The following is a 54,821-nucleotide window of genomic DNA, read 5'->3' as shown; positions in this document are numbered from 1 at the left end:
TGGCACGCGACCTGGCCAGCAGCTTCAACCACCGCTACGGCGAGCACTTCACCCTGCCCGAGGCGGTCATCGACGAACAGGTGGCCACGCTGCCGGGGCTCGACGGGCGCAAGATGAGCAAGAGCTACGACAACGTCATCCCGCTCTTTGCACCGCGCGAGCAGCTACGCCGCCTGATCATGGGCATCGTCACCGACGCCAAGGCACCTGGCGAGCCCAAAGATACCGAGGGCAGCGCGGTGTTTCAGCTCTACCAGGCGTTTGCCACGCCGCAGGAAAGCGCCGAGCTGGCACGCGACTTTGCCGCCGGCATTGCCTGGAGCGACGCCAAGCAACGGCTGTTCGAGCGCATCGACCGCGAAATCGCCCCCATGCGCGCCACCTACGACGCGCTCATGGCCGCGCCCGAGCGTGTGGAGGCGATTTTGCGTGCGGGCGCGGCCAAGGCGCGTGCGGTGGCCACACCGTTGACCGCGCGCTTGCGCCATGCGGTGGGTTTGCGCCCGCTGGACGACCTGGCCGCCAGTGCGCAGCCCGCCCCCGCTGCCGAGCGGACGGCGCCGCCGCTCTTGAAGCAATACCGCGAAAGCGACGGGCGTTTTTACTTCAAGCTCACCGACGCCAAGGGCCATGTGCTGCTGCAAAGCCGCGGGTTCGATGCGCCCAAGGCCGCCGGCCAGGCGGTGGCACGCCTCAAGGCCGAAGGCTGGGCCGCCTGCGCCGACTTGCATCCGCTGCTGCAAGCGCAGGCCACGCCCGAGCAGATCGAGGCTGCGCTGGCCACCTTGCGCGAGGCGTGAGCGCCGGCGACCACGCGCAAGCCTGCTACAATGGCAGGCTTGTCGACCGCGGAGAGATGGCAGAGTGGTCGAATGCGCCGGACTCGAAATCCGGTATACGGGTCTTCCCCGTATCGAGGGTTCGAATCCCTCTCTCTCCGCCACCCTTACGTGCCCGCTCGCACGATGCACAACCAGCCCGAGCGGTACGGCACGCAGTGGGGGGGGCGCTCATCGGGCGCGGGTTTGCTGCGCACCAGCACCCAGCCATCGGGGTGACGCGCCAGCCACTGCGCGGCCTGCTCCGGCGCCAGCAGCTCGGGCGTACGCGGCAGGCGCCCGTAGAAGCTCAGCACCCCATGAAAGCGCCCGTCGGTCCAGGCCACCGGGTGCCCGGCGCGCATGGCCTCGCCAACCTGTTCGGCAAGCGCGCGCAGCTGAAACGACGGCCCCATGGCATGCGCAACCGCGACGTGCAACAGCACCAGGCCGATACCCCCCGCGGCAAGGCGCTGCACCCAGCGTGCGGCATCGCGCGCCGGCCACGCCATGACCAACGCCCACACCACCAACGCCGCCCCCACCGCTTGCAGCGCCGGGCCCGCCCAGGGATAGGCCTGCACCACCTGCGGGCGTCCCACCCACACCGCCAGCGCCGCCCCCACCACGAGGGCTGGCAGCGCCGCCAGCACGCGCCACCCCCACGCGGGGGCGACGCGCAGGTCCGCCGTCGCCAGGCGCGCCGCCAACCAGACGGCCCCCAGGGGAACCCAGCCCATCAGGTAGTGGCCGCGCTTGCCGGCCGCCAGCGACAACACGAGCAACAGCAGCGCAAACGTGCCCCACACCAGCCCCGTGCCGGCATCCCCCTGCACCGACCCACGGCGGCGCAGCAGGGCCAGCGCCACCGCCCAGGCCGGCCACAGCATCCACAGCAGCTGGGGCGCGTACCACCAAAAGGGCGACGCGTGATCGGCGTCGTCGGAGAGCCGATCGACAGCCTGCGCCCCGAGCACCGCGCGCCACACCGCCTCGCCCGCGTGCGCGCTGGCCCATGCCAGCCAACCGGCATAGACCGCCAGGCCGAGCACCGCCGTCAGCGCCACCACCACAGCGGCCTTCCACAGCGGCGGCTGCTGCCAGCCCACCCAGCGCGGCCCCCACAGCGGCGCCCACACCGCCGCCGCCCCTACGGTGAGCAGCACCATCGGGCCTTTGGTGAAGACACCGGCCACGAAGGCCAGGGCGAGCAGCGCCGCCCCACGCCCCCAGCGCCGCGCCGCAAGGTCCAACAGCCCATGCACACCCACCACACACCACAGCGCGTTGGGGATGTCGAAGTACCACGCCGGTGCAAACAGCAACCAGATCAGCACCAGCCCAAACGTGGCCGGCACCCAGCGCGCCACGGCAGGCGTGTGCGGCCACAGGCGCTGCGCCAGCCGGGCGCTGGCGGCGATCGTCGCCAGCCCCATGATCGCGACGATGGCACGCGGCACCCAATCGGCCACCCCGACGACGGCCCAGACGGCCAGCGTCAACCAAAACAGCAGGGGCGGCTTTTGCGCATAAAAACCGCCGTCGAGCGTGGGATAGAGCCAGTGCTGATCGCGCCACATCTCCCAGGCGACGGCGGCGTAGCGCGTCTCGTCGATGGGCAGCAATTGCCGGCCCCACACCGCCACGGCCAGGACCACGCCCCACAGCAGCCACCACACCCGCGGTTCGGGCGCAGCCGTGGCCGCAGCCAGGGGCCTGGATGAGCCGAACATGGGGCGGTGCAGCGAAGACGGTGGGTGGTGCCGCTTGTCTGACTCGAACAGACGACCTACCGCTTACAAGGCGGGTGCTCTACCAACTGAGCTAAAGCGGCGCGATGCGCATTAGGGTGCGACGCACGCTATGGCGTCACACGCTGCGGCGCGGTCCACACGAGACCGCCCCGCAATGCGGTGATTGTAGCCCGAGCGCGTCACTTGACCCGCGTCAGCGCCGGACGCTTGCCCCCCGGGGGCGGCCGATCGTGGCCGCCTTCGTCCGCAGGCGCACCACCGTCTGGCGCGGGGGCGGGTGCGGTCGGGACCTTCGGCGTGGCGCCATCGCCCTCGGCCGCCACGACCTGAAAGCGCGGCGGGCCCCCCGCGGGCTCGGCGGGGCCGCTGGCCGGTTCGGGGGCCGGAAAGGCCATGCCCTGGCCGTTTTCCCGCGCGTAAATGGCGATCACGTGTTCCACCGGAATCACCACCTCGCGCGGCACGCCGCCAAAGCGTGCCTTGAAGGCAATCACATCGTTGCCCAGGCGCAGCCCGCTGGTGGCATCGAAGCTGATGTTGAGCACGATCTGGCCATCGCGCACATACTCGCGCGGCACCTGCACGCGCTCATCGACCGCGACCACCACATAGGGTGTCAGGCCGTTGTCGGTGCACCACTCGTGCAGCGCGCGCACCAGATAGGGCCGCGTCGAAGGCAAATCGGCGTCCATCACTTGCGCATGACCTTTTCCGACGGGGTCAGCGCCTCGATGAACGCCGGGCGCGAAAAGATGCGCTCGGCATACTTCAGCAACGGCGCGGCGTTCTTGTTGAGCTCGATGCCGTAGTGGTCCAGGCGCCACAGCAGCGGGGCAATCGCCACGTCCAGCATCGAAAAGTTTTCGCCCAGCATGTATTTGTTCTTCAGGAACACGGGCGCGAGCTGCGTGAGCCGATCGCGGATGTGCGCCTTGGCCTTTTCGATCTGCTTGTCGGTCGGCTTCGGGGTGCGCTGCTCCAACACCGAGACGTGGGCAAAGAGCTCCTTCTCGAAATTGAGCAGAAACAGCCGCACGCGCGCGCGGTCCACCGGATCGCCCGGCATGAGCTGCGGGTGCGGAAAGCGCTCGTCGATGTATTCGTTGATGATGTTGGACTCGTACAGGATCAGGTCGCGCTCGACCAGGATCGGCACTTGCCCATAGGGGTTCATGACCGCGATGTCTTCGGGCTTGTTGTAGAGATCGACATCGCGGATCTCGAAGTCCATGCCCTTTTCGAACAACACGAAGCGGCAGCGGTGCGAATACGGACAGGTGGTGCCCGAGTACAAAACCATCATGGCATTTCGCTCCTCGACAAAGCAAAACAGTGGATGGCCGCCGGCTGGCTGGCTCACCCACTGTGCAGACCGGTTTCAACCGGTCAGACCGACGTTATTTGACGTCTTTCCAGTACGCGGCGTTGAGACGCCAGGCGATCACGGTGAACACGCCCAGGAAGACCAGCACCCACACACCGAGGCGGATGCGATCGTTCTTGGCCGGCTCGCCCATCCACTCCAAAAACGCCACCAGCTCGGCGACGGTGCGGTCGTATTCGGCCTCGGAGAGTTTGCCGGGCTTGACGACCTCCCACCCGCGGAACACCTCGGCCTCGTGGCCGTGGCTGACGACTTTTTCAAAGATGGGCTTGCGCTCGCCCTGCAGCTCCCACAACGGGTGCGGCATGCCGATGTTGTGGAAGGCAACGTTGTTCCAGCCGGTGGGCCGGTTGGGATCGCGGTAGTAGCCGCGCAGCAGGGTGTAGAGGTAGTCGGTGCCGCTGTAGCTCATTTGCGCCGCGCGCGAACGCGCTACCAGCGACAGATCCGGCGGCTGGGCGCCAAACCACGCCTTGGCCTGCTTGGGGTCGATCGCCGCGATCATCTGGTTGCCCACCTTGTCGGTGGTGAACATCAGGTTCTCGCGGATTTGCTTTTCCGTCAGACCGATTTCGGTCAGGCGGTTGTAGCGCACGAACGAGGCCGAGTGGCAGCTCAGGCAGTAGTTGACGAAGATCTTGGCGCCGTTTTGCAGCGCCGCCGTGTCGTTGGTCAGGTGCGGCGCCTTGTCCATGGGGAAGCTGGTGCCGGCCGCGTGCAGCGTACCCACCGCCCCGAACATCGCACCGAGGGCCACCAGACCCGTGGCAATCCATCGCTTCATGGGATTCGACTCCTGGAGATTTAGTGGGCCTGGAAGTTGACGCGGGCGGGCACGGGCTTGAACTCGCCCAGACGGCTCCACCACGGCATCAGCAGGAAGAAGCCGAAGTAAAACAGCGTGCCCACCTGCGAGACGCGCTCACCCACCGGCGACGGCGGCAGCACACCCAGGTAACCCAGGATCAAGAAGTTGATCACGAACAGACCGTAGAGGTACTTGTTCCAGGCCGGACGGTAGCGGATCGACTTGACCGGGCTGTTGTCCAGCCAGGGCAGGAAGAACAGGATGATCACGGCGCCGCCCATGACGACCACGCCCCAGAACTTGGCGTCGATGCTGAGCATGAGCGCCGCCAGCACCAGCGCGCCCACGAGCCAGCCGGCTTTGGCCACCGCACCGCCCGAGGACTTGAGCGCCGCCAGCACCGCGCCCAGGAGCACGACCGCGACCAGCACGTACATCATCTCGGTCGTGGTGGCACGCAGCATCGAATAAAACGGCGTGAAGTACCACACCGGCGCGATGTGCGGCGGCGTCACCATCGGGTCGGCCGGGATGAAGTTGTTGTATTCGAGGAAGTAGCCACCCAGCTCGGGCGCGAAGAAGACGATGGCCGAAAACACCATCAGGAACACCGACACGCCCAGAATGTCGTGCACGGTGTAGTAGGGGTGGAACGGAATGCCGTCGAGCGGCTTGCCGCTGGCGTCTTTGGTGGCCTTGATCTCGATGCCATCGGGGTTGTTGGAGCCCACTTCGTGCAGCGCGATGATGTGCGCCACCACCAGCCCCAGCAGCACCAGCGGCACCGCGATCACGTGGAAGCTGAAGAAGCGGTTGAGCGTCGCGTCGCTGACCACGTAGTCCCCGCGGATGAGGATCGCCAGATCCGGGCCAATGAACGGAATGGCCGAGAACAGGTTGACGATCACCTGCGCGCCCCAGTACGACATCTGGCCCCAGGGCAGCAGGTAGCCCATGAAGGCCTCGGCCATCAGACACAGGAAGATCGCCACACCAAAAATCCACACCAGCTCGCGCGGTTTGCGGTACGAGCCGTAGATCAGGCCGCGGTACATGTGCAGGTACACCACGACGAAGAACGCCGAGGCGCCGGTGGAGTGCATGTAGCGGATCAGCCAGCCCCACGGCACGTCACGCATGATGTACTCGACCGAGGCAAACGCCACCGGCACACCGGCGGTATTGAGCGACGCGTCGGGCTTGTAGTGCATCACCAGGAAGATGCCGGTGACGATCTGGATCACCAGCACCAGCAGGGCCAGCGAGCCGAAGAAGTACCAGAAGTTGAAATTCTTCGGCGCGTAGTACTCGGACAAATGCTCTTTGTAGAGCTTGCTCAGCGGAAAGCGGTTGTCGATCCAGGTCAGGAGCTGCTCGCCGCGGGACGCGTTGGGGGGGGCTTCCTTGAATTCGGCCATGGTGGTTCCCTAGTGCGTAAATTCGGTACGGGGGCGCTGCTTCAGGCCTTGGGCGGATCCTCGCCGATCAGCACCACGGTCTCGGACACGTAGTGGTGCGGCGGAATTTCCAAATTGTCCGGCGCCGGCTTGTTCTTGAACACGCGGCCAGCCATGTCGAAGGTCGAACCGTGGCAGGGGCACAGGAAGCCGCCCTGCCAGTCGTCGGGCAGCGACGGCTGCGGCCCGGGCTGGAGCTTGTCCACCGGCGAGCACCCCAGGTGCGTGCAGATACCCACCGCCACCAAATACTCGGGCTTGATCGAGCGGTGCCGGTTCTTGGCGTACGCCGGGGTCGGATAGGCCTTGCGGTCCGAGTTTGGGTCGGCCAGCTGAGCTTCGACCTTCTCGAGCGAGGCCAGTTGCTCGGGCGTGCGGCGCATGACCCACACCGGCTTGCCGCGCCACTCCACCACCACTTTTTCGCCGGGTTGCAGCTTGGAGACGTCCACCTCGACCGACGCCCCGGCCGCCTTGGCACGCTCGGAGGGCGCAAACGAACTGACGAAGGGGACTGCCACGGCGGCGGCACCCGCGCCACCCACGGCGCACGAGGTGATGAGCCAGGTCCGGCGGTCTTGGTCTACGGTGGCTTCGCTCATGGGGGAGGACTTTCAGAATGGTGCTGGCGAAACGGCACACCCCACCCGACGCATCGCAACGGATGGCGCGGCCGCACGAAAACCATTTGCCATTGTAATGGATCGCGCTCCGGACAAACCCGCAAGGCGCGCGCGGACGCTGCTCAGGCCACCGGCTGCCGCAGGGCCGCCCAGGCGGCCTGCACCGCCGCCATCAGGCTGGACGGATCGGCGCGTCCCTGCCCCGCCAAATCGAACGCCGTGCCATGGTCGGGGCTGGTGCGCACAAAGGGCAGCCCCAGCGTGGTGTTGACGCCATGCGCCAACCCCAGGTATTTGACCGGGATCAACCCCTGGTCGTGGTACATCGCGATCACGACGTCGAATTCGCCGGCGCGGGCGCGCATGAACACCGTATCCGGCGGGTGGGGGCCGCTGACGTCCCAGCCGGCAGCGCGCGCACGCGCGACGGCCGGGGCGATCGCGTCGATCTCCTCACGCCCGAACAGCCCGCCTTCCCCGGCGTGCGGGTTGAGGCCGGCCACGGCGATGCGACAGCTTGGCCAGCCCAGCAGCCCGGTGAAATGCTCGTGGGTGATGCGCAGCGTCTCCCACACCGCGGACGCGGTCACGGCCTCGATGGCCGCCCGCAGGGACACATGGATGCTCACCAACACGGTGCGCAGCTCGGCGTTGGACAGCATCATGCGCACGGGAAGCTGCGCCGGCGTCAGCCCCCGATGGCGTGCCGCCAGCGCCTGCAACAGCTCGGTATGTCCCGGCACGTCGATGCCGGCGGCGGCGAGCGCGCCCTTGTGCAAGGGCGCGGTGACCAGCCCCGCGACTTCCCCGGCGAGCGCGGCCTGCGCCGCGATGGTCACCGCCTCGGCCGCGGCGCGCCCGGCCGCGGCACTGACCTGACCGAACGCCGGCAGGCTCGGCAGCGTGAGCGCCGGCCACAGCGGCAGGCAGCGCGGCGGCACCTGGCGCGCCTCGGCCGGCCCATCCAGCACCGCGATGGGCAGCCCACCACCGGTGACGCGCACCGCGCGGCGCATCACGGCCACATCGCCCACCACCACACAGCGCGACGACCACGTGGGCCGGCGCCGAAACACCTCGGCCACGATTTCCGGGCCGATGCCGGCGGCATCGCCCATGGTGATGGCCAGCGGGGCGACGGGGTCGGCGGTCGGCGGTGCGGGTGTGTCCATCAGGCCGGGTTGTCGATGTCGATGAAGCGGTGCTCGATGCCCAGCCGCGCGGCCAGGTACGCGCCGACGGCCGGGGCGCCGTAGCGCTCAGTGGCGTGGTGGCCACAGGCGAGAAAGGCCACACCCGTCTCCCGCGCCAGATGCGCCTGCGGCTCGGAGATTTCACCGGTGAGGAACGCATCGGCCCCGGCGGCGATGGCCGCTTCGAAATAGCCCTGTGCGCCGCCGCTGCACCAGGCCACGCGGCGGATGACACGGCCATCGCCCGGCACGCAGGTCACGGCGCGCCCGAGTGCCGCCTGCGCGCGCGCGGCCAACGCGCTGGCATCGGTGGCGTCGCACCGCCCCAGAAAGCCCAGCTGTTGATCGCCGAAGCGCGACCAGGCATCCCCCTCGGGCACAAAGCCCAGCCGATGCCCGAGTTGGGCGTTGTTGCCCAGGTCGGCATGCGCGTCCAGCGGCAGGTGGTAGGCGTACAGGTTGATGTCGTGTGCGAGCAGGCGCTGCAGCCGCGCCTTCATCCAACCCGTGACCGTGCCGCGCTGGCCGCGCCAGAACAGGCCGTGGTGCACCAGGATGGCGTCGGCACCCGCCCCGATGGCGGCCTCGATGAGCGCCAAGCTCGCCGTCACGCCGCTGACCAGGCGCCGGATGGTTGCGCGGCCCTCGACCTGCAGACCGTTGGGGCCGTAATCCTGAAAACGCGCCGGCTCGAGCAGGTCGTCCAGGGTCGCCAGCACGGCCTCGCGCGTCGCCTCGCGGGCCGCGCCCGGCGCGCCGTGGCCATGGTCAGATAAGGACGGTGCGGTCATGCGCGCATTGTCGCACCGCCGGCGGGGGTCCTCAGGGCTTGCGCGCGGCGCGCTCGGACTCGGCGATCTTGCGCGCGAAAAAGCGCTGGAACCACACCGCCATGACGATGATGAAAAGGATGACGCCCGCGCTCATGAGGCCGTAATCGGTCGAAAAAAGGTCCACAATCGCTTTCATGCTCCGCTCCTGCGATGGGTCAATCGCTGCCCTATTGAAGCCGCGGACGGCGCACGACACCTTGACCCACATCAACCCTGCTGCGTGCAGGGGCATACCGGCGAGGGGGCCGGTGGAAGAAAGATACGCCGACGATGAAACGCCTCTGGCTGCTGTTTTCCCAAACCGTCACGGTGCTGCTGGCGGTGTGGTTCGTCATCGCCACGCTCAAGCCCCATTGGTTGGCCCAGCGGCCGTGGGTGTCGAGCGTGGTGCCGGTGTTTCAGGTCGAGCCCGACACGCGCTCGCCGGCCATCGTCGGCGCGAGCCTGAGCGCCGCGGCGCGCGCGGCCGCGCCTGCGGTGGTCAGCATCAGCACCAGCAAGGCGGTGCGCAACCCCCATGCGCAGGAGCCCTGGTTTCGCTTTTTCTTTGGCGATCGGCCCGAGTTTCAGCCCCAGGCCGGGTTGGGGTCGGGGGTCATCGTCAGCCCCGCGGGCTACATCCTGACCAACAACCATGTGGTCGAAGGCGCCGACGAGATCCTGGTGCAGCTCAGCGACGGGCGCCAGGCACCGGCGCAGGTGATCGGCACCGACCCGGACACCGACCTGGCGGTGCTGCGCGTGGCCTTGACCGATTTGCCCGTCATCGTCCTGGGCCGCTCCGAGTCGCTGGAGGTCGGCGACCGTGTGCTGGCCATCGGCAACCCGTTTGGCGTGGGTCAAACGGTGACCGCGGGCATCGTCAGCGCCCTGGGGCGCAACCAGCTCGGCATCAACACGTTTGAAAATTTCATTCAGACCGACGCCGCCATCAACCCGGGCAACTCCGGCGGGGCGCTGGTGGACGCGGAGGGGCATCTGGTGGGCATCAACACCGCCATCTACTCGCGCTCGGGCGGCTCGATGGGGATTGGCTTTGCCATCCCCGTGGCCACGGCGCGCGAGGTCATGGAGGCCATCGTGCGCGACGGCGCCGTCACGCGCGGCTGGATCGGCGTGGAGCCGCAGGAGCTCACGCCGGAGCTGGCCGAGCACTTCGACATGCCCCGTGCCCAGGGGGTGGTGGTGACCGGGGTGTTGCAAGGCGGACCGGCGGCGCAAGCCGGCATCCGGCCCGGCGACATCATCGTGCGCGTGGGGGACACCCCCGTTCAGAGCGTGGCCGGGCTGCTGTCAGCCGTGGCCGCGCTGACGCCGGGCGTCGCGGCCGAGGTTACCGTCTTGCGCCGTGAAGGCACGCGCACCCTCACGGTGGTCCCGGCACGCCGCCCCGCGGCGGGTTCGTAAGCTCAGGGGCTGCGCCCGTCCTGGTCGGTGGCGTCGCCGTCTGCAGGTGCGGCGCCACGGGCAAACCAACGCGCCCCCAGGATGCCCAACTCGTACAGCAGGGTCATCGGGATGGCCAGGGCGAGCTGCGAGATCACATCCGGCGGCGTGACGATGGCGGCGATGATGAACGCCACGACGATGAAGTAGCCGCGAAACGCCTTGAGCTGCTCCACCGTGATCATCTGAAAGCGCACCAGCAGCATCACCACCACCGGCACCTGGAATGCCAGACCAAAGGCGAGGTAGAGCGACAGGATCGCCTCCACATACGAGGCAATGTCCGGCGTGGCATTGACGCTGGCCGGCGTGAAGCCCTGGATGAAGGCAAACATCTTGTCCAGCACGAAAAACTGCACGAACGCGATGCCCAGGTAGGCCAGCACGCTGCCAATGATGATCAGCGGCAGCGCAAAGCGCTTTTCGTGGCTGTACAGGCCCGGCGCCACGAAGGCCCAGATCTGGTAGATCACCCATGGCAACGCCATGAGCAAGCCGGCCATCATGAGCACCTTGAGCGGCACGAAAAACGGCGTGAACACCCCGACCGCGATGAGCTTGACGTCCGGCGGCATGTGGGCGCGGATCGGCACGGCGATCCAGTCGATCAGGCCGCTGGGGCCCGGCCAGATGGCCAGCAGCACCATGCACACGCCCACGCCGGCCAGGGCGTAGAGGATGCGGTCGCGCAGCTCCATCAGGTGCGCGACAAAGGGCTGCTCGGTGCCGGCGAGTTCGTCGGCGGGCTCTCGGGGGTCGGCCATGGATCAGCGCGTCAGGGTTTTGGGGCGGTAGCGCGCCACGCGCGCCGCACCGGACAGGGCCCGCGTGCGCACACCGGCGCGGGCCTTGTACCACTGCGGCACGGCCTGGCGCTTGAGGCGAAAGTTCTTCTTGGGACGCCGGTACTGCGGGTACACCGGGGTCCCGATCGAGGACAGGTCCGGCGCCGAGGGCGCCGACGCGGTCGCGCCGTCCAGGCCGGCGGTGACCTCGGACCATTCGCGCTCGAACTCGGCGGCCGTGCTGCTGACCTGCGACTCGACGTCGCGTGCGGTGCGCTCGACCGACTCCTTCATGCGCTTGAGCTCCTCGAGCTCGATGGTGCGGTTGACCTCGGCCTTGACCTCGGACACGTAGCGCTGCGCCCGCCCCAGCAAAGCGCCGACGGTGCGCGCCACGCGTGGCAGCTTTTCCGGGCCGATGACGACCAGCGCCACGACCCCGATGAGGGCCAGCTTCGAAATGCCGAGATCGATCATGCCGGACGGGCTGCGCTCACGACTTGGTCTTGGCGTCGACGTCGATGGTGGTCTTCTCGGCGGTCTTGTCCGCGCTCACCTGCGGCGCGGGCGCGCCGTTGCTGTCGGACGTCGTGCCTTGCGCCATGCCATCTTTGAACCCCTTGACCGCCGCGCCCAAGTCCGAACCCAGGTTCTTGAGCTTCTTGGTGCCAAAGACCAGCACCACGATCAGCAGCACGACCAACCAGTGCCAAATGGAAAAACTGCCCATGTTTGACTCCAACGACGGGGCAGCCGGCCCCGATACCATGGTGGGATTCTACGCAGCGCGCCGGGTTCACCCACGGCGCACCGTTGGTGCGGATTGTGCCCCAAACGCCCGCGACCGCGCAGGCCCTACCCCTTGCGCCAGGGGCGCGGTCCGCCGATGACGTGCACGTGCAGGTGGTGCACCTCCTGCCCGCCGTGCTCGCCCGTGTTGCACACGATGCGAAACCCCCCTTGCGGATACGGCAGGCAGCCCTGCTCCAGCGCCAGGCGTGGCGCCAGCACCATCAGCCGCCCCATGAGCCGCTCGTGCTCGGGCGTCAGTTGCGCCATCGAGGGGATATGCACCTTGGGCACGATCAGAAAATGCACGGGCGCCCAGGGCTGGATGTCGTGGAAGGCGTAGAGCTCGTCATCCTCGTACACCTTGCGGCTGGGAATCTGGCCCGCGATGATCTTGCAAAAGATGCAGTTGGGATCGTGTGACATGGTGCAGTGACGGACAGGATTACACCGGCAGCGGCCGGCGGTCGTTCCAGTACAAAAACCCCTTGACCAGCCGGTACAGCGTCCAGACAAACGCCGCGCCCAGCACGATCAAGCCGACGCCAAACACCAGCGTCAGGCCGCCCAGCACCGCCCACAGCAGCCCCCACCAAAAGGTGCGAATCTGCCAGGTGAAATGGCTCTCGTAGAGCGTGCCGGCGACGTCTTCGCGCTTGACGTAGTTGATGATGATGGCCACCAGCGCCGTGATGCCGACGAACCACGACAGGGCGTAGAGCAGGTAGATCACGAAGGTGAGCTGGCGCAGGCTGGCCAGGCGCTGCGGGTCCACGTCCGCGCGTGGCGCCACGCGCGTGGGCGTGACGTCGATCGGCTCGTCGCGGGGGTCGGTCATGGCGATGACTCCGGTGCGGTTGACGCACGGTTGGCCTCGGCCGCCTCGCGCGCGCGCGCCTTGCGCAGGGCTTTTTCTTCCAGGCCGGACAGGCCTTCACGGCGCGCCAGTTCGGCCACCACGTCTTGCGGGCCCAGCCCAAAGTGCGCCAGCGCGATCAGGCTGTGAAACCACAGGTCGGCCACCTCGCCCACGAACGCCTGTGCGCTGCCCGCACCGTGCTGCAAATCCTTGGCGGCCATGATGGCCTCACCGGCTTCCTCGGCGATTTTTTTGAGGAAGGCATCGGGCCCCTTGTGCAGCAGGCGCGCCACGTAACTGCGCTCCGGGTCGCCGCCGGCGGCCGGTTTGCGGCTGTCGATGACGGCGGCCAGGCGCAGCAGCGTGTCGAGTGGCGTGGCGGTGTCGGTCATGGCGTCAGCGGTAGATGGTCTCGGGGGCCTTGAGGACGGGGTCGACGGCCTGCCACTGGCCACGCTGCGTGTCCAGGCGCTGATAAAAGCAGCTGTGGCGCCCGGTGTGGCAGGCGATGCCGGGTTCGTGGCCCAACTGCGTGACCTTGAGCAGCACCACGTCGTCGTCGCAGTCGAGCCGGATTTCGTGCACCTGCTGCACATGGCCGGACTCCTCGCCCTTGACCCACAGGCGACCGCGCGAGCGGCTGTAGTAGACCGCGCGGCCCAGTTCGGCGGTTTTTTGCAGCGCTTCGCGGTTCATCCAGGCGAACATGAGCACGTCGCCGGTGCGCTGCTCCTGCGCGATCACGGGCACCAGCCCCTGCGCGTCCCACTTGATGCGATCGAGCCAGTCGGTCATGCCGTTGACCTCCGCACCGGAATGCCCGCCCGCGCCAGGTGTTCCTTGGCCTGGGCGATCGTGTAGGCGCCGTAGTGGAAGATGCTGGCCGCCAGCACCGCATCGGCGCCGCCGAGGCGAATGCCATCCACCAGATGGTCCAGGGTGCCCACGCCGCCGGAGGCGATCACCGGCACCGGCACGGCGTCGCTGACCGCGCGCGTGAGCTCGAGGTCGAAGCCGGCCTGCGTGCCGTCGCGGTCCATGCTGGTCAGCAGGATCTCGCCCGCGCCGTAGGCGGCCATCTGGCGCGCCCAGGCCACGGCGTCCAGCCCGACGTTCTTGCGGCCGCCGTGTGAATAGACGTCCCACCCCGGCCCGATCGGCTGGCCGTCAGGGCCCGGGCGCTGGGCGTCCTCGGCGCTGCGGCGCTTGGCGTCGATGGCCACGACGATGCACTGCGAGCCGTACTTGCCCGCGGCATCGCGCACCACCTGCGGGTTGGCAATGGCCGCGGAGTTGAAGCTAACCTTGTCCGCGCCGGCGTTGAGCAGCCGGCGCACGTCCTCCACGGTGCGCACGCCGCCGCCCACGGTCAGCGGAATGAACACCTGGCTGGCCACCGCCTCGATGATCGGCAGAATCAGGTCCCGCCCGTCGCTGGTGGCGGTGATGTCGAGGAAGGTCAGCTCATCGGCCCCCTGTTCGTTGTAACGCGCGGCGATTTCCACCGGGTCGCCGGCGTCGCGCAGGGCGACGAAGTTGACGCCCTTGACGACGCGCCCGCCGGTCACGTCCAGACACGGGATGATGCGCTTGGCCAGCATGGTCAGGCGCCCAGGCCGTCGACCAGCCGCACCGCGGCGGCAAAGTCGAGGTCACCGCTGTAGATCGCGCGTCCGCAGATGACGCCTTCGACGCCTTCGGACTCGACCGCGCACAGACGCCGGATGTCCTCCAGCCCCGACAGCCCCCCCGAGGCGATCACCGGGATCGACAGCGCCTGCGCCAGGCGCACGGTGGCCTCGACGTTGATGCCGGTCAGCATGCCGTCACGCCCGATGTCGGTGTAGATGACGGCCTCGACGCCATAGTCCTCGAACTTGCGCGCCAGGTCCACCACCTCGTGGCCGGTGAGCTTGCTCCAACCGTCGGTGGCCACCTTGCCGTCCTTGGCGTCGAGACCGACGATGATGTGCCCACCAAAGGCGGTGCAGGCATCCTGCAAAAAGCCCGGGTTTTTGACCGCGGCGGTGCCGATGATGACGTAGCGCAGTCCCGCGTCGAGGTAGCGCTCGATGGTGTCGAGGTCGCGGATGCCGCCGCCGAGCTGGACGTCGATGTCATCCCCCACTTCGCGCAGGATGCTGCGGATGGCGGCCTCGTTTTTGGGCTTGCCGGCAAACGCGCCGTTGAGGTCCACCAGGTGCAGACGCTGGGCGCCCTGCTCGACCCAGTGGCGCGCCATGGCGGCCGGGTCGTCGCTGAACACGGTGGACTGGTCCATATCGCCTTGTTTCAGGCGCACGCACTGGCCGTCTTTGAGGTCGATGGCGGGAATCAGCAGCATGGCTCGTCAGGGCTTCAAGGGTTCCAGTGCAAAAAGTTGCGGTACAGCGCCAACCCTTGGTCGGCGCTCTTTTCGGGGTGAAACTGGGTGGCAAACAGGTTGTCGCGCGCAATCGCGCTGGCAAAGCGCACGCCATAGTCGGTCACCGCCGCCACGTGCGCGGGGTCCGCAGGATGGGCGTGGTAGCTGTGCACGAAGTAAAAATAGCTGCCGTCCGGGATGCCCGCCCACAGCGGGTGCGGCGCCGCGTGCTCCGCCGCGCCGTGCTCGAAGCCGTACCAGACGCGGTTCCAGCCCATTTGCGGCACTTTGTAGCGGCTGCCGTCGGGCTGTTGCTGCCCCTCGAGGCGAAAGCGCACCACCCGCCCGCCGATCAGGCCCAGCCCTGGGGTGTCGCCCTCCTCTGAATGGTCGAGCAGCATTTGCATGCCGACGCACACGCCAAAGAGCGGCTTGTTCGCAGCCGCGTGCAGCACCGCCGCACGCAGACCGCTGCGCTCCAACTCGGCCATGCAATCGGGCATGGCGCCCTGCCCTGGCAAGACGACGCGGTGCGCATCGCGCACGACCTGCGGGTTGTCCGTGACGACGACATCGACATGGTCGGTGGCCAGCGCCGCGTGCATGACCGCCTGCGCCACCGAGCGCAGGTTGCCCATGCCGTAATCGACGACCGCGACCGTCTCGCGTGGCAGCAGGGTGTTCATCGTAGCCGGGAACGCAGTGCAGAAAACGCCAGCCTCACAGGCTGCCCTTGGTCGAGGGCACGGCGTCGCCCAACCGCGGATCGCGCTCCACCGCGGCACGCAGCGCGCGCGCAAAAGCCTTGAAGATCGTCTCGCATTGGTGGTGGGCGTTGTGGCCCTTGAGGTTGTCGATGTGCAGCGTCACCCCGGCGTGGTTGACGAAGCCTTGAAAAAATTCGTGCACCAACTGGGTGTCGAACTGCCCAATCATACCAGCGGTAAAGCGCACGTCCAGGTGCAGCCCCGGGCGGCCGGAAAAATCCACCACCACGCGCGACAAGGCCTCGTCCAGCGGCACGTAGGCGTGACCGTAGCGGCGGATGCCGCGCTTGTCGCCCACCGCGCGCGCCACCGCCTGCCCGAGAGTGATGCCAACATCTTCCACCGTGTGGTGGCCGTCGATGTGCAAGTCGCCGCGGCATTCGATCTCGAGGTCGATCAACCCGTGGCGGGCGATCTGGTCGAGCATGTGGTCGAAGAAGCCGATGCCGGTGTCGAGCCGGGCGCGGCCGGTGCCGTCGAGGTCCACGCGCACGCGGATCTGGGTCTCGGCCGTCACGCGCTGGACGTCCGCGGTGCGGGCAGCGGCGCTGGGAGCAGGCAAGGTGGTCATAGCGAAGGCGGCAGCGCCGCAAGCAGCGCGTCGTTTTCGGCCGGGGTGCCCACGGTCAGGCGCAGGCAATGGGCCAGCATCGGGTGCATTGTAGAAACATTCTTGATCAACACCCCGCGCGCACGCAAGCCGGTGAATGCCTTCGTGGCGTCGGGCACACGCACCAGGATCATGTTGGCCTGGCTGGGATAGGGCTGCACCCCGGGCAGCGCCGCCAGCGCCGCCAGCAGCCGCTCGCGCTCGGCGCGAATCGCCGCCGCCTGCTCGGCAAAGACATCGGCGTGCTCCAGCGCAAACAGCGCGCACTCGGCGTTGAGGCTGCTGACGTTGTACGGCGGGCGCACCTTGTCGAGCTCGTGCACGAGCGGCTGCGCCCCGACCAGGTAGCCGAGCCGCACGCCAGCGAGACCAAATTTGGACAGCGTGCGCATGACGAGCACGTGCCCGTGCGCCGCCGGCTCTGCCCGCCATTCGTCGAGCCAGGTGTGGCTGGCAAAAGGCTGGTAGGCCTCGTCCACCACGACCAGGCCGCCCACCGCTGCCACCGCGTCGATGACACGGCGCATGGCCGCTGGCTGCCACAGGTTGGCGGTGGGGTTGTTGGGATAGGCCAGGTAGGTGATGGCCGGACGCTCGCGCGCGATGGCCTCGACCATGGCGTCGGCGTCGAGCTCGAAATCGGCGCGCAGCGGCACGCCCACGAAGCGCAGCCCCTGCAGCCGTGCCGACATCTCGTACATGACGAAGCCGGGCAGCGGCGCCAGGATCGTGGCGCCGGGCTGGTCGCAGGCCATGGCCAGCAGGCTGATGAGCTCGTCCGACCCGTTGCCCAGCATCAGCGCCGCGCCCGCGGGCAACCCGATGTGCGCCGCCAGCGCGCGCTTGAGATCCTCGATGCGCGGCCCGGGGTAGCGGTTGATGGCCACGGCCCCCAACCGTTCCCCCAGCGCCTGCTGCAGCGCTGCGGGCAGGCGGTAAGGGTTTTCCATCGCGTCCAGCTTGATCAGGCCGGTCGCGTCCTGGATGGCGTAGGCGTGCATGCCCTGCACATCGCGCCGGATGCGCTGCAGCGCCGCGTCCAGGCGGTCGCTCATGCCCCACCCTCCGCCCGCAGGCGCAGCTCGGCTGCGCGCGCGTGCGCGGTCAGGCCTTCGCCGTGCGCCAGCACCGACGCGATGCGGCCCAGCGTCTGCGCCCCCTCGGCGCTGACCTCGATCAGGCTGGAGCGCTTTTGAAAGTCGTACACGCCCAACGGGCTGGAAAAGCGCGCCGTGCCGCTGGTGGGCAGCACGTGGTTGGGGCCGGCGCAGTAGTCGCCCAAGCTTTCGCTGGTGTAGGCCCCCAGGAAGATGGCCCCGGCGTGGCGCAGCAGCGGCTCCCAGCGCCGCAGCTCGCGGCTGGCGACTTCCAGGTGCTCGGGCGCGATGCGGTTGCTGATCGCGCACGCCTCGGCCATGTCGCGGGTGCGGATCAACGCGCCGCGGTCGTTGAGGCTTTTGGCGATGATCGCGCGCCGCGGCATGGTGGGCAGCAGCCGATCGATGGCGGCTTGCACCGCGTCCAGGTAAGCGGCATCGGGGCAGAGCAAGATCGACTGCGCCAGCTCGTCGTGCTCGGCCTGGCTGAACAGGTCCATCGCCACCCAATCGGGGGGGGTGGTGCCGTCGGCCAGCACCAGGATTTCGCTGGGCCCGGCGATCATGTCGATGCCCACGGTACCAAACACATGTTTTTTGGCGCTTGCGACATACGCGTTGCCCGGCCCGGTGATTTTGTCCACCCGGGGGATGGTCGCGGTGCCATACGCCAGCGCGGCCACGGCCTGCGCGCCGCCCACCGCAAACGCGCGGCTGACCCCGGCCACGTGCGCCGCGGCCAACACCAGCGGGTTGCGCTCGCCACGCGGCGTGGGCACCACCATGACAATCTCGGGCACGCCCGCCACGTGTGCGGGGATGGCGTTCATCAGCACGCTGGACGGGTAGGCCGCCTTGCCCCCCGGCACATAGATGCCGACGCGGTCCAGCGGCGTGACCTTCTGCCCAAGCAGCGTGCCGTCGGCGTCGCGCATCTGCCACGAGCGGCCGCAGGCGTCGAGCTGCGCCTGGTGGTAGCGGCGGATGCGGGCGGCAGCTTCCTGCAACGCATCGCGCTGGTGGGCCGGGATGGCCTCGAACGCGGCGCGCAGCGCATCGGCGCCGATTGCCAGCTCGGCCACGCTGGTCACAGACAGGCCATCGAAACGCCGCGTGTAGTCCAGCACCGCCGCGTCGCCACGCGCGCGCACGTCGGCCAGGATCTCGGCCACGCGCGCCTCGATGGCGGCGTCGGTCGCAGCCGACCACTGCAGGCGCTGGGTCAGCTGCGCGTCGAAGTCGGGCGCGGCGCTGTCGAGCCGCAGGGGGCGGGCAAGCAAGGTGTCAGCGGCAGTCATGCCCCGATTGTCGCAGCAGTTGGCGTCGCCGGCGTCCCCACCGCGCGCGCAAAGGCCTCCAGCAGGGGGCGAATGCGCGCGCGCTTGAGCTTGAGCGACGTGGGCCGCACCACCAGTTGCGAGGAGATGTCCATGATGCGCTCCACCTCGACCAGGCGGTTGGCCTTGAGCGTATTGCCGGTGGAGACCAAATCGACGATGGCGTCGGCCAGCCCGGTCAGCGGCGCCAGCTCCATGCTGCCGTAGAGCTTGATCAGGTCCACGTGCACGCCCTTGCTGGCGAAAAACTCGCGCGCAATGGCCACGTACTTGGTGGCCACGCGCAGGCGCGCGCCCTGCCGCACCGCACGCGCGTAGTCGAAGTCGGCCGGCACCGCAACGCTCATGCGGCAGCGCGCAATCCCCAGGTCCAGCGGCCGGTACAGCCCCACCGTGGCCGCATCGCCACGCGCCGCCTCGTGCTCGATCAGCGTGTCCTTGCCGCACACCCCCAGGTCGGCGCCGCCGTGCTCGACATAGGTCGGCACATCGGTGGCGCGCACCAGCACCACGCGCACATCCGGCTGGTTGGTGGGCAGGATGAGCTTGCGCGAGGTTTCGGGGTTTTCCAGCACCTCGATGCCGGCGGCGCGCAGCAGTGGCAGCGTTTCGTCGAAGATGCGCCCTTTGGACAGGGCCAGGGTGACGGTCTCGGCAGTCATGCCATCCTCTCGATATCGGCCCCCAAGGCCTGCAGCTTGCGTTCCATCTGGTCGTAGCCACGGTCGAGGTGGTAGATGCGATCGACCACCGTCTCACCCTCGGCCACCAGACCGGCAATGACCAGGCTGGCCGACGCCCGCAAATCGGTGGCCATGACGGTCGCACCCGAGAGCCGGCTGCCCCCCTCGACGAAGGCGGTGCGCCCGTCGATGCGGATCTGCGCGCCCAACCGCACCAGCTCCTGCACGTGCATGAAGCGGTTTTCGAAAATGGTCTCGGTCACGGCGCTGGGGCCCTGCGCCACCGCATTGAGGGCCATGAACTGCGCCTGCATGTCGGTGGGGAAACCCGGGTATTCGGTGGTGCGAAAACTTTGCGCTTTGAGCGCCGCCGCGCCCGGCGAGCGCACCCGGATGCCCGCGGCCTCGGCCTGCACCGTCACACCGGCGTCGGTGAGCTTGTCGATGACGGCGTCCAGATGCTGCGCGCGCCCGCCGCGCAGCCACGCCTCGCCACCGGTGGCGGCCACGGCGCACAAAAAGGTGCCGGCCTCGATGCGGTCGGCCACCACGTCGTGCTCGGCGCCATGCAGCGCGGGCACGCCCTGGATGTGGATGCGGCTGGTGCCGTGCCCCTCGATGCGCGCGCCCATGCGGATGAGCAGCTCGGCCAGATCGACCACCTCGGGCTCTTGGGCGGCGTTTTCGAGCACCGTCTCGCCCTCGGCCAAGGTGGCGGCCATCATCAGGTTCTCGGTGCCGGTGACGGTGACCATGTCGGTGGTGATGCGCGTACCGCGCAAGCGCGTGCGCCCCGCGGGCAGACGCGCCACGATGTCGCCATGCTCCACGGCCATGTCGGCCCCCATGGCCTGCAGGCCCTTGAGGTGCTGATCGACCGGCCGCGAGCCGATCGCGCAGCCGCCCGGCAACGACACGCGCGCACGCCCGCAGCGCGCCAGCAGCGGCCCGAGCACCAGGATCGAGGCGCGCATGGTCTTGACCAGCTCGTACGGCGCCACCGGCTCCAGCGGGTCGGCGGCCTGCAGCGTCATGCCACCGCGCTCGCCATGCGTGCGCACCTGCACGCCCATGCGCTCGAGCAAGGCGCGCATCGTGGCCACGTCGCGCAGCCGCGGCACGTTGCGCAAGGTCACCGCGGCATCGGTCAGCAGCGCGGCGCACAGCTCGGGCAGCGCCGCATTCTTGGCGCCGGAGACGACCACCTCGCCGTGCAGGCGCTGGCCACCGCGGATCAGCAAACGGTCCATGCCAGCGTCCTTACCGGGCCCCGGCGGCCTGCGCCGCCTGCCATTCGGTCGGGGTGTAGGTCTTCATGGACAGCGCATGCACCTCGTCGTTGTCGATGCGCGCGCCCAATGTGGCATAGACCATTTGGTGGCGCTGCACCGCGCGCCGCCCCTCAAAGGCGGGCGAGACGATCACGGCCGCCCAGTGGCGACCATCACCGGTCACCTCCAGGTGGTCACAGGGCAGGCCGGCGGCAATCAGGGCGTGGAGCTGTTCAGCGGTCATGGAAGGCCATCCAGGGCAAGCGGGCAAAAAACGATGCAACGGGAACGCAGGCGCCACGGGCGACGACCCAACACCGGGTCTGCCGCGGCAACGCCTGCTGTCAATGGCGGATCTTGTAGCCTATGCGCAGCAGATGCAAGGTGAGCGCCGCCACGGCGACGAAGGCCCCGCCCACCACGGCCAGGCTCAGCCATGGCGAGACGTCGCTGACGCCAAAAAAGCCGTACCGCGCCCCGTCGATCATGTAGAAAAATGGGTTGAGGTGGCTGACCCGCTGCCAAAACGGCGGCAGCGAGTGGATGGAGTAAAACACACCCGACAGAAACGTCATCGGCATGATGATGAAGTTCTGGAACGCGGCCATCTGGTCGAATTTTTCCGCCCACAGCCCTGCGATCACCCCCAGCGACCCCAGCAGCGCCGCCCCCAGCACGGCAAACACCACGATCCAGCCGGGGTGCGCCCAGCGCAGATCCGCCGCCCAGGCGGTCACCAGCAACACCCCCGCGCCCACGACCCATCCGCGCAGCACGGACGACCCGACGTAGGCCGCGAACCAGGCGCGGTGCGACAGCGGCGCCACCAGCAAAAAGACCAGGTTGCCCATGATCTTGCTCTGGATCAGGCTCGACGAGCTGTTGGCAAACGCGTTTTGCAGCAAGCTCATCATCGCCAGCCCGGGCAGCAAAAACGCGGTGTAGCCGACGCCGTCGTACACCTGCACGTGCTCCTCCAGCACATGGCCAAAGATCAACAGGTACAGGATGGCGGTGACGATGGGCGCCGCCACGGTTTGGAAGGCCACCTTCCAAAACCGCAGCACCTCTTTCCACAACAGGGTTTGCCAGCCACTCATGCGCGTGCCTCCGCGTCGCGCTGATCCGCCATGAGCTCCAAAAACACATCCTCCAAATCCGCCTTGTGGACCTCGATGTCCTCCATGACGATGCCCGCCTCGCGCAGCATGGCCAGCGTGCGCTCGACCTCGTAGGCGTCGTGCACCTTGACCTGGGCGATGCGCCCGGTGACGCGCGCGCGCGCCGCCAGCGCCGGCGGCAGCGCCTGATCGGTTTTGAAGCGCAGCACGTTGGACGAGGCGCGTTGCAACAGGTCCGCGGTGCGCTCCAGCGCGATCACGCGTCCCGCGCGCAGCATGGCGATGCGGCCGCACAGCGCCTCGGCCTCTTCCAGGTAGTGCGTCGTCAGCAGCACGGTGCTGCCATCGCGGTTGAGGCGCGAGATGAAGGCCCACAGCGTCTGGCGCAGCTCGACATCGACGCCGGCGGTGGGCTCATCCAGCACGATGACCGGCGGCCGGTGCACCAGCGCCTGGGCCACCATGACGCGCCGCTTCATGCCACCGGAGAGCTGGCGCATGTTGGTGTCGGCCTTGTCGGCCAGGCCCAAGCCGGCCAGGAGTTCATCGATCCAGGCGTCGTTGTCGCGGATGCCGAAATAGCCCGACTGGAAGCGCAGCGCCTCGCGCACGGTGAAGAAGGGATCGAACACCAGTTCCTGCGGCACGATGCCCAGGCGCCGCCGCGCCTGCATTGGCTCGGCCTGCACATCCGCGCCAAACACCGTGACACGCCCGCTGCTCGGGCGGCTCAGCCCAGCCAGAATGCTGATGAGCGTGGTTTTGCCCGCCCCGTTGGGCCCGAGCAAGCCGAAAAACTCCCCGGGTTGGATGTCGAAGGCAACCCCCTGCAGGGCCTGCAGGGGACCACGCGCCGTATCGAAGCGCTTGCTGACGTGCTCAAAGGAAACGGCGGCGGACATAAACCGACCATTTTACGCCGGCAGCAACTCCCCCACCCCATACAGGCCCGCCAGCACGCGCGCGCGCTCGGGCAAGCCCTGCACCACCCAGGTGGCGCCACGGGCCAGCACCTCGCGCCGCACGGCCAGCAGCACCGCCAGCGCGGAGGAGTCGAATTCGTGCAGCGCACTGGCGTCGAGCACCACGTGCGCGCCCGTGCCCGCCGCGGCAAGCGCCGCGCGGCATTGGTCCAGATAGCCCTCGGCTTGGGCGTGCGTCAGCGTGGCCGGAACCGGGGGCAGGGTCATGGGGGATGGGGCCACCACGGCGGCTCACCCCGACTGGGCGTTGGCGCGGTTGCGCTCGGCCAAGGCGGCGATCAGGCCGTCGATGCCTTTGGCACTGATCTCCTGTGCAAACTGGGTGCGGTAGGTCTCGACCAACCACACCCCCAAAACGTTGAGGTCATACACCTTCCAGCCGGTGGGGGTTTGCTCCAGCCGGTAGTCGAGCTGGATCGGATCGCCTTTGCCGCGGATTTCGGAGCGCACGACGACCTCGGTCGCGCCGGGGGCCGCGCGCAGCGGCCGGATCACCAGCGTTTGGTCGCGGATCTGGGTCAATGCGCCCGAGTAGGTGCGCACCAACAGGGTTTTGAACTCGGCCTGCAGGCGCTGACGCTGCTCAGGCGTGGCCTGGCGCCAATAGCGGCCAACGGCCGATGCGGTCATGCGCTCGAAGTTGACGTGCGGCATGAGCTTGGTGTCGACCAGCTCCATGATGCGCCCCAGATCGCCGCTGCGCAGTGCCGGGTCGCGCTTGACGATGTCAAAGACCTCGCTGGCGACGCGCTGGATCAGCGCATCGGGGGCTTCCAATGTCTGCTGTGCGCGCGCGGCCAGGGGCCACAGGGGCAGCGCCAGCGCGGCAAGGGCCGCGCCCGCCAGCCACTGGCGGCGCGCAAGGGTCGCAGAGGTCACGGTGGGGGTTGCAGAAACCACGGTCATGTTCATGGACGGTTGGGGATCTTCAAGCGGTTTGGAGTTCCGGCGGTTTACCCATGGTTACAGCCTCACTCACGCTCGTCCTCGCCACGCGCGGCCTCGACCTGGCGCTGCCGGCGCGCCAGGTAGGCGTCGCGGGTAAAACTGTACTTGTCCAGCGCGGCCTGCTCCAGCATGTCACCGGCGCGCAACAGCGTCGCGCGCGTGTCCACCAGGCGCAGCGCCTGCGCACCGTTGCGGGTGCCAACGTCGTCGATGCCCTGCGCCACGGCGTCGCCGCGGCGGTCCAGCGGCAGCGCCACCGTCTCGCGCACGGTGGAGGGGCCCAGCAGCGGCAGCACCAGGTAGGGCCCCGTGGGCACGCCCCAGCGTCCGAGGGTGTGGCCAAAATCCAGCGTGGTGCGCGGGAGGCCCATTTCGCTGGCCACATCCAGCACCCCGCCCAGCCCAAACACGGTGTTGACGGCCACGCGCATCGCGTTTTCCGCCGCGGGCTGGGCGCGCGCCTGCAACAATGCGTTGAGCGCCGACCACACATCGCGCAGGTTGCCAAAAAAGTTGCCCACACCGGTGCGCACGGGCCCCGGCACGGCCGCCACATAACCCTCGGCCACGGGCTTGAGCACGGCGCGGTCCACCGCTTCGTTGAACTGGTAGACGCCCCGGTTGAACGGCTCCAGCGGGTCGCGCGGATGCGCGTCGGGCCCGCTGGCGCACCCCACTTGCAGCAGGACCGTGCACGCCAGCACCGCCGTGCCGGCGCGGCGCTGCCGCCGCCAAACGCGCTTCATTGCCCACCTCCCGCCTCGGCGGCTTTGTTGAACAAAAACTGCCCGATGAGGTTTTCCAGCACCACCGCCGACTGGGTTTGCGTGACCACATCGCCATCAGCCAGGTTGGCGTCCGACCCGCCCGGCTCCAGGCCGACATACTGCTCGCCCAGCAACCCACTGGTCAGGATTTTGAAGGAGCTGTCCTTGGGGAAGGCGTAGCGCGACTCCAGCGCCAACACCACACGGGCCTGAAAGGTCTTGTCGTCAAAGGCGATCGACTCCACCCGCCCGACCACCACCCCGCCGCTGCGCACCGCCGCCTTGGGCTTGAGCGAGCCGACATTGTCGAACGTCGCCGTCACCCGGTAGGTGGGGTTGAAGCTCAGGCTCAGCAAATTGGCCGCCTGCAGCGCCAGAAACAGGATGGCCGCTGCGCCAATCAGCACAAACAAGCCCACCCAGACGTCGATTTTGGATCGTTGCATCACCGTAGTGCCTTCCCTGTCAGATGCTGAACATCATCGCCGTGAGGATGAAGTCCAGCCCCAGCACCGTGAGCGAGGCCATCACCACGGTGCGTGTGGTCGCGCGCGAAACGCCCTCGGGGGTGGGGTGCGACTCGAACCCCTGCAGCAGCGCGATGAACGTCACCGCGATGCCAAACACCAGGCTCTTGATCATGCCGTTGCCGACATCGGACCAAACGTCCACGCCCCCTTGGATCTGGCTCCAGAACGCGCCGCCATCGACCCCGATCATCAGCACGCCCACCACCCAGCCGCCGATGATGCCCATGGCGCTGAACACCGCGGCCAACAAGGGCATGACGATCACCCCCGCCCAAAAACGGGGCGCCAGCACACGGTCGATCGGGTCCACCGCCATCATTTCCATGACGCTGAGCTGCTCGCCGGCCTTCATGAGGCCGATTTCGGCGGTCAGCGACGTGCCCGCGCGCCCGGCAAACAGCAGCGCCGTGACCACCGGCCCCAGCTCGCGCACCAGGCTCAGCGTCACCAGCAGCCCCAAGGCCTCGGCCGAGCCGTAGCGCTGCAGCGTGTAGTAACCCTGCAGGCCAAACACAAAGCCGACGAACAGGCCCGACACCGCAATGATCGACAGCGAGTAGTTGCCCAGAAAGTGGATCTGGTCGCGGATCAGCCCAAAGCGCCGAAAGCTGCCCCAACTGCCCACGAACAGCCGCATGAACAGGCGTGCGCCCAGCCCCAGATCGGCCAGCTTGGCCCGTACCGCAAAGCCCACATCGGCCGGATGCCACCACCTCATCGCGGCCCCCCCACGGGGCCGGCGGGCCCAAAATCCTGCTCCACCGCGGGCGCCGGGTAGTGAAAGCGCACCGGCCCGTCCGGCGACGCGCTGACGTACTGTTGGATCAGCGGGTTGTCGCTGTGGCGCACCTCGTCCGGGGTGCCCTCCATCGCCACGCGCCCGTTGGCCAGCACGATGATGTGGTCGGCCACGGCAAAGGTCGACTCGAGCTCGTGCGAGACCATGATGCTGGTCAGCCCCAGGGTGTCGTTGAGCTGGCGGATCAGCCGCGCCGCCGTGCCCAGCGAGATCGGGTCCAGGCCCGAGAACGGCTCGTCGTACATGATGAGCTCCGGATCGAGCGCAATCGCGCGCGCCAGCGCCACACGCCGCGCCATGCCGCCGGAGAGCTCGCCCGGCATGAGGTCACGCGCGCCACGCAGACCGACGGCGTGCAGCTTCATGAGCACGATGTCGCGGATCAGCGCCTCGGACAGCAGGGTGTGCTCGCGCAGCGGAAAGGCCACGTTGTCGAACACCGACATGTCCGTGAACAAGGCCCCAAACTGAAACAGCATGCCCATGCGCCGGCGCACCGCGTACAGGCCGTCGCGGTCGAGCGCACCCACGTCCAGGCCGTCGAACAACACCTGGCCGCTGCGCGCGCGCAGCTGCCCGCCGATGAGGCGCAGCAGCGTCGTCTTGCCACCGCCGGAGGTGCCGATGAGCACCGTCACCTTGCCGCGCGGCACGTGCAGGCTGACCCGGTCGAGCACGGTGCGGCCATCCCCGTACCCGAAGGTGAGGTTGCGCAGTTCGACGAGACAGGTGCTGGACGCCATGAATGCACAAAATGACAACAGCCGGCCAAGCCGGCTGTGCCTATCATACGGGATAACCCGCAATCGCGCCGGACGCCGCAGGCGCTCAACGCGGCAGCTCGGACACGCCCATCAGGAACTCGTCCACGGCGCGCGCGGCCTGGCGGCCTTCGCGGATGGCCCACACCACCAGCGACTGGCCACGGCGCATGTCACCGGCCGCAAACACCTTGGGCACGTTGGTGGCGTAGCCGCCCACGGCGTCGGTGTGTGCCTTGGCGTTGCCGCGCGCGTCCTTGTGCACCCCAAAGGCATCGAGCACGCTCGCCACCGGCGAGACGAAGCCCATGGCCAGCAGCACCAGGTCGGCCGGGTACTCCTTTTCGGTGCCGGGGATTTCCACCAGCTTGCCGTCTTTCATTTCCACATGGACGGTGCGCACCGCCTTGACCTTGCCGTTCTTGCCCACGAACTCCTTGGTGGCGATGGCGAACTCGCGCTGGCAGCCTTCCTCGTGGCTGGAGCTGGTGCGCAGCTTGAGCGGCCAGTACGGCCAGGTCAGGGGTTTGTTTTCCTGCGCCGGTGGCTGGGGCATGACCTCGAACTGCGTCACGCTGGCCGCGCCGTGGCGGTTGCTGGTGCCCACGCAGTCGCTGCCGGTATCACCGCCGCCAATGACGATGACGTGTTTGCCGGTGGCGACGATCTGTTTTTTCAGCTTGTCGCCGGCGTTGACCTTGTTTTGCTGCGGCAAAAACTCCATCGCGAAGTGGATGCCGTCCAGCTCCCGCCCCGGCACCGGCAGGTCGCGCGGCTGCTCGGCCCCGCCACACAGCAACACGGCGTCGAATTCGGCCCGCAGTTGCTCGGGGCTGATCACCTCGCGCGCATCGTTGTTGACCTTGCTGCCTTCGGGCAGTGCGCCCACCAGCACCCGGGTGCGGAAGGTCACCCCCTCGGCCTGCATCTGCTCGACGCGGCGGTCGATGAGCCACTTCTCCATCTTGAAGTCGGGAATGCCGTAGCGCAGCAAGCCGCCGATGCGGTCGTTCTTCTCGAACACCGTCACGTCGTGGCCGGCGCGCGCCAGCTGCTGCGCAGCCGCGAGCCCGGCCGGCCCGGAGCCAACGATGGCCACCTTCTTGCCGGTCTTGACCTTGGGCGGCTGCGGCACCACCCAGCCTTCGGCCCAGGCGCGGTCGATGATGGCGTGCTCGATCGACTTGATGCCCACCGGGTCGTTGTTGATGTTGAGCACGCACGCCGCCTCGCACGGCGCGGGGCAGATGCGGCCGGTGAATTCCGGGAAGTTGTTGGTGCTGTGCAGCACGGCGATGGCGTTTTTCCAGTCGCCGCGGTAGACCAAATCGTTGAAGTCCGGAATGATGTTGTTGACCGGGCAGCCGTTGTTGCAAAACGGCGTGCCACAGTCCATGCAGCGCGCGCCCTGGACCTTGGCCTGGGCCTCGTCCAGACCGATGACAAACTCACGGTAGTGCTTGACGCGCTCGGCCGGGGGCTGGTAGCCCTCCTCGATGCGCTCGAATTCCATGAAGCCGGTGATCTTTCCCATGATCGTATGCCTCGTGATGCGTTGCTCGGGGAGGGTCAGGCCGTAGCGGTCTTGCGTGCCTGGCCCGGCTTGTCGCCCTTGGCCGCGGCAGCCGGCACGGGCCGGGCCACCGAGGCCTGGCCCGCGAGCTCGGCCAGCGCCCGCTTGTACTCGTGCGGGAAGACCTTGACGAAGCGCATGCGGGCGCTCGCCCAATCATCCAGCAGCGCGCGCGCCTTGGTCGAGCCGGTCCAGCGGTGATGCGCCTCCAGCAACTCGCGCAGCTGGGCCTCGTCGGTCTGGCCGCGGTGCCAAATGGCGCGGTCCATGGTGGCCTCCTGCTCGGCACTGCTGACCACACGCTCCAGCGCCACCATGGCGGTGTTGCAGCGTTTGGCGAACTGGCCGTCCTCGTCGTACACGTAGGCGATGCCGCCGCTCATGCCGGCGGCAAAGTTGCGCCCGGTCGGCCCCAGCACCACGACGGTGCCGCCGGTCATGTATTCGCAACCGTGGTCGCCCGTGCCCTCCACCACCGCCGTCGCCCCGGACAGGCGCACCGCAAAACGCTCACCGGCCACGCCGCGGAAGAACGCCTCGCCACGCGTGGCGCCGTAGAGCACGGTGTTGCCAACGATGATGTTGTTGCCCGCGTCGCCGCGGAAATCGATGCTGGGTCGCACCACGATGCGCCCGCCCGACAGGCCCTTGCCGGTGTAGTCGTTGGCGTCGCCGATCAGGTACAGCGTGATGCCCTTGCAGAGGAAGGCACCAAACGACTGGCCGCCGGTGCCCTCCATCTGGATGCGGATGGTGTCGTCGGGCAGCCCCTCCGGGTGGTGGCGCGTGACCTCGCCCGAGAGCATCGCGCCCACGGTGCGGTTGACGTTGCGCACACTCTCGATGAAGTGCACCTTCTCGCCGCGCTCGATGGCCGGGCGGGCTTTTTCGATCAGCTTGACATCGAGCGCCTTGGCCAGGCCGTGGTCCTGCGCCTCCACATGGCGGCGCGGCACTTCGGCCGGCACCTCCGGCTGGTGCAGCAGGCGGCTGTAGTCCAGCCCCTTGGCCTTCCAGTGCGCGATGCCCTTCTTCATGTCGAGCAAATCGGTGCGGCCTACCAGGTCGTCGAACTTGCGAATGCCCAGCTGCGCCATGATCGCGCGCACCTCTTCGGCCACGAAGAAGAAATAGTTGACCACGTGCTCGGGCTTGCCGGCAAACTTTTTGCGCAGCACCGGGTCCTGCGTGGCCACGCCCACCGGGCAGGTGTTGAGGTGGCACTTGCGCATCATGATGCAGCCCTCGACCACCAGCGGCGCGGTGGCAAAGCCAAACTCATCCGCCCCGAGCAGGGCGCCGATCACCACGTCGCGGCCGGTCTTGATCTGGCCATCCACCTGCACGCGGATGCGGCCGCGCAGGCGGTTGAGCACCAGCGTCTGCTGGGTCTCGGCCAGGCCGATCTCCCAGGGGCTGCCGGCGTGCTTGATCGACGACCAGGGCGACGCGCCCGTGCCGCCGTCATGGCCGGCGATCACCACGTGGTCGGCCTTGGCCTTGGCCACACCCGCGGCGATCGTGCCCACGCCCACCTCCGACACCAGTTTGACCGAAATGTCGGCGCGCGGGTTGACGTTCTTGAGGTCGTGGATGAGCTGCGCTAGGTCCTCGATCGAATAGATGTCGTGGTGCGGCGGCGGGCTGATCAGGCCCACCCCCGGCACCGAGTAGCGCAAAAAGCCGATGTAGGGCGACACCTTGGTGCCGGGCAGCTGCCCCCCCTCGCCGGGCTTGGCACCCTGCGCCATCTTGATCTGGATCTGATCGGCGCTGACCAGGTACTCCGCGGTCACGCCAAAGCGCCCCGAGGCCACCTGCTTGATCTTGGAGCGCAGGCTGTCGCCCGGCTGCAGGGGAATGTCGGCTTCCACCTTGTCCGGCCCCAGGACGGAGGCCAGCGTCTCGCCCTGGCGGATCGGGATGCCCTTGAGCTCGTTGCGGTAGCGCGCCGGGTCTTCCCCGCCTTCGCCGGTGTTGGACTTGCCACCGATGCGGTTCATCGCGATCGCCAGCGTCGCGTGCGCCTCGGTGCTGATCGAGCCCAGCGACATGGCGCCCGTGGCAAAGCGCTTGACGATCTCGCTGGCGGGCTCCACCTCCTCGATGGGGATGACCTTGGCCGGATCGACCTTGAACTCGAACAAGCCGCGCAGGGTCATGTGGCGACGCGACTGGTCGTTGATGATTTGCGCGTACTCCTTGTAGGTGGCAAAGTTGCCGGCGCGGGTGGCGTGCTGCAGCTTGGCAATCGCATCGGGCGTCCACATGTGCTCTTCGCCCCGGGCGCGCCAAGCGTATTCGCCCCCCACGTCCAGCATATCGGCCAGCAGCGGGTCGTCGCCAAAGGCGCGGCGGTGCAGGCGGATCGCCTCCTCGGCGATTTCGAACACGCCGATGCCCTCGACGCGGCTGGCGGTGCCGGTGAAGTATTTTTCGATGGTCGCGCTGTTGATGCCCACCGCCTCGAACAGCTGCGCGCCGCAGTAGCTCATGTAGGTGGACACGCCCATCTTGGACATGATCTTGGACAGGCCCTTGCCCACCGCCTTGATGTAGTTGGCAATGGCCTTGTCGGCCGACAGATCGCCGGGCAAATCCTTGTGGATGGCCTTGAGCGTATCCAGCGCCAGGTACGGATGCACCGCCTCGGCGCCATAGCCGGCCAGCACCGCAAAGTGGTGCACCTCACGCGCGCTGCCCGTTTCCACGACCAAGCCGGTGGCCGTGCGCAGGCCCTCGCGGATGAGGTGCTGGTGCACCGCCGACAGCGCCAGCAGGGCGGGAATGGCCACGCGCTCGCGGTTGACGGCGCGATCGCTCAGGATCAGGATGTTGCTGCCGCTCTTGATCGCGTCCACCGCTTCGGCGCACAGCGAGGCCAGGCGCGCCTCCACCCCCTCCTTGCCCCAGGCCACGGGATACGTGATGTCGAGCGTGCTGCTCTTGAACTTGCCGCCGGTGCGGCGCTCGATGTCGCGCAGCTTGGCCATGTCGGCGTGGTTGAGCACGGGTTGGCTCACCTCCAGCCGCATGGGCGGGTTGACCTGGTTGATGTCGAGCAGGTTGGGACGCGGGCCAATGAAGGAGACCAGCGACATCACGATCGCCTCGCGGATCGGGTCGATCGGCGGGTTGGTCACCTGTGCAAACAGCTGCTTGAAGTAGTTGTACAGCGGCTTGGGGCGGTCCGACAGCACCGGCAGCGGGCTGTCGTTGCCCATGGAGCCCACACCCTCCTCACCGTTTTGCGCCATCGGCGCCATGAGGAACTTGATGTCCTCCTGCGTGTAGCCAAACGCCTGCTGCAAATCGAGCAGCTGCGCGTCCACGTGCTCCATCGCCGCGTGCGACGACTCGTCGGCCACGGTGCGCACGCTGGCCTCGTCATCGCCGGCCACCGGCCGCTCGACACTGTCGAGGCGGATGCGCAGGTTCTCGATCCACTGCTTGTAGGGCTTGGCGTTGGCCAGCGTGGCCTTGACCTCCTCGTCGTCGATCAGGCGCCCTTGTTCCAGGTCGATCAAAAACATCTTGCCCGGCTGCAAGCGCCACTTGCGCACGATCTTGTTCTCGGGGACCGGCAACACGCCCGATTCGGACGCCATGATGACGAAGTCGTCGTCGGTGACGCAGTAGCGCGAGGGGCGCAGGCCGTTGCGGTCCAGCGTAGCGCCGATTTGGCGCCCATCGGTGAAGACGATCGAGGCCGGGCCGTCCCAGGGCTCCAGCATCGCGGCGTGGTATTCGTAAAACGCGCGCCGACGCTCATCCATGAGCGTGTGCTGCTCCCACGGCTCCGGAATCATCATCATCACCGCCTGCGCCAACGGATAGCCCGCCATGGTCAGCAGCTCCAGGCAGTTGTCGAACGTGGCGGTGTCGGACTGCCCGGCAAAGCTGATCGGGTAGAGCTTCTTGAGGTCGGCACCGAGCACGGGCGAACGCATGACGCCCTCGCGCGCACGCATCCAGTTGTAGTTGCCCTTGACGGTGTTGATCTCGCCGTTGTGCGCCACATAGCGGTAGGGGTGCGCCAGCGGCCACTCAGGGAAGGTGTTGGTCGAAAAACGCTGGTGCACCAACCCCAAGGCCGAGACGCAGCGCGGGTCCTGCAGGTCGAGGTAGTACTCGCCCACCTGGTTGGCCAGCAGCAACCCCTTGTAGACCACGGTGCGGCTGCTCATGCTCGGCACGTAGTACTCTTTGCTGTGGGTCAGCTGCAGCCGCTGAATGGCGGCGCTGGCCGTCTTGCGGATGACGTAGAGCTTGCGCTCCAGCGCATCTTGCACGATCACGTCGCTGCCGCGCCCGATGAACACCTGGCGGATGACCGGCTCGGTCTTGCGCACCGTGGGGGACATGGGCATGTCCCGGTTCACCGGCACGTCACGCCAGCCCAGCAGCACCTGGCCTTCGGCCTTGATGGCGCGCTCGAGCTCCTGCTCGCACGCCAGGCGGCTGGCGTGCTCTTTGGGCAGGAAGATCATGCCCACACCGTACTCACCCGGCGGCGGCAGCGTCACGCCCTGCTTGGCCATCTCCTCGCGGTAGAGCGGATCGGGGATTTGCAGCAGGATGCCCGCGCCATCGCCCATCAGGGGATCGGCACCGACCGCCCCGCGGTGGTCGAGGTTTTCCAGAATCTTGAGCGCTTGCGTGACGATCTCGTGGCTTTTGCGGCCCTTGATGTGGGCGACGAAGCCAACGCCACAGGCGTCGTGCTCTTGAGCAGCGTCATAGAGGCCACGCTGCGCGGCCAGGGTTTGGGGGGTAGCGGTCACGCCGGACTCCTGGGTCGGTTGACAAAAACGACCACAGGATAGTGCATCGCAGCAAAAACAGCAAGTGGATTTTTTGGGGTCAGATCACAATTTTTTATCTGTCTTTCGAGTAGTAGAGTTTTTTGGGGACAGATCAACCGGTGGTTTACGGGGGCGCCCGGGCCGGGCCGGGCGGGTGCGGCGGCCGGTTTGGGCCTCCAACCCCGCCAAAAAGGCTGCGTCCCCAATCGGCCAGCCCTTGAGCGCGGCCTCCCGCAACGCCTGCTCGCGCGTGGCCGGCAGCCCCGCGCGCACCTGCTCCCGGTAGGCGGCTTCGCGGGCAAAAGGCGTGTCGCCCAAGGCCCACCAAGGGGGCGGCGGCTGCACATCGCGCAGCGGCGCCAGGCCCACGTAGGCGCGGTGGGTGGACCACGGCCAGCCGTCGGGTGACGGCGCCAGGCCGGCGCGCACCGGTTCGTGATCCAGCCACACCATGGCCGTCAGCACCTCGGCCGGGGCCACCACGGAGGCGCGGTAACGCCCCTCCCACAACGTGCCGCTGCGGCCGTGCCGCTGGTTGAAGCGCCGCACGTAGCGGCGGCCGATGTCTTGCATCAGGCGCGACAGGGCGCCGTCCCGCCGGGGTGTGACGAGCAGCCATAGTGCCGTGTCGAGCAGCACCCAGGCGTGGACCTCCACGCCCTCGCGCGCCACGGCTTCGGCCAGCAGCGCGACGAAGGCCGCGCGGTCTTCATCGTCCACGAAGACGAGCTGGCGGTTGTGCCCCTGCCACACCACCAGGTGCGGCAGACCGGTGACCGCCAAGCGCGGCAAGCGCGCCATTCAGGCGCCCTCCTGCCCGGGGCGCGGTGCGCGCACCTGCTGCGCCAGGCGCGCGTGCAGGGCCGCGGCCAGCAGCGCGCCCACCGCGCAGCACGCCACGTTGACCGTCCACGTCCACTGCCAGCCGCCAACCCGGGCCGCCAGCGCCGCCACCAACGGCGGGCCCACGAACTGCCCCAGCGACGACCATTGCTGCACCCAGCCCACCGTCGTCGAAACCGTCTGCGGCCCCGGTGCCAGCCGCACCGCCAGCGCAAACAAGGTCCCCGGGATCAGGCCACCGACGGCGGAAAACACCAGCGCCGATGCATAGGCCAGCCCCGCGCCTGCCGTGAAAGTGCCCACGGCGCCAAGGGCCATGGCGCCATAGCCCGTCCAGAGCAGCGACCGCGGTGCCACGCCGCGCGCCAGCAAGCGGCCGGCCGCAATGTTGCCGGTCAGATTGACACCTGCCACCAGCGCGCTGGCCCAGCCCACGCGCGCCGGCGACCAACCGGCTTCGGTGTAGAGGGTGGGCAAAAACCCGACGACCGCCAGCCATTGGCCGGAGTACATCAAAAACGCACTGGCCACAAGCCACGGCCCCGGCGCAGACAGCGTGGTGTGCAACCCGTGCCGAAGGGCCGCCCATGCCTGTGCGTCGCGCGCGCGCGGGCCATCCGGCGCCACGTACACGCGCACCCCGGCCGCGCACAGCGCCGCCAGCACGGCCAGCACAGCCCAGGTCAGGCGCCACCCGATGGTGGCATACGCCAGCGGCGTCACCAGCAAGCCGGTGGCCGCGCCGATCGGCATGTACGCCCCCCACCAGCCCAGCGCGCGGTTGAGCGGGCCCGGCTCGGTGACCGTGCGGCGCAGCAACGCGGGCGCAGGCAACACGGTCATGAGGAACCCGACCCCCTCAAGGCCGCGCGTGCCCAGCAGCGCCGCCGCGCCTGGCGCCACAGCCCCGAGCGCGCTGCCCGCCGCCAACAGCACCAGTCCCACCATCATCACCCGCCGCGGCCCCAGCCGGTCCGCCAACTGGCCCAGCAGCGCGCCCAAGGTCATGCCCGCGAACTGGATCATGGACAGCAAAAAGCCCCCCTGCACCAGGGTCAGGCCCAGCTCCTGCGCGAGCAGCGGCAACGCGGGCGGCAGCTTGCCCACGTGCAGCGCACTGGCGATGCCCACCGCCACGATCAGGCGCGCCTGCACCGGCAACGCGCTGCGCGGCGTGGGCGTCGGCGCGGGGCGATCGTGCATGACGCTACCCAAACAACCGCTGCCCGGTCAGCCGCTCGTGCTCACGGATGGCAAAGCGGTCGGTCATGCCCGCGATGTAATCCGCCACCTGGCGGCGCAACGACAGGCCTTCGCGCCGGCTGCCGGGGGGCAGCAGCGCCGGGTCTGCGCAATACACGCGGTAGAGGTCGGCCACCACCTGCCGCGCCCGCCCCGTGGTCTCCATCACCTGCGGGTGGCGGTAGAGGTGGTTCAACAAAAAGCGCTTGAGCGCCGCCGAGGCCTCGCGCATCCCGGCCGAAAACCGCAACAGCGGCGGGTGCGCGCGCACGTCCTGCAGCGTTTGCACACCCGCCTCGCGCAGCGCCTGCCGGGTGGCATCGATCACGTCGTAGACCTGGGCGCTCAACATGCGCCGTATGGTCTCGTACAACAGGCGCCGCCCGCGCAGCGTGGGGTGGTCGCTGAGGGCCGCGCGCCGATGCTCATCGAACAGCGCCACCGCCTCGAGCTGCTCCAGCGTCAGCAGGCCGCTGCGCACACCGTCGTCGATGTCGTGGGCGTTGTAAGCGATTTCATCGGCCACATTGGCCAGTTGCGCCTCCAGCGAGGGCGACGCCCCGCGCAGGAAGCGCGCACCCACGCCGTCCGGCTCGCGCGTCTCCAGCCACGCGGCGTTGGCACGCGAGCAATGCTTGAGGATGCCCTCACGGGTTTCAAAACACAGGTTGAGGCCGTCGAATGCGGGGTAGCGCGCTTCCAGCTCATCCACCACGCGCAGGCTCTGCAGGTTGTGCTCGAAGCCGCCGTGCGGTTCATCCGGCCCGCGCGGCTCCTGCGCGGCAGGGCCGTTGTCCTCGTGCAGGCAGGCGTTGAGCGCGTCCTGCCCGGCATGGCCAAAGGGCGTGTGCCCCAGGTCGTGCGCCAGCGCGATGGCCTCCACCAAATCCTCGTGCAGACCCAGCGCGCGCGCGATGCTGCGCCCGAGCTGGGCCACCTCCAGCGAATGCGTCAGCCGGGTGCGAAACAAGTCCCCTTCGTGGTTGAGGAACACCTGGGTCTTGTACACCAGCCGCCGAAACGCGGTGGAGTGGATCACGCGGTCGCGGTCGCGTTGAAACGGGTTGCGCGTCGGTGCCGCCGGCTCGGGGTAACGTCGCCCGCGGCTGCGCGCTGGATCGCAGGCATACGGCGCCAGGGTCATGGCCTCAGCGGCTGCACGCCTCGATGACCTCGGCCACCACCGCGTCCGGCACCGCCTGCAGCGCGGCGTGGCCCTGCTCGTCCACCACGACGAAGCGGATCGCACCGCCTTCGGCCTTTTTATCCACCCGCATCAGCGCCAGGTAGCGCGCGGCGTTGTCGGGCCCCAGCACGGGCGCACGCGTGGGCAGGCCTGCCGCGGCCGTCAGGCGGGTAAGCCGCTCCACATAAGCCTGCGACACCCGGCCCAGGCGCTGCGACAGCGTGGCCGCCATCACCATGCCACAGCCCACCGCCTCGCCATGCAGCCAAGCCCCATAGCCCAGCCCCGCCTCGATGGCGTGGCCAAACGTGTGGCCAAAGTTGAGGATGGCGCGCAGGCCGGATTCACGCTCGTCCTCGCCGACCACGGCGGCTTTGATTTCGCAGCTGCGGCGCACCGCGTAGGCAACGGCCACCGGATCGCGCGCCATGAGTGCCCCCAGGTGGGCCTCGATCCAGTCCAAAAACGCCGGATCGAAAATCGGCCCGTATTTGATGACCTCGGCCAAGCCGGCGCTGTACTCGCGCGCCGGCAACGTGGCCAGCGTATCCAGGTCGCACACCACCCGCACCGGCTGGTAAAACGCGCCGATCATGTTCTTGCCCAGCGGGTGGTTGATGGCGGTCTTGCCGCCGACCGAGGAATCCACCTGCGCCAGCAGCGTGGTGGGCACCTGCACAAAGGGCACGCCACGCATGTAGCACGCGGCGGCAAACCCGGTCATGTCGCCGATGACGCCGCCGCCCAGCGCCAGCAGCACGGTCTTGCGGTCGCACGCCTGCTCGAGCAGCGCGTCGAAGATGCGGTTGAGCGTCGGCCAGTCCTTGTGGGCCTCGCCGTCGGGCAGCACCACCTCCAGCACGCGCGGGTAGTGGGGGGCAAGCGCTGCGTGCAGTGCCGCCGCGTACAACGGGGCCACCGTGGTGTTGCTCACGATCACCGCGGTCGAGGCCCGCGGCAAGCCGGCCCAGGTCGCAGGCTCACGCAGCAACCCCGCACCGATCAGTATGGGGTAACTGCGCTGCCCCAAATCAATGGTGACCACGTGCGCCGGCCCATGCGGCACGCGCGCCACCGCTGCATCACCGGCCGCACCGCCGGGCGAGAGAGTCGCGTCCATGGCCGGAGTTTAGCCGCCAGCGGCCGGCACCGGCGGCGCGGCGGCGCCCAACTCCAGCTGCATCACGATCATGTTGACCAGGGTCGCCACCGAGGGGCGCCCGGTCTCGATGGTGTAGTGCGCCGTCTCGCGGTACAACGGGTCGCGCTGGGCATACAGCTCGCGCAAGCGCTGCACCGGGTCGGCCACCTGCAACAGCGGGCGCGTGCGGTCGTGCCGCAAGCGCCGCGCCAGTTCCTCCGGCGACGAGCGCAGGTAAAACACCCGCCCCCGCTCGCGCAAATGCCGCCGGTTGGCCGGCCGCAGCACGGCGCCGCCGCCGGTGGACAGCACGCAGGGCGGCCCCTGCGTGAGCTCGTCGATCACCGCCTCCTCAAGGTCGCGAAACGCGGCCTCGCCCTCGCGCACGAAGAATTCGCGAATCGTGCAGCCGGTGCGCGCCTCGATCACCTGGTCGGCGTCGACGAAGGGCAGCTGCAGCCGCCGCGCCAACTGCCGCCCGACCGTGGTTTTGCCCGTGCCGGGGAGGCCGATGAGATACGCGCCTCCCGTCATCAGGGGCAAGCCGTGTTGGTGTTCGCCACCGTCACGGTCGCCGTACCCACCGAACCATTGCTATCCACGACCGTGATGGTCACAGGCGTATTGGCAGATACGCAGGTGGTCCCGGACACCGTCCCCGTGAAGGATCCATAGGTCTTGACCGAACCGTCGGCATTGAATTCGGGCTTGGTCACGCCCGAAATCGCAAACAACGACGGATTGCTGCTGAAAACGGACAGGTCATCTTTTGCTGCCGTGAAAACACTAAATTTCACCGATTCACCCGACTGCTCACCGAGCGTGAGAGCAGACGGTGAGACGCGAATCTGTGTGGTCGCAACGTTTGCGGTCACGGTGACCTTGACCGTTTTACCCGTCACATCCGAAAACACGACATCGACGTCCCCTGTTGCCAGCAGTCCCGTGATCTCAAAGGCGCTGTCCGAGCCCGTCACCGGCCGTACCTGTATCACCGCCGGAATGCCACCAGCAATCGAATACGGCTTTTGGCCGCCGGACAGCACCACGGTCGCCGGTATGCCGATCTGCAACGTCAGCTTGTCCGACGAAATACGCAGTTCCGGAGAGCCCACGGTCACGGCGACCTCCAGCTCCGTACCCGCAGCATCCCGTATACGCACCTTCATATCACCAATGGCCACACCTTGTATGCGCCACTGCTCGGCATCGAGCTGGGTGACCGTCGCAACCAGCGGGGCGTTGCCCGTGATGACATACGGCTTGACGCCACCGGCCACGCGGAAGGTGCGCGCCTCGCTCGGGCCCACACCCAGCTGTAACGAAGCAGGCGCCGTCGTGTACAGCGGGATGCTCGTCCCCACTTTCACCGCCAGCGAGACGGCAGTTCCTGCACGGTCGGTTACGGTCACTTGGGTGTCGCCTGCGTTTTGCCCGCCAATGACCAAGCTATTGGCGTCGAGCGCCGCGACGGCGATGGCCTGCTCCTGGCTGACCACGCGGTAAGGCGGCACACCACCCGACACGGGCAGCGTTCGCGCCTCACCGGGCATGAGCGTCACCGCCGTCACGCCACCTACCGTCAGCGCACCCTCGTTGGGGTTGCTGCCGGGCGAGCCCCCGCCCCCCCCACACGCCACCAACCATGCTGTCAGGGCCAAGCCCAACCATCCCATCCACCGCTTGATCACAGGATACTCCTTCAAAAACCATCCAACACACGCCGCGTTTACTGGGTAGCGAGGCCCTCATCCAAAATCACGGGTGTCACAAAGATCAACAGTTCTTTTTTGCTGCTGGTGTTGTTGCGGGTTTTGAACAGGTTGCCCACCACCGGCACGTCACCCAACACCGGCACCTTGTCGACACTGTTGGTCTCTTCCTGCTCAAAAATACCACCGATCATCACGGTGCCCCCGTTGTCCACCATCACTTCGGTTTCGACTTCTTTGACCGCCAGTTGCGGGCCGGCCTGGGTAATCCCCGTCAGTTGGTTTTTGGTGGCCTTAAGCGTCAACAACACCTTGCCGGCCGGCGTGATTTGGGGCGTTACTTCCAGCAGCAAATTCGCGTCGATGGTGACGATCAGGTCCTCCAGCGCTCCAGTGGCGTTGGTGCGCCGTTGGATGAAGCGGAGCTGATCGCCCTGTTTGATGGCGGCTTTGTTCAGGTCGCTGGTGACGATTTTGGGGCTGGAGATGATGCGTCCGTTGTTGTCCGACTCCAGCGCCGACAGTTCGAGGTTGAGAAAGCGGTTCGCCGATGGGCTGAAGAGCGACAGCGCCAAGCGCGGAATGTCCGCGTTGTTGATCGTGGTGCGCGCTGGCAGGTTGACAAACGACGTATTTTGACCGTTGAGCGCCACCGCCGACTCGCCCGTGGTCGCCGTGATCGCATCGTACGAACCCCCGAACGCGACACGCGCGCCGCCACCGATGTTGTAGCCGGCGTCACCACCACGTATCGTGCGCAAATCCGCGCCCCCTAGGCGCACGCCCAGGGCACGCCCGAAACCCTCCCGGGCCTCGACGAGACGGGCCTGAATCATGACCTGGCGTTTCGGGCTGTCGACACGGCGAATGTAGTCGCGCACCGATTCCAGTCGCTCGGCCACATCGGTCACGAAGACCTGGTTGGTGCGCTTGTCCGCAATCGCGGAGCCGCGCGGCGACAGCAGCCGGTTGGTGGTCTGGTTTTGCCCGCCACCGCTGGCGGTAGCATCCTTCAGGGTCGCCACCACATCGTCCGCCTTGGCAAAGTTCAGACGGAACACTTCGGTGCGCAACGGCTCCAAGTCCTCCAGCTTCTTGGTCACCTCGCGCTGCGCCAAGGCCTCGGCGTCCAGGTCCTTCTTCGGTGCGACCCGAATCACGTTGCCCGTGCGGGTCATGCCCAACTGCTTGGCTTCGAGGATGATGTCGAGCGCTTGGTCCCAGGGCACGTCCTTGAGGCGCAGGGTCAGGTTGCCCTGCACCGCATCGGTGGTGATGATGTTGAAGTTGGTGAAGTCCGCGATCACCTGCAGGAGCGAGCGCACGTCGATGTTCTGGAAATTGAGCGAGAGCTTTTCGCCGCTGTACTTCGGGCCCTGCACCAGCCGGTTCGGGTCGGGCTTGACCGGGCGCACCTCCAGCACGAACTGGTTGTCGCTTTGGTAGGCGCTGTGCTCCCATTCCCCAGTGTTTTCCACCAACAGCCGCACGCGGTCGCCCGCCTGGGTGGCGGTGACGGTGCGCACGGGCGTGCCAAAGTCGGTCACGTCCAGGCGCCGGCGCAGGCCTTCGGGCAACGCGGTGCGCAGGAACTCGACCACCAGCGACCGCCCCTGCGGTCGAATGTCCACGCCGGTCTGGGGGTCACCCAGCTCGATCAGCACACGCCCCGCACCGTCGGTGCCGCGACGAAAGTCGATATCGCGCAGCGCACTCACGCCAGTCGAGGCAGCCGCGCCGCTTTCGAACGTGGTGGTGGCCGCGCCGCTGGGGACGGTGGCGCTGGCGGCCGGTGCGCTTTGCAGCGTGACCAGCAGCGCCGAGCCCTGCACCTGCGCTTCGTAGGGCACGGCGCGGATGAGGTTGAGCACCAGCCGCGTGCGCCCACCGGCCTCGATGAGGTTGATGGAGCGCAGGTTGCCCTGGTTGACCTCGACGAGCCCCCGCCCCGTCCCGTTGGTGGTTGCGGGGAAGTCCAACGCAATGCGCGCCGGTGTCTGGATGGTGAAGGCCGCGGGCAGGGCCTTGAGCGGCTCGCTGGTCTCGATGCGCACCACCTCGTTGCCGGCGCTGACACTGGCGGTCACGGATCGGATGGTGCCTTGGGCGTGCGCCCAGCCGCAGGCCGCCAGCGCGAGCACGGCGCCCAGCAGCGAGCGCCAGATCTGCCCAAACCGAGCGCGCCGAGCGTGTGGTCGATGGGTGACGGTCATTTACCGGTTCCTTCCTGAAGCTGCAGGGTGGCGGTGCGCTCGATCCATTCACCGGCGGCATCCTGCACGATCTCACGCAGGGTGATCTGGTTGTCGGTGATGGCGGTCACACGCCCAAAGTTTTGTCCCAGGTAATGGCCAGGCCGCACAGCATAGAGCATGCCATTGACCCGCACCAGCGCCACCCGCTGGCCGCCCCTGTCGAGCAGCCCCACCATCGCCATGGTGTCGAGGGGGAACTCCTCCAGCGGCTCACGACGCCGGCGCATTTCGGCTTCCAGCAAACGCGACATCCCCGCCGTGGCCGAGTCGCTGCGCAACACGCGGGTGAGTTTTTCGTCGCTGAACGGCGACAGCGCATCGATGCCGACGTACGCCTGCGGCTGGTAGGCCAGCGGGGGTTGGATGGGTTGAACCTTGGGTTGTGCCCCCGCGCGCTGCTGGGCCATCCACTGCGTCAAATCGTCCTGCGCCGCGCCAGAGCAGCCCAGCACCAGAACCCCAACCACCAACGCGGCCGTCCAGGTGAGGGGCGGTGCCACGCGTGTGTGTCCCCTCATTTCTTGCCCCCTTTTGCGCTCGTCCCCTTTTGCGCCAGCACCTCATCGGGGTCGAGGTAGCGGAAGGTCTTGGCCGTGGCTTCCATGGTCAGCAAATCATTGCGGTTGGCCACCGGGTTGATGGAGAGGTTGTTGAGCGTGACGATGCGCGACAGGTGTGCGACATCGGCGACGAACATGCCAATGTCGTGGTACGTGCCGCTGACGCGCACCGTGATGGGCAGCTCGGCGTAGTAGTCGCGCACCACCTCCTGACCCGGGCGGAACAGCTCGAATTGCAGGCCGCGGCCGATGCCGGCCTGGTTGATGTCGGACAGCAACGCGTCCATTTCGGCGCGGTTGGGCAGTTGCTTTTCGAGCTGCGTGACGTACTGCCGCACCTGCTCCAGTTGCGCCTTGAGCGCATCGAGCGCCGCCGCCTTGTTGACCTTCTGGGTGAACTCGGTGCGCAACTCGCCCTCGCGCCGCACGGCAGCGTCGAGCGCGTCGCGCCGATCCGACAGCCAGGCATACCACAAGCCCACCACAATGGCCACGGCCACGCCCGTCAACAGCAGCACGCGCGGCAGGACCGGCCAGCGCGAAGGATCGTTGGGGTCCAGCCCGCTGAACTGGCGCTGCACCGTCTGTTGCAGGGCCGACCAGTCGATGGATGTTTTGCGTTTCGAGGCCATCGTGCACCGTCCGCTTGCGTTGCTCACGCCGCCCCGCCCGGGGCGGCAGCGGCCCGTGGCCGCTCGGCCGCCTGGGCGCCCGCCTCGCCTTTGCCCTGCACGACGCGCAGCGAGAACTGGAAGACGCGTCGCTGCCCGCCGGGGTTGAAATTCATCGTGCCGGCCGTGATTTCGATCAGCTGCGGCTGGCGCAACCACGGGCTGTTGTTGGAGAGGTTGCGCAGCAGCTCCGAGACCCTCTCCTGCGACTGGGCGGTACCGGTGATCGAAATGTTGGCGCCTTCTTGCTTGATGGAGCGCAAGTACACCCCATCGGGCAAGCGCCGCACCAGCTCGTTGAGCAGATGCACCGGCAGGTTGCGGTCGGCCTGCAGGTTTTCGACCGCGTCCTGCCGCGCCTTCATGGCGTCTAGCTCGGTCTGCAAGGTGGCAATTTCCTTGATTTGCTGATCGAGCCGAGCAATTTCCGTCTGCAGCAGGCGGTTGCGCCCTTCCTGGGTCGCGATGCGCGCCTCGAACACGGTGTAGATCAACGCGGCAACGGCCAAACCCGCCACCGCTGCCAATCCCAACTGGCGATAAAACGCCTCGCGCTGCTTTTTGCGCGCCCACACGCGGTGCGGCAGCAGGTTGATGGCCATCATGGCACGAACCTCCGCAACGCCAGGCCCGTGGCGATCAGATACGACGTGGCTTCCACGGCCAGGCGAGCCGCGGGAATCGAGGGCGCCACCGTCATGCCATCAAACGGATTGAGCACACTGGCGGAAAACCCGGTCTGGGCCGTGACGGCCTCGGCCAGCCCGGGCAGACTGGCCCCGCCCCCGGACAGCAGGATATGGTCCACCCGGTTGTGCGGTGTGCTGGTGAAGAAAAACTGCAAGGCGCGGCCCAACTCCTGGCCCAGCGTCTCCAGGTAGGGTTGCAGCACTGTCTGGGGGTAGTCCGCTGGCAACCCGGCGCCGAGTTTCTTTTTCTGCTCGGCCTCTTCGGGCGACAACCCGTACTGGCGCGCGATGGCCTGCGTCAGCATCGCGCCGCCGATGGGCTGGTCGCGCTCGTACACCATGTCATCGTCCTGGATGACCTGCAGGGCGGTGGATTGCGACCCGATCTCGAACAGCGCGACGAGCCGGCGCGACCCCACCTTGGGCAGCCGCTCGATCGCGCGCCGCGCCACCAGCCGCGATGCATAGGGCTCGATGTCCATGATCACCGGGTTGAGGCCGGCGGCTTCGGCCAAGCCCTGCCGGTCGGACACGCGCTCCTTACGCGACGCGGCCACCAGCACCTCGTCGTAGCCCTGTGCCGTGGACGACGGCCCGACGACGCAGAAGTCGAGCGCCACCTCCGCCAGCGGAAAGGGAATGAGCTGCGCCGCCTCAGCCTCGACCTGCACCTCCAGCTCGTCCTCGGATAGGCCGGCGGGCAAATGGACCTTGCGCGTGATCACGGCCGAGCCGGGCAGGGCCAGGGCCACGTTTTTGGTGCGGGTGCCCGCCTTGCGCACCAAGCGGCGCAGGGCCTCGGCAACCTCGTCGAATTTTTCGATGTTGCCTTCGGCGACCCAGCCGCGCTCGAGGGGCTCGATCGCGCAGTGCTGCAGCACGTAGCCGCCGTCGCGTGCGCGATCCAATTCGACCAGCTTGAGGGTGGTCGAACTGATGTCGATGCCCAGCAGCGGCGCGGGCCCGCGGCGCAACAATGATGCGAGTATGGTCAACTCCTACCCCCAAAGACCCGGCCGTCCGGGCAGCATGGTGCCTGTGCTATCAATCCTAGCAGCAATGATGCGCGGCGCACAGCGCCATCGGTTGTGCGATCGCGCGGTATCGGCCGCAAGCGTTGCCTGAAACCGACACAGCGCGCGCCGTGCGGCCGTCCGGGCAAACTGCCGTGCTCCCTATAATCCGGCGACCGTTGCGAGGAACAACGGCCATCCCGGCCCCGACATCACCTCGGCCCTGTCGGCCCTGCCATGCCGCGACACACCACCCCGCCCTCCCCCGCGCCTGCCCCCACCCCTGCCTCAGCGCCGCGGTGGCGGCGCTGGCTGTTCGGGGCCATCGGGGCCGCGGTGGCCGCCGGGCTGGCCCTGGCCATGCTGATCGCCTTGGCGCTGGCCATGGCGTACCCCAACCTGCCCGATGTCAGCGAGCTGGCCGACTACCGCCCCAAGTTGCCGCTGCGGGTGTACGCGCGCGACGGCACACCGCTGGGCGAATTTGGCGAGGAGCGGCGCATCGTCGTGCCGTTCGAGGACATTCCGCCGGTGATGATCAACGCCGTGCTCGCCATCGAGGACGCGCGCTTCTTCGAGCATGGCGGGGTGGACTACCGCGGCCTGCTGCGCGCGGCGCTGGCCAACCTGGGCGAAGCCAAGAGCCAAGGCGCCTCCACCATCACCATGCAGGTGGCGCGCAACGTCTACCTTTCCAGCGAAAAGAGCTACCTGCGCAAGATCTATGAGATCTTGCTCACCTTCAAGCTCGAGCATTTGCTGACCAAAGAGCAAATCCTCGAGATCTACATGAACCAGATTTTCCTGGGGCAGCGCTCGTACGGGTTTGCGGCCGCCGCGCGCACCTACTTTGGCAAATCGCTCCAGGAACTGACCATCGCCGAGGCGGCGCTGCTGGCCGGCTTGCCCAAGGCGCCGTCGGCCTACAACCCGATCAGCAACCCCAAGCGGGCGCGCGCACGGCAGCTCTACATCATCGACCGCATGCTCGAAAACGGCTTCATCACCGAAGCCCAAGCGCGCGCCGCCCGCGAAGAGCCGCTGCGCCTGCGCCGCCCAAGCGACCCGGGCATCCACGCGGAATACATCACCGAGATGGTGCGCCAGATCATCGTCAACCGCTATGGCGAAGACGCCTACACCGCCGGCTTGCAGGTGCACACCACCATCGACCCCGCCCTGCAGCGCGCCGCTTGGCGGGCCGTGCGGCAAGGCATCGTGGATTTCGAGCGCCGCCAGTTCTACCGCGGGCCCGAGCGCTTCATCGACCTGCCCAGCGACCCGGCCGCCCGCGCGGCCGCGATCGACGAGGCGCTGAGCGCCGTACCCGACAACGAGCCGCTGCTGACCGCCGTGGTGCTGTCGGCAGACCCACGGCGCGTGGTGGTCGTGCGCGGCGACGACACGCCCATCGAAATCACCGGCGCCGGTCTGGATGCGGTGCGCTCGGGCCTGAGCGAGCAGGCCCCCCCCAGCCTCAAGCTGCGCCCCGGGGCGGTGGTGCGCATCGTCAAAGGACCGCAGGGCTGGTACCTGACCCAAACGCCGGAGGTGGAAGCGGCATTCGTCGCCGTGGACCCGCGCGATGGCGGCATCCGCGCGCTGGTCGGCGGCTTTGACTACGAGCGCAACCAATTCAACCGCGTCACCCAGTCGCAGCGCCAGCCTGGCTCCAGCTTCAAGCCGTTCATCTACTCCGCAGCGCTGGAAAAAGGCATCATGCCCGCCACCGTGGTCAACGACGCGCCGTTGTTTTTCCCGGCCAGCGTCACCGGCGGCAAGCCGTGGGAGCCGAAAAACTATGACGGGCAGTACGAGGGGCCGATGACCATCCGCAGCGCGCTGGCCAAGTCCAAAAACATGGTCTCGATCCAGGTGTTGCGTGCGGTCGGCACCCAATCGGCGCAGCAGTGGATCACGCGCTTTGGGCTGGACCCCGCCAAGCATCCACCCTACCTGACCATGGCGCTGGGCGCGGGGGCCGTCACGCCACTGGAAATGGCGGCCGGCTACAGCGTGTTTGCCAATGGCGGGCACTACCTGCCGCCGGTGCTCATCACCCGCATCACCGACCCCAAGGGCCGCGTGCTGCTCGATGTGCCGCCCCAAGCCCCCGATGAGACCAACCGGACGCTGCCGCCGCGCAACGCCTTTGTGATGAGCCAGCTGCTCAACGAAATCACGCGCTCGGGCACCGCGGCGCGCGCACAGGCCACGCTCAAGCGGCCCGACCTCTACGGCAAAACCGGCACCACCAACGACGCGCAGGATGCGTGGTTCGTGGGCTTTCACCCGACGCTGGCCGCCGCCGCGTGGTTGGGGTACGACACGCCGCGCAACCTGGGGCGGCGCGCCACGGGCGGGGCGCTGGCCTTGCCGATCTGGATCGATTTCATGGGGCAAGCGCTGCGCGACGTGCCGGTGCAGGAAATCCCGCCACCGTCTGGCGTCGCCTTCGCGGGCGGAGATTGGGTGTACGAGGAATACGCCGACGGCAGCTACGTCAGGCGCCTGGGGTTCGAGGACGCGGCCACCCTGCCCCGTGGTGAGGCGCCGCCCGACGGCGACGCCAGCGACCCGCGCGAAAAGCGCAGCATCCTGGACCTGTTCCGGCCGTAAGGGGCCGCGCGTGGGCGGCAACCGCCCCGGTGCGCGCGGGCGCGGCGATCACATCGGGGTGAAGGTCAGCGGCATGCCGGCCTGGGCCGACGCCTCGCGCGAGAGGTGGGCAAAAAACTCCCCCGCGCCCTTGGTGTCCATCCAGCGCTGGCCATCGAAGCGGTAGTGGTAGCCGCCGGAGCGCGCCGCCATCCAGATTTCGTGCAGCGGCTTTTGCAGGTTGATCACGATCTGGCTGCCGTTGCGGAAGGTCAGCGTGATCATGCCGCCCACGCGCTGGTTGTCGATGTCCGCATCGGTGGTTTCGTTGAGGCGGTCGCAGTTGAGCTCCACCGCCTTGAGGGCCGCCTCGGCCCGGTCCAGGTATTCGAGATCGGTCATCGCTAGAATCGCTGCCATGCCTTCGATCCGCGCCATTGTAGGCGGCCGCGCGTGGCTGCTGGTTGCCGTTTGGGCCATGTCCCTGAGCGGATGTGGGCAAAAAGGACCGCTCGTGCTGCCGCCTGCGCCGGCCGACAGCCCCCCCGCCGCCACGACCACGCCCCATGCCGCACCCCATGCCCCCCGCTGAGCCGTCGCCCCCCTATTTGCCTGGCGCCCCCTACATCGCCTACCGCGACGGGGAGCTGTGGGTGGAGGACGTGCGCGTCGCCGATCTGGCGCGGGAGCACGGCACGCCACTGTTCGTCTACTCGGCAACGGCCATGCGCGCCGCGGTCGCGGCCTACCAGCGCGGGCTGCAGGGGCGCGACGCCCTCATCTGCTACGCGATGAAGGCCAATTCCACCCTCGCCATCTTGGAGGTGTTTGCGCGCGCCGGGTGCGGCTTCGACATCGTCTCGGGCGGTGAGCTCGAGCGCGCCCTGCGCGCCGGCGCGGCGCCGCAGCGCATCGTTTTTTCCGGCGTGGGCAAGACGCGTGCCGAAATGCGACGTGCGCTTGACGTCGGCATCGGCTGCTTCAACGTCGAGAGCCGAGCCGAACTCGATGTGCTCGACGAGGTTGCGCGCGAGCGCGGGGTGCGCGCGCCCGTCAGCCTGCGCGTCAACCCGGACGTCGATGCGCAAACCCACCCCTACATCTCAACCGGGCTGCGGGACAACAAATTCGGCATCGCGCACGAGGAGGCGCTCGACGCCTACCGCCACGCCGCCAGCCTGCGCGGTTTGTCCGTCGTGGGCATCGATTGCCACATCGGCTCGCAAATCACCAGCGTCGCGCCCTATCTGGATGCGCTGGAGCGTGTGCTCGATCTGGTGGAGGCCATCGAAGCCGAAGGCATCCCCCTGCACCACCTGGACCTGGGTGGCGGCCTGGGCATCGAATACCATGGCGAGCACCCGCCCACACCCGACGCGCTGTGGCAGGCGCTGCTGGCGCGGCTGGACGCGCGCGGCCACGGCCATCGCCGCCTGCTGCTGGAGCCGGGCCGCTCTCTGGTCGGCAATGCGGGCATTTGCGTCACCGAAGTGCTCTACACCAAGCCGGGGAGCAGCAAACATTTTCTGATCGTGGACGCGGCGATGAACGACCTGCCGCGCCCGGCCATGTACGAGGCCTACCACGCGATCGCGCCGGTGCGGCCCCGCACCGAACCACCAACGGTCTGGGACGTCGTCGGGCCGGTGTGCGAAAGCGGCGACTGGCTGGGGCGTGATCGGGCGCTGGCGGTGCGGCCCGGCGACTGGCTGGCCGTGGGCTCGGCCGGTGCCTACTGCATGAGCATGGCCAGCCACTACAACACGCGCGGCAAAGCGGCCGAGGTGCTGGTCAGCGGCGCACAAGCGCAGCTCATCCGCGCGCGCGAGACGGTGGCCGACCTGTGGCGGCAGGAGCGCGCGCTCGCGCTCGACTGATGGCAGCGCGCAGCCGCCAGCCCAACAGCAAGGCCAGCACCGCGGCATACACCGCCACCTCGCCGTAGACGCGTTTGCCGCTGCGCATCCAGAACCAGTGCAGCAGGGCCAGCAGCGCCACCCCGTACACCAGCCGGTGCAGGGCGCGCCAGCGTGCCGCCCCCAGTCGGCGGATGGCGCGGTCGAACGACGTCGCTGCCAGCGGCACGAGCAGCAGCAGCGCCAGCGCGCCGACCAGGATGAACGGCCGCTGCGCCACGTCCCGCACGATGGCCACGACCACGCCGCCCTGGTCCAGCCAGGCATAGGCCAGCAGATGCAGCGCCGTGTAGGCGAACGCCCACAGCCCCAGACCGCGGCGCCAGCGGGCCAGTGCGTGCCAGCCCGTCCACTGCCGCAGCGGGGTGACCAGCAGCGTCAGCCACAGCAGCCGCAGCGCCCACAGGCCCAGGCCACGGATCAGCGCCTCTGCCGGATTGGCGCCCAGCCGATCGGCCAGCGCCAGCCCCCACAGCCACACCGCCGGGGCGCCCAGCGCCAGCAGCACCCACGGTTGGGCCGCGCGCAGCCAACGGTCCACGTCAGTAAAAACGCCGCAGGTCCATCCCCGCGTAGAGGTGGCCCACCTGCTCGGCGTAGCCGTTGAACGGCAGCGTCGGCCGCCGTGGGGCAAAAATGCCACCCTGCCCCAAGCGGCGCTCGGTGGCCTGGCTCCAGCGCGGGTGCGGCACGTCGGGATTGACGTTGGCGTAAAAGCCATACTCGTGCGGCGCGGCCACGTTCCAGGCGGTGGCGGGCTGGCGCTCCACGAAGCGGATGCGCAGGATCGACTTGGCGCTCTTGAAGCCGTACTTCCACGGCACCACGACGCGCACCGGCGCCCCGTTCTGCGGCGGCAGCACCTCGCCATAAAGGCCCAGGGCGAGCAGGGTCAGCGGATGGCGTGCTTCATCCATACGCAGGCCTTCCACATACGGCCACAACAGCACGCTGGAGCGCACGCCGGGCATGGTTTCGCGATCGGCCAAGCTGTGAAATTCGACGTACTTGGCGCTGCCCAGCGGCTGCACGCGCTCGATCAACGCCGACAGCGAATAGCCGATCCAGGGCACCACCATCGACCAGCCCTCGACACAGCGCAGGCGGTAGATGCGCTCCTCCAGCGGGGCCAGGCGCAGCAAATCGTCGATGTCCAGGGTTTGCGGCTTGGCCACCAAACCGTCCACCTGCACCGCCCACGGACGCAGCCGCATGCGCGCCGCCAGCCGTGCGGGCTCCTCCTTGTCGGTGCTGAACTCGTAAAAATTGTTGTAGCCGCTGACCAGCGCATAGGGCGTCAGCGCCTCGTCGGTGCGCGCACCCGCCAGCGTGCTGGCCACGGCCGGCAGGGCCGCCAGGCGCTGGGGACGCGGCGCCGTGGCAGGGGCCGCCGCCGCGGCGCCGGGCACGAGGGAGCCGCCCCACGCCCCGGCCGCAGCCATGCCGGCGCGCACAAGCCACTGCCGCCGGGACGCATACACCGCCCGCGGCGTGATCTCGCTGGGGCGTGGCGGCGTCATGGCCTGTGCCCTGGCGTCTTAGAGCGCGCCGTAGCTGTGCAGGCCGCTGAGGAACATGTTGACGCCCAGGAAGGCGAACGTCGTCACGCCCAGCCCCACCAAGGCCCACCACGCGGCGACGGTGCCGCGCAGGCCTTTCATCAGGCGCATGTGCAGCCACGCCGCGTAATTGAGCCAGACGATCAGCGCCCAGGTCTCCTTCGGGTCCCAGCTCCAGTAGCCGCCCCAGGCTTCGGCCGCCCACAGCGCACCCAGCACGGTGGCGATGGTGAAAAACGCAAAGCCGACGGCGATCGCCTTGTACATCACATCGTCGAGCACTTGCAGGCTGGGCAGCCGCGCCGCGATGCGCCGCCGCGCCGCCAGGATGCCGCCGACGATCAAGGCCGACACGCCAAAGTACACGAACCAGTAGCTGCTGCCCTTGGCTGCCGCGTCCTGCCGAAACACCAACGGCTCAAAGCACAAGACGATGCCCAACAGCCACAGCGGCGCGAGCTTGACCCAGCTCGTCTCGCCCGCGCTTTGCTTGATCAGGTAGGCAAAGGCCAGCATCGCCGCAATCGCAAACGTGCCGTAGCCGATGAAGTTGGCCGGCACGTGCAGCTTCATCCACCAGCTCTGCAGCGCCGGGATCAGCGGCTGGATCTGGTGCGCCTCACGCACCACGGTGTACCACAGCAAAAAGCCCACCGCGGCACTGACGATCAGCATGGCAAACGCCCCCATGCTGCGCGTTTGGTAGCGGTCTTCGTAGTACAGGTAGTAGGCCGCGGTCAGCCAGGCAAACAGCACGAACACCTCGTACAGGTTGCTCACAGGGATGTGCCCGATGCCGTTGCCGATCTGGTGGCTCTCGTACCAGCGCACCATGGTGCCCACCAGCGCCAGCGTCACCGCCACCCAGGCCAAGCGCGAACCCAAGCGCTCAGCGGTCTCGCCCCCACGCGGGGCCAGCAGCCCGATCCAGTAAAACACCGTGCTCATGAAAAACAGCACGCTCATCCAAAGGATGGCCGACTGGCTGGACAAAAAGTATTTGAGCGCAAACACCTGTTCCGCACGGGCCAGATCCGCGCGGCCATCCACCTGGTACAGCCCAATGGCCAGCAAGGACAGCAGCGCCACCACCACCGTCAGCGGCTGCACGGGGCGCCAGAACCACGCCAGCGCCACCAGGCTGGGCACGGCACCGACCAAGATGGCCTTGTCGTAGCCGTCCATGGCGTGGCCCCATTGCCAAAACGCCGCCGCGGCACCCACCACGGCCAGCAGCGCATAGGCCCAGTCCCACGCGGTGCGGCGGGCCAGCCAGCCGCGTGCGTCACCGTCCGACGCAGCGCGGCGCTTGTCGAGTTTGAGGTCGATGGTTTGGGAAGCAGACGTCATGTCGAACCCTCGGAGGCGGTGGGATGCAAGAGGCCGCGCAGGCCGTCGAACTCGCGGTCGTTGTCGAGCAGTTTGCGGTTGCTCGACAGCGCCATGGTCGCCCGGGCACCGTCACCCGTCGGCGCCAACCACACCCACAGGCGGCGCTCGCGCACGTAGAGCATGGCAAAAACCCCGATGATCAGCAACAAACACCCCAGGTACACGATGGTTTTTCCGGGGGCGCGTGCCACTTGGAACACGCTGGCCTGCACGTGCTCGTAGTCGGTGAGCTGCAACACCAGCGGCGCGGGATAGAAAAAGGCGTCCGACAGGCTCAGCACCGCCTGCGTCATGAACGCGGCGGTGGCCTCGTCGCGCGCGGCGGCGGGCAGGCCGGCGCGCTCCCGGCTCAGTTGATAGAGCTCGAACAGCGTGCCGTTGAGCAGCCGCAGCAGCACCTCACCCGCACGCTCGCGCTCGGCCTCGGGGATGTGGGCCTCCATGAACGCGGACAACGCCTGCAAGCCACCCAGGCGCGGTGCGCCGTTGTGGGGCAGGCGCTCGATTTCGGGGTCATCGCCGGCAAACAGGTCGATCGCGCGCCGCGCAGAACCTGCCAGCGCCTGCGCCACCGCGGGCGGCTGGTCCTGCGCCGCCATCGCCACATAGCGCCGCACCGCGGCCTGGCGCAGCGCCGGATCGGCCAGCGCCGCGCGCAAGCGCACGAAGCCGTCGATGCCGTCGTGGTCGTCCACCGGCACGCGCAGGTAGCGAAACGGCTCGGCCGGCGTATCGCGCACCCCCAACAGGTACACGCGCTGGCCGTCCACCTCGATGGGCAGCTGGTAGTTGTGAAATTCGCGCGCCTGCCCCGCCTCGTCGCGCAGCTTGTAGGTGACGCTGGGGCCGACGTTTTGCAGCTTGCGCTCGGTCGCGGTTTTGTTGCCCGCCCCCAGGCGCGCCTCGATCGCGCTGCGCAGGTCCACTTTGCGCACATCGGCACCAGCGGCCGTCGGGCCGCTGAGGTTTTCCACGTTGATCACACGCAAACCGGTGAACTCCAGGCGCAGGCGTTCGTCGCCGTTGGTCAGCGTCGTCGCCTCACCGATGCGCCCCTGCACCTCGAACGGTTTGACCGCCGCCCCCATGGGCAGCGCCCGCAGCCTGACCAGCGACCCGCCGTCGTCGAAGCTGGACTGGTAAATCTGGATGCCCCGGTGTTCGACCGGATGGTTGACCTCGACGCGTGCCGGGCGCGACTCACCCGTGTAGCGGTCGTGGATCACGATCTCGCTGGCAAACAGTCGCGGCATGCCCGTTGGGTAGTACTCGACGATGAATTTTTTGAGCTCGACGTCAAAGGGCAGCTCCTGCAGGATCACGCCTTCGGCCTGCGGCAGCACCGCCACACCGGAGCGCGTGCCTTCGGTCACGAGCAGGTTGCCGCGAAACGTCGGGTTGGCGTCGCTGAGGCGGTGGCGCTCCGCCACATCGGCGATCAGGCCGCCGCCGCGAAACGGCTCTTTGCCACCCCACCACATCTGGGCGCGCACCATCAGGTCCCCGTCGAGCAGCCCCCCGATGCAAATGATGACGATGGCCGCGTGCGCCGCCAGATAGCCGATTTTGTTGGCCGCACCGGCTTTGGCCGCCACCATCCACCCGGTGCCGGTCGGCGTCTCGCGCGCGGCCAGGCGCACCTTCCACCCCCGCGCCAGCAAGCCCTGCCCGATACGCTCGGCGGCCGCGCGGGGCGCTTCGGGCACATCGGCCTGCGCCTTGTGGTGGAAGGCGTGCAGGCTTTGCTCCCGCACGTGCTCTTTGTACTGGCGCAAATCGGCCAGGATCTTGGGCGTGTTGCGCACGATGCACAGCGTCGTGCTCACCACCAAAAACGCCAGGATCAGCAAAAACCACCAGGCGCTGTAGACCGCGTACAGGTCCAGCGCCCCGAACACCTCGGACCAAAACGGGCCAAACTGGTTGACGTAGTTGTTGATCGGCTCGTGCTGCTTGAGCACCGTCCCCACCACCGAGGCGATGCAAATCACCGTCAGCAGCGCGATGGCAAAGCGCATCGACGACAGCAACTCCACCACCGACGCCAGACGGCGGGACGACACGCGCAGCTCGATACCGGTGGTGGTTGCACTCATGCGGGCAAGGGGCATAGGGATAGGGGCGGTCAGTATGCCTGACCGAGCCCCTCCCACACCACCCGGCATGCGGGTCCGCACCGGGCGGTTCGAGAAGTTGAGGTCATGAGAGTCGGGGTAGGCCAAGTTGGTCGAAATAAGCGATGGTCAGCACCCGGTTGAGTTCTCCCGCGCTATTCCGCCACCAGCAGCGAGAATTACCTGCCACCCGCTTTGCTACATGCTCGGCAGCGCCCAAGTTGATCAGTTCCCGGTAGATCGTGCTACCCCGCCTCCAGTGTTTGAGTTGGATCGCCCGCAGTCGGTGGCGCAGCCATTCGTCCAGCGCGCGCCAGACTCCTGGCGTTTGCGCCAGCCCAAAGTAGGCTTTCCATCCCAATAGATAGGGCTTGAGCCTGTCGATGACCTCCTCCATGCTGCGTCCGCTCGAGCGTCGGGTCAGTTGCCTGATCCTCTGCTTGAACGTCGCCAGCGGCTTGTCGGCCACCCGGCGCTTCACCCCATCTTTGGCAAACCAGAAGCTGTAGCCCAGAAACTTTCTTCCCGCAACGCTCGCCACCGCACTCTTGGCCTCATTGACCTTGAGCCGTAGCTTGCCGTAGCACTTGCGCAGCAACGCCATCACTCGTTCGCCGGCTTTCCAACTGCGCACATAGACGTTGCAGTCGTCGGCATAGCGCACGAAGCAGTGGCCGTGCCTTTCCAGCACTTTATCCACTTCATCCAGCAGCACGTTCGCCAGCAGCGGACTCAGCGGCCCGCCTTGCGGCGTGCCTTGATAC

57 protein-coding genes and 2 tRNA genes (1 of these 59 running past the window's edge) are annotated in these 54,821 nt (G+C 68.0%); 6 read left to right on the top strand and 53 right to left on the bottom strand.

What is annotated here, in order from left to right; all coding sequences use genetic code 11:
• Together Tther_RS02145 and Tther_RS02140 are read left to right on the top strand one after the other, a co-directional pair.
• Window positions 1–800: the 3' portion of a tryptophan--tRNA ligase gene (locus tag Tther_RS02145; RefSeq protein ID WP_143900412.1), read on the top strand. 493 nt of this gene lie to the left of the window's left edge; 800 of the gene's 1,293 nt are visible here — the last part of the coding sequence; its start codon lies off the left edge, out of view; it ends in the stop codon at window positions 798–800.
• A 50-nt stretch (window positions 801–850) separates the two neighbouring features.
• Window positions 851–943: transfer RNA gene (locus tag Tther_RS02140), tRNA-Ser, on the top strand.
• A gap of 3 nt (window positions 944–946) precedes the next feature.
• Here the strand turns inward: Tther_RS02140 and Tther_RS02135 are convergent.
• The 10 genes from Tther_RS02135 to Tther_RS02090 form a co-directional block, all read right to left on the bottom strand.
• The gene (locus Tther_RS02135) at window positions 947–2,551 is read right to left on the bottom strand and encodes a hypothetical protein (protein WP_143900410.1); all 1,605 of its coding nucleotides are present in this window, start codon (window positions 2,549–2,551) and stop codon (window positions 947–949) included.
• Window positions 2,552–2,576: 25 nt separating this feature from the next.
• Window positions 2,577–2,652, bottom strand: a tRNA-Thr gene (locus Tther_RS02130).
• Between the two features lie 99 nt (window positions 2,653–2,751).
• A complete protein-coding gene (locus Tther_RS02125; protein WP_185974976.1) occupies window positions 2,752–3,264 on the bottom strand; it encodes a ClpXP protease specificity-enhancing factor in 513 nt (170 codons plus the stop codon).
• Window positions 3,264–3,875: a glutathione S-transferase N-terminal domain-containing protein gene (locus Tther_RS02120; protein ID WP_143900406.1), complete on the bottom strand. Its 612-nt coding sequence runs from the start codon at window positions 3,873–3,875 to the stop codon at window positions 3,264–3,266. The genes Tther_RS02125 and Tther_RS02120 overlap by 1 nt, the downstream gene beginning before the upstream one ends.
• 94 nt (window positions 3,876–3,969) lie before the next feature.
• Complete coding sequence (locus tag Tther_RS02115) at window positions 3,970–4,740, bottom strand: cytochrome c1 (RefSeq protein ID WP_143900404.1); 771 nt, start codon at window positions 4,738–4,740, stop codon at window positions 3,970–3,972.
• A gap of 20 nt (window positions 4,741–4,760) precedes the next feature.
• Entirely contained in the window at window positions 4,761–6,182 is a 1,422-nt protein-coding gene (locus Tther_RS02110) for a cytochrome b (RefSeq protein WP_143900402.1), read from the bottom strand.
• A gap of 41 nt (window positions 6,183–6,223) precedes the next feature.
• The gene (petA, locus tag Tther_RS02105) at window positions 6,224–6,823 is read right to left on the bottom strand and encodes a ubiquinol-cytochrome c reductase iron-sulfur subunit (protein ID WP_143900400.1); all 600 of its coding nucleotides are present in this window, start codon (window positions 6,821–6,823) and stop codon (window positions 6,224–6,226) included.
• Window positions 6,824–6,966: 143 nt separating this feature from the next.
• Window positions 6,967–8,016 carry a 4-hydroxythreonine-4-phosphate dehydrogenase PdxA gene (gene pdxA / locus Tther_RS02100; RefSeq protein ID WP_143900397.1) on the bottom strand — a complete coding sequence of 350 codons (1,050 nt, stop codon included), beginning with the start codon at window positions 8,014–8,016 and terminating at the stop codon, window positions 6,967–6,969.
• Window positions 8,016–8,828, bottom strand: a complete 813-nt coding sequence (locus Tther_RS02095) for a Nif3-like dinuclear metal center hexameric protein (protein WP_143900395.1) — start codon at window positions 8,826–8,828, stop codon at window positions 8,016–8,018. Before Tther_RS02095 ends, pdxA begins: the two co-directional genes overlap by 1 nt.
• Window positions 8,829–8,859: 31 nt before the next feature.
• Window positions 8,860–9,006: a DUF3149 domain-containing protein gene (locus Tther_RS02090; RefSeq protein WP_185974975.1), complete on the bottom strand. Its 147-nt coding sequence runs from the start codon at window positions 9,004–9,006 to the stop codon at window positions 8,860–8,862.
• Between the two features lie 134 nt (window positions 9,007–9,140).
• Here Tther_RS02090 and Tther_RS02085 point away from each other — a divergent pair, with 134 nt between their 5' ends.
• On the top strand, window positions 9,141–10,277 hold the full coding sequence (locus tag Tther_RS02085) for a S1C family serine protease (protein ID WP_143900393.1): 1,137 nt from the start codon (window positions 9,141–9,143) through the stop codon (window positions 10,275–10,277).
• A gap of 2 nt (window positions 10,278–10,279) precedes the next feature.
• Here Tther_RS02085 and tatC read toward each other — a convergent pair whose 3' ends face one another.
• The 37 genes from tatC to Tther_RS01900 all read right to left on the bottom strand — a co-directional run bounded on the left by tatC (window position 10,280) and on the right by Tther_RS01900 (window position 44,460).
• The gene (gene tatC / locus Tther_RS02080) at window positions 10,280–11,080 is read right to left on the bottom strand and encodes a twin-arginine translocase subunit TatC (RefSeq protein ID WP_143900391.1); all 801 of its coding nucleotides are present in this window, start codon (window positions 11,078–11,080) and stop codon (window positions 10,280–10,282) included.
• 3 nt (window positions 11,081–11,083) lie between these two features.
• On the bottom strand, window positions 11,084–11,578 hold the full coding sequence (gene tatB, locus Tther_RS02075) for a Sec-independent protein translocase protein TatB (RefSeq protein WP_143900388.1): 495 nt from the start codon (window positions 11,576–11,578) through the stop codon (window positions 11,084–11,086).
• 16 nt (window positions 11,579–11,594) lie between these two features.
• Window positions 11,595–11,831 carry a Sec-independent protein translocase subunit TatA gene (tatA, locus tag Tther_RS02070; RefSeq protein ID WP_143900386.1) on the bottom strand — a complete coding sequence of 79 codons (237 nt, stop codon included), beginning with the start codon at window positions 11,829–11,831 and terminating at the stop codon, window positions 11,595–11,597.
• Window positions 11,832–11,956: 125 nt separating this feature from the next.
• Window positions 11,957–12,316 (bottom strand): histidine triad nucleotide-binding protein, encoded by a 360-nt coding sequence (locus tag Tther_RS02065; protein ID WP_143900383.1) that lies wholly within the window; start codon window positions 12,314–12,316, stop codon window positions 11,957–11,959.
• A gap of 19 nt (window positions 12,317–12,335) precedes the next feature.
• Window positions 12,336–12,728 (bottom strand): DUF4870 family protein, encoded by a 393-nt coding sequence (locus tag Tther_RS02060; RefSeq protein ID WP_246098871.1) that lies wholly within the window; start codon window positions 12,726–12,728, stop codon window positions 12,336–12,338.
• Window positions 12,725–13,141 carry a phosphoribosyl-ATP diphosphatase gene (locus Tther_RS02055; protein WP_143900381.1) on the bottom strand — a complete coding sequence of 139 codons (417 nt, stop codon included), beginning with the start codon at window positions 13,139–13,141 and terminating at the stop codon, window positions 12,725–12,727. The genes Tther_RS02060 and Tther_RS02055 overlap by 4 nt, the downstream gene beginning before the upstream one ends.
• A gap of 4 nt (window positions 13,142–13,145) precedes the next feature.
• On the bottom strand, window positions 13,146–13,544 hold the full coding sequence (gene hisI / locus Tther_RS02050) for a phosphoribosyl-AMP cyclohydrolase (protein ID WP_143900379.1): 399 nt from the start codon (window positions 13,542–13,544) through the stop codon (window positions 13,146–13,148).
• A complete protein-coding gene (hisF, locus tag Tther_RS02045; RefSeq protein WP_143900377.1) occupies window positions 13,541–14,350 on the bottom strand; it encodes an imidazole glycerol phosphate synthase subunit HisF in 810 nt (269 codons plus the stop codon). The genes hisI and hisF overlap by 4 nt, the downstream gene beginning before the upstream one ends.
• 2 nt (window positions 14,351–14,352) lie before the next feature.
• A complete protein-coding gene (hisA, locus tag Tther_RS02040) occupies window positions 14,353–15,093 on the bottom strand; it encodes a 1-(5-phosphoribosyl)-5-[(5-phosphoribosylamino)methylideneamino]imidazole-4-carboxamide isomerase (protein ID WP_143900375.1) in 741 nt (246 codons plus the stop codon).
• A 14-nt stretch (window positions 15,094–15,107) separates the two neighbouring features.
• The gene (gene hisH, locus Tther_RS02035; protein WP_143900374.1) at window positions 15,108–15,800 is read right to left on the bottom strand and encodes an imidazole glycerol phosphate synthase subunit HisH; all 693 of its coding nucleotides are present in this window, start codon (window positions 15,798–15,800) and stop codon (window positions 15,108–15,110) included.
• A 34-nt stretch (window positions 15,801–15,834) separates the two neighbouring features.
• Window positions 15,835–16,452, bottom strand: coding sequence for an imidazoleglycerol-phosphate dehydratase HisB (hisB, locus tag Tther_RS02030; protein WP_143900372.1), 618 nt, complete (start codon window positions 16,450–16,452; stop codon window positions 15,835–15,837).
• The gene (gene hisC / locus Tther_RS02025; protein ID WP_143900370.1) at window positions 16,449–17,546 is read right to left on the bottom strand and encodes a histidinol-phosphate transaminase; all 1,098 of its coding nucleotides are present in this window, start codon (window positions 17,544–17,546) and stop codon (window positions 16,449–16,451) included. Before hisC ends, hisB begins: the two co-directional genes overlap by 4 nt.
• Window positions 17,543–18,886, bottom strand: a complete 1,344-nt coding sequence (gene hisD / locus Tther_RS02020; RefSeq protein WP_143900368.1) for a histidinol dehydrogenase — start codon at window positions 18,884–18,886, stop codon at window positions 17,543–17,545. Before hisD ends, hisC begins: the two co-directional genes overlap by 4 nt.
• Window positions 18,883–19,587, bottom strand: coding sequence for an ATP phosphoribosyltransferase (gene hisG, locus Tther_RS02015; RefSeq protein WP_143900366.1), 705 nt, complete (start codon window positions 19,585–19,587; stop codon window positions 18,883–18,885). The genes hisD and hisG overlap by 4 nt, the downstream gene beginning before the upstream one ends.
• Window positions 19,584–20,858 carry a UDP-N-acetylglucosamine 1-carboxyvinyltransferase gene (gene murA / locus Tther_RS02010; RefSeq protein ID WP_143900364.1) on the bottom strand — a complete coding sequence of 425 codons (1,275 nt, stop codon included), beginning with the start codon at window positions 20,856–20,858 and terminating at the stop codon, window positions 19,584–19,586. The genes hisG and murA overlap by 4 nt, the downstream gene beginning before the upstream one ends.
• A 10-nt stretch (window positions 20,859–20,868) precedes the next feature.
• Window positions 20,869–21,123, bottom strand: a complete 255-nt coding sequence (locus tag Tther_RS02005) for a BolA family protein (RefSeq protein WP_143900361.1) — start codon at window positions 21,121–21,123, stop codon at window positions 20,869–20,871.
• 100 nt (window positions 21,124–21,223) lie between these two features.
• A complete protein-coding gene (locus tag Tther_RS02000) occupies window positions 21,224–21,979 on the bottom strand; it encodes an ABC transporter permease (protein WP_143900359.1) in 756 nt (251 codons plus the stop codon).
• Window positions 21,976–22,902, bottom strand: coding sequence for an ABC transporter ATP-binding protein (locus Tther_RS01995; RefSeq protein ID WP_143900357.1), 927 nt, complete (start codon window positions 22,900–22,902; stop codon window positions 21,976–21,978). The genes Tther_RS02000 and Tther_RS01995 overlap by 4 nt, the downstream gene beginning before the upstream one ends.
• 12 nt (window positions 22,903–22,914) lie before the next feature.
• Window positions 22,915–23,190, bottom strand: coding sequence for an STAS domain-containing protein (locus Tther_RS01990; RefSeq protein ID WP_143900355.1), 276 nt, complete (start codon window positions 23,188–23,190; stop codon window positions 22,915–22,917).
• 24 nt (window positions 23,191–23,214) lie between these two features.
• Window positions 23,215–23,889, bottom strand: coding sequence for an MlaC/ttg2D family ABC transporter substrate-binding protein (locus Tther_RS01985; protein ID WP_143900489.1), 675 nt, complete (start codon window positions 23,887–23,889; stop codon window positions 23,215–23,217).
• A gap of 65 nt (window positions 23,890–23,954) precedes the next feature.
• Entirely contained in the window at window positions 23,955–24,677 is a 723-nt protein-coding gene (locus Tther_RS01980; RefSeq protein ID WP_143900353.1) for an MlaA family lipoprotein, read from the bottom strand.
• The gene (mlaD, locus tag Tther_RS01975) at window positions 24,674–25,144 is read right to left on the bottom strand and encodes an outer membrane lipid asymmetry maintenance protein MlaD (RefSeq protein ID WP_143900351.1); all 471 of its coding nucleotides are present in this window, start codon (window positions 25,142–25,144) and stop codon (window positions 24,674–24,676) included. The genes Tther_RS01980 and mlaD overlap by 4 nt, the downstream gene beginning before the upstream one ends.
• A 19-nt stretch (window positions 25,145–25,163) precedes the next feature.
• Window positions 25,164–25,946 (bottom strand): lipid asymmetry maintenance ABC transporter permease subunit MlaE, encoded by a 783-nt coding sequence (mlaE, locus tag Tther_RS01970; protein ID WP_143900348.1) that lies wholly within the window; start codon window positions 25,944–25,946, stop codon window positions 25,164–25,166.
• Window positions 25,943–26,770 carry an ABC transporter ATP-binding protein gene (locus Tther_RS01965; RefSeq protein ID WP_143900346.1) on the bottom strand — a complete coding sequence of 276 codons (828 nt, stop codon included), beginning with the start codon at window positions 26,768–26,770 and terminating at the stop codon, window positions 25,943–25,945. Before Tther_RS01965 ends, mlaE begins: the two co-directional genes overlap by 4 nt.
• Window positions 26,771–26,855: 85 nt before the next feature.
• On the bottom strand, window positions 26,856–28,322 hold the full coding sequence (locus tag Tther_RS01960; RefSeq protein WP_143900344.1) for a glutamate synthase subunit beta: 1,467 nt from the start codon (window positions 28,320–28,322) through the stop codon (window positions 26,856–26,858).
• A 35-nt stretch (window positions 28,323–28,357) separates the two neighbouring features.
• Complete coding sequence (locus Tther_RS01955) at window positions 28,358–33,145, bottom strand: glutamate synthase-related protein (RefSeq protein ID WP_143900342.1); 4,788 nt, start codon at window positions 33,143–33,145, stop codon at window positions 28,358–28,360.
• A gap of 84 nt (window positions 33,146–33,229) precedes the next feature.
• Window positions 33,230–33,967: a transposase gene (locus Tther_RS01950; RefSeq protein ID WP_143900340.1), complete on the bottom strand. Its 738-nt coding sequence runs from the start codon at window positions 33,965–33,967 to the stop codon at window positions 33,230–33,232.
• The gene (locus Tther_RS01945) at window positions 33,968–35,212 is read right to left on the bottom strand and encodes an MFS transporter (protein ID WP_143900338.1); all 1,245 of its coding nucleotides are present in this window, start codon (window positions 35,210–35,212) and stop codon (window positions 33,968–33,970) included.
• Between the two features lie 4 nt (window positions 35,213–35,216).
• Window positions 35,217–36,395 carry a deoxyguanosinetriphosphate triphosphohydrolase gene (locus tag Tther_RS01940; RefSeq protein ID WP_143900336.1) on the bottom strand — a complete coding sequence of 393 codons (1,179 nt, stop codon included), beginning with the start codon at window positions 36,393–36,395 and terminating at the stop codon, window positions 35,217–35,219.
• A gap of 4 nt (window positions 36,396–36,399) precedes the next feature.
• Window positions 36,400–37,557, bottom strand: coding sequence for a 3-dehydroquinate synthase (gene aroB / locus Tther_RS01935; protein WP_143900334.1), 1,158 nt, complete (start codon window positions 37,555–37,557; stop codon window positions 36,400–36,402).
• 9 nt (window positions 37,558–37,566) lie between these two features.
• Window positions 37,567–38,112 (bottom strand): shikimate kinase, encoded by a 546-nt coding sequence (locus tag Tther_RS01930; protein WP_143900332.1) that lies wholly within the window; start codon window positions 38,110–38,112, stop codon window positions 37,567–37,569.
• On the bottom strand, window positions 38,112–39,149 hold the full coding sequence (locus Tther_RS01925) for a pilus assembly protein N-terminal domain-containing protein (RefSeq protein WP_185974974.1): 1,038 nt from the start codon (window positions 39,147–39,149) through the stop codon (window positions 38,112–38,114). The genes Tther_RS01930 and Tther_RS01925 overlap by 1 nt, the downstream gene beginning before the upstream one ends.
• A gap of 158 nt (window positions 39,150–39,307) precedes the next feature.
• Window positions 39,308–41,503, bottom strand: coding sequence for a type IV pilus secretin PilQ (locus Tther_RS01920; protein ID WP_143900328.1), 2,196 nt, complete (start codon window positions 41,501–41,503; stop codon window positions 39,308–39,310).
• Window positions 41,500–42,063, bottom strand: coding sequence for a pilus assembly protein PilP (locus tag Tther_RS01915; protein ID WP_143900325.1), 564 nt, complete (start codon window positions 42,061–42,063; stop codon window positions 41,500–41,502). Before Tther_RS01915 ends, Tther_RS01920 begins: the two co-directional genes overlap by 4 nt.
• Window positions 42,060–42,737 carry a type IV pilus inner membrane component PilO gene (locus Tther_RS01910; RefSeq protein ID WP_143900323.1) on the bottom strand — a complete coding sequence of 226 codons (678 nt, stop codon included), beginning with the start codon at window positions 42,735–42,737 and terminating at the stop codon, window positions 42,060–42,062. Before Tther_RS01910 ends, Tther_RS01915 begins: the two co-directional genes overlap by 4 nt.
• A 23-nt stretch (window positions 42,738–42,760) precedes the next feature.
• Entirely contained in the window at window positions 42,761–43,381 is a 621-nt protein-coding gene (locus Tther_RS01905; protein WP_143900321.1) for a PilN domain-containing protein, read from the bottom strand.
• A complete protein-coding gene (locus Tther_RS01900; protein ID WP_143900319.1) occupies window positions 43,378–44,460 on the bottom strand; it encodes a pilus assembly protein PilM in 1,083 nt (360 codons plus the stop codon). The genes Tther_RS01905 and Tther_RS01900 overlap by 4 nt, the downstream gene beginning before the upstream one ends.
• A 255-nt stretch (window positions 44,461–44,715) precedes the next feature.
• Here Tther_RS01900 and Tther_RS01895 point away from each other — a divergent pair, with 255 nt between their 5' ends.
• Window positions 44,716–47,097: a penicillin-binding protein 1A gene (locus Tther_RS01895; protein WP_143900317.1), complete on the top strand. Its 2,382-nt coding sequence runs from the start codon at window positions 44,716–44,718 to the stop codon at window positions 47,095–47,097.
• A gap of 48 nt (window positions 47,098–47,145) precedes the next feature.
• Here Tther_RS01895 and cyaY read toward each other — a convergent pair whose 3' ends face one another.
• Complete coding sequence (gene cyaY, locus Tther_RS01890) at window positions 47,146–47,478, bottom strand: iron donor protein CyaY (protein WP_143900487.1); 333 nt, start codon at window positions 47,476–47,478, stop codon at window positions 47,146–47,148.
• On the opposite strand from cyaY, the gene lptM reads away from it, so the two are divergent.
• Together lptM and lysA are read left to right on the top strand one after the other, a co-directional pair.
• Window positions 47,360–47,668 (top strand): LPS translocon maturation chaperone LptM, encoded by a 309-nt coding sequence (lptM, locus tag Tther_RS13715; RefSeq protein WP_425472792.1) that lies wholly within the window; start codon window positions 47,360–47,362, stop codon window positions 47,666–47,668. The two genes, cyaY and lptM, sit on opposite strands and share 119 nt — an antisense overlap.
• Complete coding sequence (gene lysA / locus Tther_RS01880) at window positions 47,655–48,953, top strand: diaminopimelate decarboxylase (RefSeq protein WP_143900313.1); 1,299 nt, start codon at window positions 47,655–47,657, stop codon at window positions 48,951–48,953. The genes lptM and lysA overlap by 14 nt, the downstream gene beginning before the upstream one ends.
• On the opposite strand, the gene Tther_RS01875 is transcribed toward lysA, so the two are convergent.
• From Tther_RS01875 to Tther_RS01855, 5 genes are all read right to left on the bottom strand, one after another.
• Entirely contained in the window at window positions 48,889–49,533 is a 645-nt protein-coding gene (locus tag Tther_RS01875) for a protein-methionine-sulfoxide reductase heme-binding subunit MsrQ (RefSeq protein WP_143900311.1), read from the bottom strand. The two genes, lysA and Tther_RS01875, sit on opposite strands and share 65 nt — an antisense overlap.
• 1 nt (window position 49,534) lies before the next feature.
• Window positions 49,535–50,512, bottom strand: a complete 978-nt coding sequence (msrP, locus tag Tther_RS01870) for a protein-methionine-sulfoxide reductase catalytic subunit MsrP (RefSeq protein WP_143900308.1) — start codon at window positions 50,510–50,512, stop codon at window positions 49,535–49,537.
• An 18-nt stretch (window positions 50,513–50,530) separates the two neighbouring features.
• Window positions 50,531–51,901: a c-type cytochrome biogenesis protein CcsB gene (ccsB, locus tag Tther_RS01865; protein ID WP_246098870.1), complete on the bottom strand. Its 1,371-nt coding sequence runs from the start codon at window positions 51,899–51,901 to the stop codon at window positions 50,531–50,533.
• Window positions 51,898–54,039: a cytochrome c biogenesis protein ResB gene (locus Tther_RS01860; protein ID WP_143900306.1), complete on the bottom strand. Its 2,142-nt coding sequence runs from the start codon at window positions 54,037–54,039 to the stop codon at window positions 51,898–51,900. The genes ccsB and Tther_RS01860 overlap by 4 nt, the downstream gene beginning before the upstream one ends.
• 103 nt (window positions 54,040–54,142) lie before the next feature.
• On the bottom strand, window positions 54,143–54,821 hold a 679-nt coding region (locus Tther_RS01855; RefSeq protein WP_246098869.1), incomplete at its 5' end, for a group II intron maturase-specific domain-containing protein.

This window comes from Tepidimonas thermarum (genome assembly GCF_007556705.1).
Lineage (GTDB): Bacteria > Pseudomonadota > Gammaproteobacteria > Burkholderiales > Burkholderiaceae_C > Tepidimonas > Tepidimonas thermarum.
Note: the sequence above shows the minus strand (reverse complement) of the source record. Positions and strands in the feature narration are given on the sequence as shown.

Bases quoted from the DNA above. Each gene is read 5' to 3' on its own strand.
- Tther_RS02135 (WP_143900410.1), bottom strand. From the start codon at position 2,551: ATGTTCGGCTCATCCAGGCCCCTGGCTGCGGCCACGGCTGCGCCCGAA.
- Tther_RS02125 (WP_185974976.1), bottom strand. From the start codon at position 3,264: ATGGACGCCGATTTGCCTTCGACGCGGCCCTATCTGGTGCGCGCGCTG.
- Tther_RS02120 (WP_143900406.1), bottom strand. From the start codon at position 3,875: ATGATGGTTTTGTACTCGGGCACCACCTGTCCGTATTCGCACCGCTGC.
- Tther_RS02115 (WP_143900404.1), bottom strand. From the start codon at position 4,740: ATGAAGCGATGGATTGCCACGGGTCTGGTGGCCCTCGGTGCGATGTTC.
- Tther_RS02110 (WP_143900402.1), bottom strand. From the start codon at position 6,182: ATGGCCGAATTCAAGGAAGCCCCCCCCAACGCGTCCCGCGGCGAGCAG.
- petA (WP_143900400.1), bottom strand. From the start codon at position 6,823: ATGAGCGAAGCCACCGTAGACCAAGACCGCCGGACCTGGCTCATCACC.
- pdxA (WP_143900397.1), bottom strand. From the start codon at position 8,016: ATGGACACACCCGCACCGCCGACCGCCGACCCCGTCGCCCCGCTGGCC.
- Tther_RS02095 (WP_143900395.1), bottom strand. From the start codon at position 8,828: ATGACCGCACCGTCCTTATCTGACCATGGCCACGGCGCGCCGGGCGCG.
- Tther_RS02090 (WP_185974975.1), bottom strand. From the start codon at position 9,006: ATGAAAGCGATTGTGGACCTTTTTTCGACCGATTACGGCCTCATGAGC.
- Tther_RS02085 (WP_143900393.1), top strand. From the start codon at position 9,141: ATGAAACGCCTCTGGCTGCTGTTTTCCCAAACCGTCACGGTGCTGCTG.
- tatC (WP_143900391.1), bottom strand. From the start codon at position 11,080: ATGGCCGACCCCCGAGAGCCCGCCGACGAACTCGCCGGCACCGAGCAG.
- tatB (WP_143900388.1), bottom strand. From the start codon at position 11,578: ATGATCGATCTCGGCATTTCGAAGCTGGCCCTCATCGGGGTCGTGGCG.
- tatA (WP_143900386.1), bottom strand. From the start codon at position 11,831: ATGGGCAGTTTTTCCATTTGGCACTGGTTGGTCGTGCTGCTGATCGTG.
- Tther_RS02065 (WP_143900383.1), bottom strand. From the start codon at position 12,316: ATGTCACACGATCCCAACTGCATCTTTTGCAAGATCATCGCGGGCCAG.
- Tther_RS02060 (WP_246098871.1), bottom strand. From the start codon at position 12,728: ATGACCGACCCCCGCGACGAGCCGATCGACGTCACGCCCACGCGCGTG.
- Tther_RS02055 (WP_143900381.1), bottom strand. From the start codon at position 13,141: ATGACCGACACCGCCACGCCACTCGACACGCTGCTGCGCCTGGCCGCC.
- hisI (WP_143900379.1), bottom strand. From the start codon at position 13,544: ATGACCGACTGGCTCGATCGCATCAAGTGGGACGCGCAGGGGCTGGTG.
- hisF (WP_143900377.1), bottom strand. From the start codon at position 14,350: ATGCTGGCCAAGCGCATCATCCCGTGTCTGGACGTGACCGGCGGGCGC.
- hisA (WP_143900375.1), bottom strand. From the start codon at position 15,093: ATGCTGCTGATTCCCGCCATCGACCTCAAAGACGGCCAGTGCGTGCGC.
- hisH (WP_143900374.1), bottom strand. From the start codon at position 15,800: ATGAACACCCTGCTGCCACGCGAGACGGTCGCGGTCGTCGATTACGGC.
- hisB (WP_143900372.1), bottom strand. From the start codon at position 16,452: ATGACCACCTTGCCTGCTCCCAGCGCCGCTGCCCGCACCGCGGACGTC.
- hisC (WP_143900370.1), bottom strand. From the start codon at position 17,546: ATGAGCGACCGCCTGGACGCGGCGCTGCAGCGCATCCGGCGCGATGTG.
- hisD (WP_143900368.1), bottom strand. From the start codon at position 18,886: ATGACTGCCGCTGACACCTTGCTTGCCCGCCCCCTGCGGCTCGACAGC.
- hisG (WP_143900366.1), bottom strand. From the start codon at position 19,587: ATGACTGCCGAGACCGTCACCCTGGCCCTGTCCAAAGGGCGCATCTTC.
- murA (WP_143900364.1), bottom strand. From the start codon at position 20,858: ATGGACCGTTTGCTGATCCGCGGTGGCCAGCGCCTGCACGGCGAGGTG.
- Tther_RS02005 (WP_143900361.1), bottom strand. From the start codon at position 21,123: ATGACCGCTGAACAGCTCCACGCCCTGATTGCCGCCGGCCTGCCCTGT.
- Tther_RS02000 (WP_143900359.1), bottom strand. From the start codon at position 21,979: ATGAGTGGCTGGCAAACCCTGTTGTGGAAAGAGGTGCTGCGGTTTTGG.
- Tther_RS01995 (WP_143900357.1), bottom strand. From the start codon at position 22,902: ATGTCCGCCGCCGTTTCCTTTGAGCACGTCAGCAAGCGCTTCGATACG.
- Tther_RS01990 (WP_143900355.1), bottom strand. From the start codon at position 23,190: ATGACCCTGCCCCCGGTTCCGGCCACGCTGACGCACGCCCAAGCCGAG.
- Tther_RS01985 (WP_143900489.1), bottom strand. From the start codon at position 23,889: ATGACCGTGGTTTCTGCAACCCCCACCGTGACCTCTGCGACCCTTGCG.
- Tther_RS01980 (WP_143900353.1), bottom strand. From the start codon at position 24,677: ATGAAGCGCGTTTGGCGGCGGCAGCGCCGCGCCGGCACGGCGGTGCTG.
- mlaD (WP_143900351.1), bottom strand. From the start codon at position 25,144: ATGCAACGATCCAAAATCGACGTCTGGGTGGGCTTGTTTGTGCTGATT.
- mlaE (WP_143900348.1), bottom strand. From the start codon at position 25,946: ATGAGGTGGTGGCATCCGGCCGATGTGGGCTTTGCGGTACGGGCCAAG.
- Tther_RS01965 (WP_143900346.1), bottom strand. From the start codon at position 26,770: ATGGCGTCCAGCACCTGTCTCGTCGAACTGCGCAACCTCACCTTCGGG.
- Tther_RS01960 (WP_143900344.1), bottom strand. From the start codon at position 28,322: ATGGGAAAGATCACCGGCTTCATGGAATTCGAGCGCATCGAGGAGGGC.
- Tther_RS01950 (WP_143900340.1), bottom strand. From the start codon at position 33,967: ATGGCGCGCTTGCCGCGCTTGGCGGTCACCGGTCTGCCGCACCTGGTG.
- Tther_RS01945 (WP_143900338.1), bottom strand. From the start codon at position 35,212: ATGCACGATCGCCCCGCGCCGACGCCCACGCCGCGCAGCGCGTTGCCG.
- Tther_RS01940 (WP_143900336.1), bottom strand. From the start codon at position 36,395: ATGACCCTGGCGCCGTATGCCTGCGATCCAGCGCGCAGCCGCGGGCGA.
- aroB (WP_143900334.1), bottom strand. From the start codon at position 37,557: ATGGACGCGACTCTCTCGCCCGGCGGTGCGGCCGGTGATGCAGCGGTG.
- Tther_RS01930 (WP_143900332.1), bottom strand. From the start codon at position 38,112: ATGACGGGAGGCGCGTATCTCATCGGCCTCCCCGGCACGGGCAAAACC.
- Tther_RS01920 (WP_143900328.1), bottom strand. From the start codon at position 41,503: ATGACCGTCACCCATCGACCACACGCTCGGCGCGCTCGGTTTGGGCAG.
- Tther_RS01915 (WP_143900325.1), bottom strand. From the start codon at position 42,063: ATGAGGGGACACACACGCGTGGCACCGCCCCTCACCTGGACGGCCGCG.
- Tther_RS01910 (WP_143900323.1), bottom strand. From the start codon at position 42,737: ATGGCCTCGAAACGCAAAACATCCATCGACTGGTCGGCCCTGCAACAG.
- Tther_RS01905 (WP_143900321.1), bottom strand. From the start codon at position 43,381: ATGATGGCCATCAACCTGCTGCCGCACCGCGTGTGGGCGCGCAAAAAG.
- Tther_RS01895 (WP_143900317.1), top strand. From the start codon at position 44,716: ATGCCGCGACACACCACCCCGCCCTCCCCCGCGCCTGCCCCCACCCCT.
- lptM (WP_425472792.1), top strand. From the start codon at position 47,360: ATGCCGCCCACGCGCTGGTTGTCGATGTCCGCATCGGTGGTTTCGTTG.
- cyaY (WP_143900487.1), bottom strand. From the start codon at position 47,478: ATGACCGATCTCGAATACCTGGACCGGGCCGAGGCGGCCCTCAAGGCG.
- lysA (WP_143900313.1), top strand. From the start codon at position 47,655: ATGCCCCCCGCTGAGCCGTCGCCCCCCTATTTGCCTGGCGCCCCCTAC.
- msrP (WP_143900308.1), bottom strand. From the start codon at position 50,512: ATGACGCCGCCACGCCCCAGCGAGATCACGCCGCGGGCGGTGTATGCG.
- ccsB (WP_246098870.1), bottom strand. From the start codon at position 51,901: ATGACGTCTGCTTCCCAAACCATCGACCTCAAACTCGACAAGCGCCGC.
- Tther_RS01860 (WP_143900306.1), bottom strand. From the start codon at position 54,039: ATGAGTGCAACCACCACCGGTATCGAGCTGCGCGTGTCGTCCCGCCGT.